At 39.2% G+C, this 57201-nt stretch carries 71 protein-coding genes and 2 other annotated features (1 of these 73 only partly in view); of the genes, 4 read left to right on the plus strand and 67 right to left on the minus strand.

All coding sequences use genetic code 11. The features are described 5' to 3' along the window. Positions 1-351: 351 nt before the first annotated feature. Entirely contained in the window at positions 352-573 is a 222-nt protein-coding gene (locus TE34_RS02435; protein ID WP_047983245.1) for a hypothetical protein, read from the minus strand. Positions 574-787: 214 nt separating this feature from the next. Here TE34_RS02435 and pdaB point away from each other — a divergent pair, with 214 nt between their 5' ends. Then, positions 788-1546, plus strand: coding sequence for a polysaccharide deacetylase family sporulation protein PdaB (gene pdaB, locus TE34_RS02440; RefSeq protein WP_047983246.1), 759 nt, complete (start codon positions 788-790; stop codon positions 1544-1546). Positions 1547-1601: 55 nt separating this feature from the next. On the opposite strand, the gene TE34_RS02445 is transcribed toward pdaB, so the two are convergent. Continuing rightward, a complete protein-coding gene (locus tag TE34_RS02445; RefSeq protein ID WP_047983247.1) occupies positions 1602-2204 on the minus strand; it encodes a KinB-signaling pathway activation protein in 603 nt (200 codons plus the stop codon). 148 nt (positions 2205-2352) lie between these two features. Between TE34_RS02445 and gerD the strand changes: the two genes are divergently transcribed. Then, entirely contained in the window at positions 2353-2997 is a 645-nt protein-coding gene (gene gerD / locus TE34_RS02450; RefSeq protein ID WP_047983248.1) for a spore germination lipoprotein GerD, read from the plus strand. Positions 2998-3044: 47 nt separating this feature from the next. Here gerD and TE34_RS02455 read toward each other — a convergent pair whose 3' ends face one another. The 3 genes from TE34_RS02455 to TE34_RS02465 form a co-directional block, all read right to left on the minus strand. Then, complete coding sequence (locus tag TE34_RS02455; RefSeq protein ID WP_047983249.1) at positions 3045-4103, minus strand: Mrp/NBP35 family ATP-binding protein; 1059 nt, start codon at positions 4101-4103, stop codon at positions 3045-3047. A gap of 109 nt (positions 4104-4212) precedes the next feature. Further along, the gene (cwlD, locus tag TE34_RS02460) at positions 4213-4935 is read right to left on the minus strand and encodes an N-acetylmuramoyl-L-alanine amidase CwlD (protein WP_047983250.1); all 723 of its coding nucleotides are present in this window, start codon (positions 4933-4935) and stop codon (positions 4213-4215) included. 90 nt (positions 4936-5025) lie between these two features. After that, positions 5026-6180 (minus strand): GNAT family N-acetyltransferase, encoded by a 1155-nt coding sequence (locus TE34_RS02465; RefSeq protein WP_157037565.1) that lies wholly within the window; start codon positions 6178-6180, stop codon positions 5026-5028. Between the two features lie 126 nt (positions 6181-6306). Between TE34_RS02465 and TE34_RS02470 the strand changes: the two genes are divergently transcribed. Continuing rightward, positions 6307-7026, plus strand: a complete 720-nt coding sequence (locus TE34_RS02470) for a DUF2294 domain-containing protein (RefSeq protein WP_084710598.1) — start codon at positions 6307-6309, stop codon at positions 7024-7026. 93 nt (positions 7027-7119) lie between these two features. Further along, on the plus strand, positions 7120-7365 hold the full coding sequence (locus tag TE34_RS02475; protein ID WP_047983253.1) for a hypothetical protein: 246 nt from the start codon (positions 7120-7122) through the stop codon (positions 7363-7365). A gap of 34 nt (positions 7366-7399) precedes the next feature. On the opposite strand, the gene TE34_RS02480 is transcribed toward TE34_RS02475, so the two are convergent. The 62 genes from TE34_RS02480 to TE34_RS02785 all read right to left on the minus strand — a co-directional run. After that, positions 7400-8623, minus strand: a complete 1224-nt coding sequence (locus TE34_RS02480; RefSeq protein ID WP_047983254.1) for an efflux RND transporter periplasmic adaptor subunit — start codon at positions 8621-8623, stop codon at positions 7400-7402. After that, complete coding sequence (locus TE34_RS02485; protein ID WP_047983255.1) at positions 8620-9297, minus strand: hypothetical protein; 678 nt, start codon at positions 9295-9297, stop codon at positions 8620-8622. Before TE34_RS02485 ends, TE34_RS02480 begins: the two co-directional genes overlap by 4 nt. A gap of 263 nt (positions 9298-9560) precedes the next feature. Next, on the minus strand, positions 9561-9782 hold the full coding sequence (locus tag TE34_RS02490; protein WP_047983256.1) for a hypothetical protein: 222 nt from the start codon (positions 9780-9782) through the stop codon (positions 9561-9563). Positions 9783-10053: 271 nt separating this feature from the next. Continuing rightward, positions 10054-11961 carry an N-acetylmuramoyl-L-alanine amidase gene (locus tag TE34_RS02495; RefSeq protein WP_053074941.1) on the minus strand — a complete coding sequence of 636 codons (1908 nt, stop codon included), beginning with the start codon at positions 11959-11961 and terminating at the stop codon, positions 10054-10056. Positions 11962-12252: 291 nt separating this feature from the next. Then, a complete protein-coding gene (gene rpsI, locus TE34_RS02500) occupies positions 12253-12645 on the minus strand; it encodes a 30S ribosomal protein S9 (protein WP_047983257.1) in 393 nt (130 codons plus the stop codon). Between the two features lie 18 nt (positions 12646-12663). Then, positions 12664-13101, minus strand: coding sequence for a 50S ribosomal protein L13 (gene rplM, locus TE34_RS02505; protein WP_047983258.1), 438 nt, complete (start codon positions 13099-13101; stop codon positions 12664-12666). A 276-nt stretch (positions 13102-13377) separates the two neighbouring features. Further along, positions 13378-14127, minus strand: a complete 750-nt coding sequence (gene truA, locus TE34_RS02510; RefSeq protein WP_047983259.1) for a tRNA pseudouridine(38-40) synthase TruA — start codon at positions 14125-14127, stop codon at positions 13378-13380. A gap of 23 nt (positions 14128-14150) precedes the next feature. Then, positions 14151-14951: an energy-coupling factor transporter transmembrane component T family protein gene (locus TE34_RS02515; protein WP_047983260.1), complete on the minus strand. Its 801-nt coding sequence runs from the start codon at positions 14949-14951 to the stop codon at positions 14151-14153. Beyond that, positions 14944-15816, minus strand: a complete 873-nt coding sequence (locus TE34_RS02520; protein ID WP_047983261.1) for an energy-coupling factor ABC transporter ATP-binding protein — start codon at positions 15814-15816, stop codon at positions 14944-14946. The genes TE34_RS02515 and TE34_RS02520 overlap by 8 nt, the downstream gene beginning before the upstream one ends. Then, entirely contained in the window at positions 15792-16631 is an 840-nt protein-coding gene (locus TE34_RS02525) for an energy-coupling factor ABC transporter ATP-binding protein (protein ID WP_047983262.1), read from the minus strand. Before TE34_RS02525 ends, TE34_RS02520 begins: the two co-directional genes overlap by 25 nt. 406 nt (positions 16632-17037) lie before the next feature. After that, entirely contained in the window at positions 17038-17391 is a 354-nt protein-coding gene (rplQ, locus tag TE34_RS02535) for a 50S ribosomal protein L17 (protein ID WP_047983264.1), read from the minus strand. A gap of 43 nt (positions 17392-17434) precedes the next feature. After that, complete coding sequence (locus TE34_RS02540) at positions 17435-18379, minus strand: DNA-directed RNA polymerase subunit alpha (RefSeq protein ID WP_047983265.1); 945 nt, start codon at positions 18377-18379, stop codon at positions 17435-17437. 277 nt (positions 18380-18656) lie between these two features. Further along, entirely contained in the window at positions 18657-19046 is a 390-nt protein-coding gene (gene rpsK / locus TE34_RS02545) for a 30S ribosomal protein S11 (RefSeq protein WP_047983266.1), read from the minus strand. 21 nt (positions 19047-19067) lie between these two features. Continuing rightward, positions 19068-19433, minus strand: coding sequence for a 30S ribosomal protein S13 (gene rpsM, locus TE34_RS02550; protein ID WP_047983267.1), 366 nt, complete (start codon positions 19431-19433; stop codon positions 19068-19070). 21 nt (positions 19434-19454) lie between these two features. Next, positions 19455-19568, minus strand: a complete 114-nt coding sequence (rpmJ, locus tag TE34_RS02555; RefSeq protein ID WP_010095733.1) for a 50S ribosomal protein L36 — start codon at positions 19566-19568, stop codon at positions 19455-19457. Positions 19569-19599: 31 nt separating this feature from the next. Further along, a complete protein-coding gene (gene infA / locus TE34_RS02560; protein ID WP_010652072.1) occupies positions 19600-19818 on the minus strand; it encodes a translation initiation factor IF-1 in 219 nt (72 codons plus the stop codon). Between the two features lie 415 nt (positions 19819-20233). Further along, positions 20234-20878 carry an adenylate kinase gene (locus tag TE34_RS02565; RefSeq protein WP_047983268.1) on the minus strand — a complete coding sequence of 215 codons (645 nt, stop codon included), beginning with the start codon at positions 20876-20878 and terminating at the stop codon, positions 20234-20236. A 31-nt stretch (positions 20879-20909) separates the two neighbouring features. After that, a complete protein-coding gene (gene secY / locus TE34_RS02570; RefSeq protein ID WP_047983269.1) occupies positions 20910-22202 on the minus strand; it encodes a preprotein translocase subunit SecY in 1293 nt (430 codons plus the stop codon). Continuing rightward, positions 22202-22642: a 50S ribosomal protein L15 gene (gene rplO, locus TE34_RS02575; RefSeq protein ID WP_047983270.1), complete on the minus strand. Its 441-nt coding sequence runs from the start codon at positions 22640-22642 to the stop codon at positions 22202-22204. Before rplO ends, secY begins: the two co-directional genes overlap by 1 nt. 30 nt (positions 22643-22672) lie before the next feature. Continuing rightward, positions 22673-22855: a 50S ribosomal protein L30 gene (rpmD, locus tag TE34_RS02580; RefSeq protein WP_047983271.1), complete on the minus strand. Its 183-nt coding sequence runs from the start codon at positions 22853-22855 to the stop codon at positions 22673-22675. Between the two features lie 13 nt (positions 22856-22868). Further along, entirely contained in the window at positions 22869-23372 is a 504-nt protein-coding gene (gene rpsE, locus TE34_RS02585; RefSeq protein ID WP_047983272.1) for a 30S ribosomal protein S5, read from the minus strand. 20 nt (positions 23373-23392) lie between these two features. After that, on the minus strand, positions 23393-23755 hold the full coding sequence (rplR, locus tag TE34_RS02590) for a 50S ribosomal protein L18 (protein WP_047983273.1): 363 nt from the start codon (positions 23753-23755) through the stop codon (positions 23393-23395). Positions 23756-23785: 30 nt separating this feature from the next. Continuing rightward, positions 23786-24322 (minus strand): 50S ribosomal protein L6, encoded by a 537-nt coding sequence (rplF, locus tag TE34_RS02595; RefSeq protein ID WP_047983274.1) that lies wholly within the window; start codon positions 24320-24322, stop codon positions 23786-23788. 30 nt (positions 24323-24352) lie between these two features. Beyond that, positions 24353-24751 (minus strand): 30S ribosomal protein S8, encoded by a 399-nt coding sequence (rpsH, locus tag TE34_RS02600; RefSeq protein ID WP_047983275.1) that lies wholly within the window; start codon positions 24749-24751, stop codon positions 24353-24355. 29 nt (positions 24752-24780) lie between these two features. Further along, positions 24781-24966 carry a type Z 30S ribosomal protein S14 gene (locus TE34_RS02605; RefSeq protein WP_047983276.1) on the minus strand — a complete coding sequence of 62 codons (186 nt, stop codon included), beginning with the start codon at positions 24964-24966 and terminating at the stop codon, positions 24781-24783. A gap of 28 nt (positions 24967-24994) precedes the next feature. Further along, positions 24995-25534: a 50S ribosomal protein L5 gene (gene rplE / locus TE34_RS02610; protein WP_084710603.1), complete on the minus strand. Its 540-nt coding sequence runs from the start codon at positions 25532-25534 to the stop codon at positions 24995-24997. A 27-nt stretch (positions 25535-25561) separates the two neighbouring features. Beyond that, positions 25562-25873 (minus strand): 50S ribosomal protein L24, encoded by a 312-nt coding sequence (rplX, locus tag TE34_RS02615; protein ID WP_047983278.1) that lies wholly within the window; start codon positions 25871-25873, stop codon positions 25562-25564. A 34-nt stretch (positions 25874-25907) separates the two neighbouring features. After that, positions 25908-26276: a 50S ribosomal protein L14 gene (gene rplN / locus TE34_RS02620; protein ID WP_047983279.1), complete on the minus strand. Its 369-nt coding sequence runs from the start codon at positions 26274-26276 to the stop codon at positions 25908-25910. Between the two features lie 42 nt (positions 26277-26318). Then, positions 26319-26582: a 30S ribosomal protein S17 gene (gene rpsQ, locus TE34_RS02625; protein WP_026907483.1), complete on the minus strand. Its 264-nt coding sequence runs from the start codon at positions 26580-26582 to the stop codon at positions 26319-26321. Positions 26583-26604: 22 nt separating this feature from the next. Further along, positions 26605-26805 carry a 50S ribosomal protein L29 gene (rpmC, locus tag TE34_RS02630; RefSeq protein ID WP_047983280.1) on the minus strand — a complete coding sequence of 67 codons (201 nt, stop codon included), beginning with the start codon at positions 26803-26805 and terminating at the stop codon, positions 26605-26607. Then, a complete protein-coding gene (gene rplP / locus TE34_RS02635) occupies positions 26795-27229 on the minus strand; it encodes a 50S ribosomal protein L16 (protein ID WP_047983281.1) in 435 nt (144 codons plus the stop codon). The genes rpmC and rplP overlap by 11 nt, the downstream gene beginning before the upstream one ends. A 17-nt stretch (positions 27230-27246) precedes the next feature. Further along, positions 27247-27888, minus strand: coding sequence for a 30S ribosomal protein S3 (gene rpsC / locus TE34_RS02640; protein WP_047983282.1), 642 nt, complete (start codon positions 27886-27888; stop codon positions 27247-27249). 3 nt (positions 27889-27891) lie between these two features. Beyond that, positions 27892-28233 carry a 50S ribosomal protein L22 gene (gene rplV, locus TE34_RS02645; RefSeq protein ID WP_047983283.1) on the minus strand — a complete coding sequence of 114 codons (342 nt, stop codon included), beginning with the start codon at positions 28231-28233 and terminating at the stop codon, positions 27892-27894. A gap of 18 nt (positions 28234-28251) precedes the next feature. Then, positions 28252-28530 (minus strand): 30S ribosomal protein S19, encoded by a 279-nt coding sequence (gene rpsS, locus TE34_RS02650; protein ID WP_047983284.1) that lies wholly within the window; start codon positions 28528-28530, stop codon positions 28252-28254. Positions 28531-28584: 54 nt separating this feature from the next. After that, positions 28585-29415 carry a 50S ribosomal protein L2 gene (rplB, locus tag TE34_RS02655; protein ID WP_047983285.1) on the minus strand — a complete coding sequence of 277 codons (831 nt, stop codon included), beginning with the start codon at positions 29413-29415 and terminating at the stop codon, positions 28585-28587. Positions 29416-29443: 28 nt separating this feature from the next. Next, positions 29444-29731, minus strand: coding sequence for a 50S ribosomal protein L23 (gene rplW, locus TE34_RS02660; protein ID WP_047983286.1), 288 nt, complete (start codon positions 29729-29731; stop codon positions 29444-29446). After that, positions 29731-30354, minus strand: a complete 624-nt coding sequence (gene rplD, locus TE34_RS02665; RefSeq protein WP_047983287.1) for a 50S ribosomal protein L4 — start codon at positions 30352-30354, stop codon at positions 29731-29733. The genes rplW and rplD overlap by 1 nt, the downstream gene beginning before the upstream one ends. Before the next feature lie 26 nt (positions 30355-30380). Next, entirely contained in the window at positions 30381-31010 is a 630-nt protein-coding gene (gene rplC, locus TE34_RS02670) for a 50S ribosomal protein L3 (RefSeq protein ID WP_047983288.1), read from the minus strand. Positions 31011-31041: 31 nt separating this feature from the next. After that, on the minus strand, positions 31042-31350 hold the full coding sequence (gene rpsJ / locus TE34_RS02675) for a 30S ribosomal protein S10 (RefSeq protein WP_010095771.1): 309 nt from the start codon (positions 31348-31350) through the stop codon (positions 31042-31044). 680 nt (positions 31351-32030) lie between these two features. Beyond that, positions 32031-33221 (minus strand): elongation factor Tu, encoded by a 1191-nt coding sequence (tuf, locus tag TE34_RS02680; protein ID WP_047983289.1) that lies wholly within the window; start codon positions 33219-33221, stop codon positions 32031-32033. A gap of 121 nt (positions 33222-33342) precedes the next feature. Beyond that, the gene (fusA, locus tag TE34_RS02685) at positions 33343-35421 is read right to left on the minus strand and encodes an elongation factor G (RefSeq protein ID WP_047983290.1); all 2079 of its coding nucleotides are present in this window, start codon (positions 35419-35421) and stop codon (positions 33343-33345) included. 123 nt (positions 35422-35544) lie between these two features. Further along, a complete protein-coding gene (rpsG, locus tag TE34_RS02690; protein WP_047983291.1) occupies positions 35545-36015 on the minus strand; it encodes a 30S ribosomal protein S7 in 471 nt (156 codons plus the stop codon). Between the two features lie 41 nt (positions 36016-36056). Further along, a complete protein-coding gene (gene rpsL, locus TE34_RS02695; protein ID WP_047983292.1) occupies positions 36057-36476 on the minus strand; it encodes a 30S ribosomal protein S12 in 420 nt (139 codons plus the stop codon). Between the two features lie 131 nt (positions 36477-36607). Further along, on the minus strand, positions 36608-36862 hold the full coding sequence (locus TE34_RS02700) for a ribosomal L7Ae/L30e/S12e/Gadd45 family protein (RefSeq protein ID WP_047983293.1): 255 nt from the start codon (positions 36860-36862) through the stop codon (positions 36608-36610). Positions 36863-37273: 411 nt separating this feature from the next. Further along, complete coding sequence (gene rpoC, locus TE34_RS02705) at positions 37274-40879, minus strand: DNA-directed RNA polymerase subunit beta' (RefSeq protein WP_047983294.1); 3606 nt, start codon at positions 40877-40879, stop codon at positions 37274-37276. Between the two features lie 90 nt (positions 40880-40969). Next, positions 40970-44506: a DNA-directed RNA polymerase subunit beta gene (rpoB, locus tag TE34_RS02710; RefSeq protein WP_047983295.1), complete on the minus strand. Its 3537-nt coding sequence runs from the start codon at positions 44504-44506 to the stop codon at positions 40970-40972. A 437-nt stretch (positions 44507-44943) separates the two neighbouring features. Beyond that, on the minus strand, positions 44944-45546 hold the full coding sequence (locus TE34_RS02715; protein WP_047983296.1) for a class I SAM-dependent methyltransferase: 603 nt from the start codon (positions 45544-45546) through the stop codon (positions 44944-44946). Between the two features lie 102 nt (positions 45547-45648). Continuing rightward, a complete protein-coding gene (rplL, locus tag TE34_RS02720; protein ID WP_047983297.1) occupies positions 45649-46014 on the minus strand; it encodes a 50S ribosomal protein L7/L12 in 366 nt (121 codons plus the stop codon). A 63-nt stretch (positions 46015-46077) separates the two neighbouring features. Further along, on the minus strand, positions 46078-46578 hold the full coding sequence (rplJ, locus tag TE34_RS02725) for a 50S ribosomal protein L10 (RefSeq protein WP_047983298.1): 501 nt from the start codon (positions 46576-46578) through the stop codon (positions 46078-46080). 40 nt (positions 46579-46618) lie between these two features. Beyond that, positions 46619-46749: a sequence feature (ribosomal protein L10 leader region), on the minus strand. Between the two features lie 47 nt (positions 46750-46796). Further along, a complete protein-coding gene (gene rplA, locus TE34_RS02730; RefSeq protein WP_047983299.1) occupies positions 46797-47489 on the minus strand; it encodes a 50S ribosomal protein L1 in 693 nt (230 codons plus the stop codon). Between the two features lie 174 nt (positions 47490-47663). Then, on the minus strand, positions 47664-48089 hold the full coding sequence (gene rplK / locus TE34_RS02735; protein WP_047983300.1) for a 50S ribosomal protein L11: 426 nt from the start codon (positions 48087-48089) through the stop codon (positions 47664-47666). A 341-nt stretch (positions 48090-48430) separates the two neighbouring features. Beyond that, a complete protein-coding gene (gene nusG, locus TE34_RS02740; RefSeq protein WP_047983301.1) occupies positions 48431-48964 on the minus strand; it encodes a transcription termination/antitermination protein NusG in 534 nt (177 codons plus the stop codon). Positions 48965-49117: 153 nt separating this feature from the next. Continuing rightward, the gene (gene secE, locus TE34_RS02745; RefSeq protein ID WP_047983302.1) at positions 49118-49291 is read right to left on the minus strand and encodes a preprotein translocase subunit SecE; all 174 of its coding nucleotides are present in this window, start codon (positions 49289-49291) and stop codon (positions 49118-49120) included. Between the two features lie 50 nt (positions 49292-49341). Beyond that, positions 49342-49491, minus strand: a complete 150-nt coding sequence (gene rpmG / locus TE34_RS20535; protein ID WP_084710600.1) for a 50S ribosomal protein L33 — start codon at positions 49489-49491, stop codon at positions 49342-49344. Positions 49492-49562: 71 nt separating this feature from the next. Next, positions 49563-50213, minus strand: a complete 651-nt coding sequence (gene sigH, locus TE34_RS02750; protein ID WP_047983303.1) for an RNA polymerase sporulation sigma factor SigH — start codon at positions 50211-50213, stop codon at positions 49563-49565. A gap of 318 nt (positions 50214-50531) precedes the next feature. Beyond that, positions 50532-51041 carry an NYN domain-containing protein gene (locus tag TE34_RS02755; RefSeq protein ID WP_084710601.1) on the minus strand — a complete coding sequence of 170 codons (510 nt, stop codon included), beginning with the start codon at positions 51039-51041 and terminating at the stop codon, positions 50532-50534. Between the two features lie 2 nt (positions 51042-51043). Beyond that, entirely contained in the window at positions 51044-51787 is a 744-nt protein-coding gene (gene rlmB, locus TE34_RS02760; protein WP_047983305.1) for a 23S rRNA (guanosine(2251)-2'-O)-methyltransferase RlmB, read from the minus strand. Beyond that, positions 51788-52186 carry a Mini-ribonuclease 3 gene (locus TE34_RS02765; protein WP_047983306.1) on the minus strand — a complete coding sequence of 133 codons (399 nt, stop codon included), beginning with the start codon at positions 52184-52186 and terminating at the stop codon, positions 51788-51790. A gap of 3 nt (positions 52187-52189) precedes the next feature. Continuing rightward, positions 52190-53590, minus strand: a complete 1401-nt coding sequence (gene cysS / locus TE34_RS02770; protein WP_047983307.1) for a cysteine--tRNA ligase — start codon at positions 53588-53590, stop codon at positions 52190-52192. 3 nt (positions 53591-53593) lie between these two features. Beyond that, complete coding sequence (gene cysE, locus TE34_RS02775; RefSeq protein WP_201777665.1) at positions 53594-54241, minus strand: serine O-acetyltransferase; 648 nt, start codon at positions 54239-54241, stop codon at positions 53594-53596. Between the two features lie 60 nt (positions 54242-54301). Then, positions 54302-54517: a binding site (T-box leader), on the minus strand. A gap of 333 nt (positions 54518-54850) precedes the next feature. Next, complete coding sequence (gltX, locus tag TE34_RS02780) at positions 54851-56320, minus strand: glutamate--tRNA ligase (RefSeq protein ID WP_047983308.1); 1470 nt, start codon at positions 56318-56320, stop codon at positions 54851-54853. Positions 56321-56660: 340 nt separating this feature from the next. Continuing rightward, a protein-coding gene (locus TE34_RS02785) for a PIN/TRAM domain-containing protein (RefSeq protein ID WP_047983309.1) crosses the window boundary here: on the minus strand, positions 56661-57201 show its 3' portion. Its footprint extends 554 nt past the window's final position; the window shows 541 of its 1095 coding nt (coding positions 555-1095); the start codon falls outside the window, past its right edge — the gene reads right to left on this strand; the stop codon is at positions 56661-56663.

The following is a 57201-nucleotide window of genomic DNA, read 5'->3' on the forward strand; positions in this document are numbered from 1 at the left end:
ACACCAATCATTCATAGGAAAGTTCTTAGCAAAGAAGCTGCTAGCTTCTGTATTTCATAATTTAAGAAAAAACAGGGTATGTTTCTTCTTGACATACTGGTTGTTTTGTTCAGTTTTCAAGGAACAATCTTCGTGGTGTCGTTTTTAGCGACAAGATATAATTTATCATGTTTGCCACCAGAAGTCAATAACTTTTTTAAAAAACTTTTAAGTTATTATCGACAATGTTTCGTATGTGACAACAAAAATTAATATACCATAGCCATAAAATAAAATCAACGGTATTTTTCTAAAAAAGTCTCTTCTGAATTTTTCGTACTTGGTTATGTATTTTCATTTAAAAATGACTGGCTACTCATTCTGTGTTTTCTTTGGTATGTATCGCATACACTCTTTCTCGCTTGCTACTCTTCTTAATAATTGGAAGAGCACTTTATAACGTTCCTTCATTGCATCTTTAACCATATTATCTATTCTACTATCATCTAAATCAAAAATTATTTCATCTAGTTCTCTTTTAATTAGATACTCCAATTCCTTTAGCTCTGTATGATTTATCATTAAACCTAACATATTACTATTCACCTCAGTAGTTTCGACAAATTCAACTAAAATTCTTGGTACTATATCCTTTCGAAATTGTCATTGCAATATGGGGGTATTTTATATAGTTCACATTTTTAATGAATTTATTCAGCTCTGTTTGTTTAAATATTAACAGCTTGTTCATATTTTATTTTTCTGTTCATAAAATGTATGGATAGCTTGTTTCCTTAGGAGGTGGATTATGAGTCATTTTTACGTATTTCGTTTTAATCGAATTAAAAAATGGACTCTTGTCATTGTGTTAGCATTCTTTACAGCTGGTTTTTTGTGGTTTGAGAGTAATGGTGCGCTATCTGTTTTCTCCAAAAATGAACCTGTCGCACTTTCGAAAGGTAGTTCGGATGAACCAAGTATCGCATTAACATTCAACATTAGTTGGGGAGAACAAAAGGTACATGATATTTTAAAACAGCTTGAACAGCAACAAGTACAAGCTACTTTCTTTGTTAGTGGGGAATGGGCAGAAAAGCATCCTGATATTCTAAAAAAGATATCTGAAAACAAGCACGAGATTGGTATGTTAGGTTATCGCTATAAAAGCTACCTGGATCAAGAATTAAACCAGGTTAAAAAGGATCTAATGTACGCAAAAGAGATTTTTGGCAAGTTAGGGTATAAGGACCTTGAGCTCGTTCGACCACCGCATGGTCATTTCAATGAGGAAGTTATTAAATTGGCAGAAGGTTTAGGGCATAAAGTAATCCATTGGAATATTAACCCGAATGATTGGCAAAATCCAGGTACTCAAAAAATAGTTGATCATGTTATGTCTAAAACGAATAATGGAGATATCATTTTATTACACGCTTCTGATTCGGTAAAACAAACTAGCGAGTCACTTAAGACCATTTTACCAGGGCTCAAAAACAAAGGCTTTAAGTTTGTCACTGTATCCGAGTTAATAAATCAAGCACACGCAGAGTCAAAAATAGTTGAATAAAGAAGAACCTGATGATAAACGAAATCATCAGGTTCTTTATTTCAACTACTAAAATTTACTTTGCACTGTTATTTAAGCGATGCAATACAAGTAATTGGTATGTATTACATGCTAACAGAGTGATGATCATGATTAATGAAAAATCCGCACCAACTAATCCAATCCTTAATGCCGGTACCCATTCAATAACAGTAAACACGACCATGAAGAACAAAGCTGGTACAAAAGCGTGTTTTTTTGTTTCTTTTGCTTTGATTTTTGCAATGACCCATCCATAAGCTACTAGGGCTGCAGCTGCAAGGATAAACCAAATCAATGATACTTCCCCATCCGCATCCTTATAAGGGAAGTAAATTAAATCAAACGTTATAAATGCTATCAACACAATCTGTACCGTCGGCCAGAATGACCGGAAGATACTTAATCCTAATCGGTGCACATATAAATATGCAAAAAATCCCGTTTGGCTAACCGCACTATACAACATACCATGACCAATAAAGAATAACATTACACCTATTAGACCCATGAAATTAAACGGCTGAAGATTTTCCGTATAGGCACCGCTAACATTTACAAAAAGGCTTACAATAAGACCAACAAGGCCACCTAAAGCCAATGTTTTTAAAAATAAATTCACTACTTTACGACTATTCAATTAAATAATCCTCCTGATAAAAGTAAATAATTCCATTCTGTATGTACAACTCGTATTTTACCATGAACATCATCTTTTTTCCTTTATCAAGTGCATATTTTTGCTTTTCTCACCCATATTAAAAGATAAGTGGAAGGAGGATTAGCGCATGCTACGTGTATTCTATTTACCAATAATTGGTGTATCACTTCTGTTATTGAGTGCATGTGGTGGGGAAGCTGCACCAAAAGAAACCGACTATGATGCAACTAAGAAAATGGTTGTTGATATATTACAAACCGAAGATGGTAAGAAGGCAATTGGGGAAAATCTCGCGGATGAAAAGATGCAGCAAAAGCTCGTTATTGACTCCGCAACCGTAAAACAAGCAATCGATGAAACATTAACTTCGGATAAAGGGGCAGAAATGTGGAAGAAGCTCTTTGAGGATCCTAAGTTTGTTGAATCTTATTATAAATCCATTGAAGAAGATCAGAAAAAATTGATGAAAGATTTAATGAAAGACTCTGAATACCAAAAACAAATGATGGATTTACTACAAAATCCGGAGATGACCGAACAACAAATACAAACATTAAAAAGCCAACAGTTCCGCGCACACCTAGAAGAAACGATACAACAAACGTTGGAATCACCAATATTCCAAGCCAAAATCCAAGAAATATTATTGAAAGCTGCTGAGGAACAGAGCAAAGGCGGCGGACAAAGTGGCGGTGGAGAATCTGGTGGCCAAGGTGGCGGCGGCTCCGGTGGTGAAGGCGGCGGAGAATCCGGTGGCGGCGGTGGCTCCTAATACCAAAAATGGTCAGCTCCTCATTGTTAGGAACTGACCATTTTTAATTATTCTTCCACTTTCGCAATCACTTTCGCTGCCATCTTATGATACTCTTTTCCATTTGGATGGTCTTCTTGGTATACAGATGGTGCAAAAACATCTTCTTCTTCATAAGGTTGTTGAATCGGAAGTTGTCCAAGTACTTTTGTTTTTAGTACTTCAGCAAGTTTTGGCCCGCCACCTTGTCCAAAAACATATTCCTTCTCACCAGTTTTAGGACTCTTATAGTAAGCCATGTTTTCCACGACACCTAAAATCTCATGATCGGTTTTAAGTGCCATTTGACCTGCACGTGCCGCTACAAACGCTGCAGTTGGGTGTGGAGTTGTTACAATAATCTCTTTACATGAAGGTAATAGCTCATGAACATCCATTGCTATATCGCCGGTACCAGGCGGTAGGTCTAGTAATAGATAATCTAAATCGCCCCACTCCACTTCTTTAAAGAAGCTATTTAGCATCTTCCCAAGCATCGGTCCGCGCCAAATAATTGGTGAATTATCTTCAACGAAAAATCCCATGGAAATTACCTTTACACCAAAACGTTCTACTGGAATGATTTTTTCCGCACGAACAACAGGTCTTTCCTCAATACCCATCATATCTGGAACACTAAAACCATAAATGTCTGCATCGATAATACCGACTTTTTTTCCTAATCGTCTAAGAGCAACAGCTAAGTTTACAGTGACCGTAGACTTACCTACCCCACCTTTACCACTCGCAATTGCCAAGAAATGTGGTTGTTTGTTTCCACCCATTAATGACTTTTCTTTAGCGCTTTCAACTGCAGGCTGATATCGCTTGATTACATCGTCAGGTAATTGCTCAAAGCGCAGACCAACGGTAACCGCACCATTTCGCTTTAGAATACCCACTAATTCTTGTTGAAGTTGCATTTGTTCAGCTGTATTCGTTTTACCTATAGCAACCTTCACACTAATATGCTTCTTATCTTCCTTTATGGTTACTTCTTTGATTCCTTCTGTTTCTTCTAATGTTCTATGTAAAAAGGGATCTTTTACAGGATTTAGCAATTGTATTACTTCTTCTTTTGTTAACATGTAATCACCTTCCTAAACCAGCTTTGAATTTATTAAGTCCAAGGCTAGTATAACATAAATCTTAGAAAATCTAAGTGATATGAATCATTAGGAAGGTGACCAGAAAGGATTACTCTTCTTCCGCTTCTGGTTCTTCTGTCACATAACGAAGGATCCCTTGATAAATACTTGCCGCCATCTGTCTTTGATACGTATCTTGTTTTAATAGTTCCCGCTCATTCTCATTCGATAGGAAACCAATCTCTACTAGCGCTCCTGGAATTTCTGCCTTTTTTAATAAATATAAATTATTAATCGCAAGCGCACTACGATTGGTATTCTCAAGATTATGCGTTATTTGTGCTTGAACCATTTTCGCCAAATGCTTACCCTCTTCTGACTTCGGATGATAGAAAGTCTGAGCCCCACTCCACTTTGTAGATGGGATAGCATTTAAATGGATAGTTAAGAAGAAATCCGCTTGATGGGAGTGAATAAAATCCATCCGCCTCTTTATATCCTGAGCCTTTCGCTTCGACAGTCCCTTCATTCCCTCATCCGCTAAATCTTTGTCGGTCTCTCTCGTTAAATACACAATTGCCCCTGACTCTTGAAGATAATCCCTTAGTTCTTTTGATACTTGTAATGCAATGTCCTTCTCTAACGTTTCATCTCTTCCAACTGCACCACCATCTGGGCCACCATGCCCTGGATCCAGTACAATGGTTTTCCCACTGAGTGGAAGCGAAAAGCCAGTTGTTTCTACCGCATGATCTGGTAAAGGTATTTTTATAAGTACAATTAATACAACTACTCCAATTATCCAAGCAACTATTTTCCCAAAACGATTCATCCCATTCGCCCCTTTATATATCTTCTCCCTATTTTATGGGACAAGTTTTAGGATTATGACATAGGAATGGTACGATTAGACGTGCCGAATTTAAAAATAATCAGGAAAATATGTTTGCTGGTGTGGAATGATTTGTTCTAATTTCTTAATCGCATCCTCTTTACCAGTGATTAACCCTAATTGATAAAGCTCTGTCGGTCTCTTATATCCGAGGAACATTGCGGTAAACTGCTGAATTGTACACGTCACCTCTGCTTGTGAACGTGACTTAATTTGCGTTACACCACCGCTTGACTGCCTTATGTTATACAGACCCGAATTCTCTGGGATGATTAAATCCTCGACATATAATGAAATGGACTCATCAGTAGCCGATCCTTCAAATGGGAATTGTTTTAAAAACTCCTTCACATTGACAACCCTTGCCATGAAGTAAGGATCTACTTTCGTTTCAAACCTTGGTTCATCTAGTAGAAGTGGGATGTTGTCATTTTCAGGTACTACAAGTTCTACCGTCTCGGCCATAGAATCATGATTTGATATAAACTGCATGAGTAGCTTTAGACCCGTTAAGGAAGAATAAGCCATTTCAATTACTGTAAACTTTTTATCCTTAACTTCAAAATGGATATACCCCACTGGAATTCCACTTTCGTCATATGCTACTGCAAGATGTGCATCATCCTTCAGCACCCGTTGCTTCCACCACTTTTCATCACGAGCAATGGCACCCGTGTATCGCTTGGCATACGAATTGTATACGTTGTTTAATAACGAGACATCTGGTTCACGTCGCCTAACGTAACCTTTTGCATCCCAATTTCTTTTTAATTTTTCAAAAGGGATGGTGTAAATCTTCTCGTTAAATGCAAGCTCGTAACCAAATTTGCGATAGAACGGAACAGAAAATGGATGAAGGTAAGATAGCACCTGCCCGTTTTTCCGCATATCGTTTAGGGCATTCGTCAATAACTCCTTCACAAGACCATTTCTTCTAAATTCAGGCCATGTCGCAACAGAACTAACTCCCCCCATATGCATTTGCTTTCCATGAACATATACAGTCAGCGGAATTACGTGTAGTTTTGCCGCAAGTCTTCCCTCTTCTTTCACGCCCCAAATGATATGTCGCTCCGCCTCTAGCCGCTTCTTCTCGATTTCGTCTTCCGTTAGCTTATACTGAAAGGCAAACTGCGAAAGCTCAAATATTTCACGGTATTCTTTGTTTAACTGTAATTGCTTCATCAATCACATTTCCTCCCTTATTTTGGTATATTTCTCAGATAATAGTTGATAATTTTAATTATACCAACTAAAATGATGAAGGATAAAAGACAATAGCGCTTTTATCTGAAAAAAAGGATGTATCCATTGGAAGAGCAGTCAATTCAAAAAGAACTATCCAGTTATATCGGGAAAATGTTACGTGATAATTTTGGACGAGGACCTGAAACTGTATATGTTTCGATTCGCAAGCCACTTATTACCGTATATATCAGAAATTTTATCGCTCCTATGGAAAAGGTATTACTCTCAGAAAAAAAAGAGGATATTGTTCATCGAACTAGGGATATATTAATGGAAAGCCTCATTCCTGAAATTAAAGCTTACATTAACCTGCTAACCCATATGGAAATAGATCAGTTTTATTATGACTGGGGATTACATAATCACTCTGGCATGTTTGTTGCTATTGCTTCTGATAGGTCTGAACTTGAATCACTTGTTAGTGATCCTTTTCCCAATAAGGAATTATTGCACGAGGAAATTAATTACATTGGACGCCAAACAGAAAAAGTTCCTGAGGAAGTATTGTCTATAAAAATAAATGATAGAACCTATGCCGTATTACGGACAGGTATTTTAATAACCATTGAAAGAGAATTGGTTCGACTAGGGTATCGTGAGATTTTACGACACGCTAAACGCAATATAGAAAAACGCCAGCTTCATAATAGTATGCGGCTAGAGTCTATATTAGATAGTAAGATAGATGATGCATTTGTATCCTGGGATTTCGATCGAGATAAGAGCATTATTATCTTTATTGTTAACCCCAATCAATCAGGCGGTAATGTACTAGATAAGTAAAGCTAGTCATAAGCCAAAAAGAGGATGATTTTTGAATCCCCTTTTTGGCTTTTTTTATTTCATAAATATATAAAGACATCTAAGGAGAAGGAAATGAAACGAAAAAACTTTTATGAAAATTTACCTACACCTTTATTAGGAGCGTTTTATTGTTTTGTACAAAAAAAGATTAAACAAGGGGAAAATCTGAATCAGATGCTTTTTGAAAAGAGTTTAATTGAGAAGGTATCTAAAGAGCGTAGTGTATCCTTAATAGAATTACGGATTATCGGTAGATGGTTTTTACAAAAAGAAAGAAACCTCACCAAGGATGAACTAGATAATAACGAACCACATTAAAAAGGGGAAGTAAACCTACTTCCTCCCCTAGTCATTACCTAACTATTATTCCCTTTGTCATATAGGCAAGCCAATCCCCTTGTCCAATGGTCAGCCAAGGTACATGACTAATCTTCAATGGCGTAATGAAAGGCATTCCTGAAAAATCAGAATGGATCTCCTCTTCCGTAATAACATTGCCATGTGCTAAGCCACTTATTACCTCTAGTTGATCCCCCATTAAAATACCAGTTTGAACAGGAACTAATTCCACTTTACCAGAATCGTTCATCCTCCACACATGGTGTTGCTGAACCATACTCGTATCGACCGTATTCGCCTGTATTGACTCATTAACCGTTATCGTTAGATCGGCATGATAGCCTGGATAAATGGTATCGAGGACCTGTCCCTCCTTAAACCCAACTTCAATTGGGTAAATACTTTTCGAATCTACCTCCACTTCATATGGAGAGTCCTTAATATTCGTAATGAATCCTAGTAATGTTTGTCCATTTTCTTTTAGGACGACTTCTACTGGTTGTTCTACTTCCACTTCCACTCTAGCTGACTCACCTATATCTCCTTTTACGAGTAACGATGTATGTTCCACACGGATAATTGGATCGCTTAGCGTAGAAGAAATTTCTTTAATCTTGCCTTCAAAAGGACTTTCAACCGTAATAATTGCTCCGGTTGATTGTAAATCATCTAACTGAGATTGGATGATTCTTTCCTGCTCTTGTTTTGCTGCGAGTTCCTGTTCCTTCTGGATAATAAACTGCTCCTTCATCACTTCAGCCTCAACCGGCTGTTCTGGAGCAACCACTACCGTTGTACCATCCTCTTCCTCATCCCCTGCAACTACTGGAACAGAAGGCGTTGGTATTCGAAAGGCTACCATTTCCGTAATCGCATTTTCAATTGCATCTATTTCTCCATTAACCTTTTCTAGCTCATATGTAAGTAAAGCTTCTGTTTCCGCATAATCATGGACTTGATATTGGAAAAGCGGGTCGCCTACTTTAACAGTCGCTCCCTCCTCAACTAAGAAACCATCAAAACTACCAAGTTCTTTGTCAAAGTAAACGTAGCTCTCACCAGAATAAGATACGACGCCTTCCGCTTCTACCGTCTCATACAAATCAGCTTGATATACCCGCTCCCATGTCGGAATATAAGCGAGTCTCTCCACTTTATCCCCATCATCTAACCAGATCAGTAAACTATTGATAACAATAAATGCGATTAACGCAAACCATTTTATCTTTTTTCTCATGAGTTAAACCACCCATTAATGATATGAATATCGGTAAAGGCTATTACCGCCGTTACAGACCAAGTTGCTATATGGAAAAGAATTACTGTACTCCATATCCACCCTTTATGTATTCCCGATAGCTTACATAAAAATTTGATTTGGAACCCAATAATCCAAAGTTGGAATAAAGAGATTGCACCAAATAGATAGATAAGGAATGGAATATCGGTTATGTAGGATGCAATGACACCAAATGACAAGGGTGAGACAAACCAATCCAAGCCAAAGTAAACGGCCATTGGAATCCATAATACACGTTCGATTAACAAGACAAATAATACAATCATTTGCAAAATCAATAATTTCTTAAAAGGAATCTTAGTAACCCAATAAAAAATTAGTGATGGGATAAATAGAATAAATAATGCAAATGCCAGTGAATAGATTGCTCTTCCAACAAGAAACCAGAACTTATGCGTTTCATAGGTAGCAGGATCGACTAATACAGCTTCACTGGACATCACGGATGAACCTAAGCCTAATATTCCCATTCCGCTATAAATCAGCATACAAAGAAATACTAGTAAAAGAATAACCTTCCATGGATTTCGAATTAACTCCGCTCTCCCAATTCGAAAAATATGATCATCCACTGCAAATAATAATTTGATAAGCTGTACTTGATAAATCATTTTTTCACCCATTTCTGTTTTAGCTTTGGGGACCTATTTTCACTAATTTTAACCCAGGATTCAACAAATATCCATTATATTCAATTTATTTCGAATAATATTGGTGCTTAAGTCCCATAATGATAGCAAAAAAAGTCGTAAATACACCTATTGTTCATGTGCTTGTTTTTGCTAGCTTAAGTGGGAAAAATTATACGAAAGCAAAAAAGTGCCAGATACTCTGAATGTTATCATTCTCGAGATATCTGGCACTTTCTCCGTATTTAATTCGTTTCAGCTAGTTTTTTCGCTTCTATGTCTTTTGCGTCTTTTTTATCGAGCATTCGTACAACCTGCCAACCAACTGCAGCGTTAACCGCACCCATCAGTCCAAATAAAAGGTAGTCTCCAATTGGTTCGGGGAGAAGTAAGTCCATAATCAACCATCCGCCAGCAGTGGAGGCACCAACCAGTCCTCCTATCATAGGCTTTCGATAACGATTCATTTCTTTGCACCACCTTCATTATTTTTAAGAGCCGTTCAGGTCTGTATGCAAAATTAAAGCGGAAAAATCCTAGAATATCTCCTGAAGTGTTTTTCCCTCATATTAATCCTATGTATCTTATTGTCTCGAAATAACTAGAAATTTGACTATTGGTTGTCCTAATTATTTAAAATTTTGTCTTTAACTAGGAATCATGTCAGTATTTTAATCTATACAAAACCCCCAGTCCAAAAGGATTGGGAGTTTTGAGATGTTTAAGTTCAAGACTCAATTAAGGATTCACGACATCAACATCACTTTTTTTAACAAATCCAAGCCGGTGATTAAAGAAGATTTGATAGTATTCTTCTTCACCTATTACTACTTGGTTCGTTTCCGGGTCATTAAAATACTTGGCATGATAATAGGTTGATTGAAATGGTCCTGTGGCTATATAAAATTGTCCCTCAGGAATTTCGTATAGGGCTTCAGCATATCCCCTTGCCCACTCTTCTATTCCTGCTTCGTCATAGGCAGCGTCTTCAGGATAAGCAGCTCCATAAACCGGAATAGAACTACTTCCTTCCTTAGGTTTAATTACGATTCCGTCCCCCGGAGATGCATTTTTATTGTTTGGATTAAAAAACCACGCCTTTTGACCGCCATAATAAACTGCGGTCCAATCACCCGCTTGGTCTGCTTTATAATACGTTTGCCCAATAGCCGCCTTATTTCCCCAATCATTAATACGGCTCGTTCCACCATTGCTAAGAAGTGGGTCCTTGATTAGCGGAGCATCAAAGCTAGGTTCCGTGTATAAATGGATTAAACTGGATGACTTTGGCTCCAGTATTTCTGAACCATATGTGAATGTCGGCTTATTTGTATTATAATTAGGGTTTATCGTAATGATGTTGCTGTCTTCTCCCCCATTACTAGGGTTAATTGGTTCGCCCAAAAGATTAAAGAAGTGTGACCAATCCCAATAAGCACCAGGATCCCAGTGCATCGCAGGTTGTCTAGCTTTCGTTAATCCCGGGACTTCATCATGCCCAATGATATGCTGGCGATCAAGTGGTATATTATAATTTTCTGCTAAGTATTTCACCAATTTCGCAGATGAGCGATACATTTGCTCGCTATACCAATCTGCCCCTTCTACCGCAAACCCTTCATGCTCCAAGCCAATGGAATGGGCATTAAAGTACCAGTTACCTGCATGCCAACCTGCATCTTCATTTCTCAACATCTGAGTGATAGCTCCCGTTTCTGAATCCAGAATATAGTGAGCGCTTACATAAGAACGATTACGGAAGTGGTTAATTGCAGACTCGGCAGTCCCCTCAATATCATGGATGATAATATATCGGATATCCAGGCCATCGTTCGGGCGGTCCGCAATATCATAGTTTCCATAACTTCTAGGATTACTAAAGAATTGTTCATAAAGTGCAGGAATAAACGTACATTCTAGTCCGTTTGGACAATCAGCACCTGTTTTTTCGGCATTTCGTAGTGGAATATTCTTTGCAGTGTCTTTATTTGGCTCAATATTTTTTGCGTCTAATTTTACTTGTTGTCCATTCTTGGTTACTCTCTGTCTACCCTCTTGAATCGTGTTATATACATCATCTGCAAACCCTTCAGCAACCGTCTCAATATCCGATCCGCTGTATTTTACAACTGCTCCATACCAATCAGATAGATCGGATGGTGTTTCTCCGACTGTTTCCTTTGCATACATAGCAAGAAGGGCTGCTCCTCCTCGAATATTTTGTTCGGGATCATTTTTTAATACTTCGACATCCACTTTGAGCAATTGAGCTGCCTTGTCCAGTGTATTAACGGAATCATTATCGTCTGTATAGAGTTCTGTTTGTTCTTCATTCTTACCGCTCGCATCTTGATTCCCATGCATATGCACTAGGTTCATTAGACCGTAGCCACCTACTTCACTATGACCTTCATGATGGTCCCATCTCGATTGATTATAGGATACTGCCATCAAAACACTTTGTGGAACCCCAAATTCCTTAGCGGCCTTTTCAAACACTTCCTGTAAATCAACGGTATCAATTGTAGCCGCAGCGGCTTCTCTTTCTTCATCAAAGTTAGCGAAACCTAATAAAGCGTATAACAAGCTAAGTCCCAATACAACAGCCAAAGATACCTTTAAAAGTATTCTGGAATTAAACGCCATGATAGTCCCTCCTCTTATTTATTTAAGATAAGTTTCTATTAAACATGGCGATAATCCTTCTAAACATTAGGAAATCAAACCAATTTACCTATGAGATCTACACATTAGCTGCGATGAAGTAGGTTGAAAGTACCTTACGTGTAAGAAAACAGAACTTTTGCTTATAATTACCTGTCACTCACTTAGAATTATATCGAATCATGATGTAGAAGTTCTGGACTCGCCTTAAACTAAAACAAAACAAAAACAACCCTTTCTCAAACAGAGAAAGGGTTGTAGTTAAATATAAAATTAACGTTTTGAGAACTGTGGTGCACGACGAGCGCCTTTAAGACCGTATTTCTTACGTTCTTTCATGCGAGGGTCACGAGTTAAGAATCCTGCACTCTTAAGTGCTGGACGATAACCTGGATCTGCTTCTAGTAAAGCACGTGCGATACCATGACGGATTGCACCAGCTTGACCTGTAAATCCACCACCATGAACGTTTACTAAAACATCATAAGTTCCTTGAGTTTCAGTAGCTTGAAGTGGTTGGTTAAGAATTAGTAATTGAGTATCATATGGGAAATAGTCTTTTGCATCACGACCATTGATTGTTACATTACCTGTACCCGGTACTAAACGTACGCGTGCAGTTGAGTGTTTACGACGACCTGTGCCGTAGTATTGTACTTGTGCCAATTTGTTTACCTCCTTTTATTATCCGCGAAGTTCGTAAACTTCTGGTTTTTGTGCTGCATGATTGTGCTCAGCGCCTCTGTATACATGCAATTTCTTGCCCATTTTACGTCCTAAAGATCCTTTTGGAAGCATGCCTTTGATAGCAAGTTCAAGCATTTGCTCAGGATACTTTGTACGCATTTCATCAGCAGTACGTTCTTTTAATCCACCTGGATGTCCAGAGTGACGGTAGTACATTTTGTTAGCTAACTTGTTTCCAGTTAGTTCAATTTTGTCAGCGTTAACGATGATTACATAATCACCAGTGTCAACGTGTGGTGTATAAGTTGCTTTATGCTTTCCGCGAAGGATTGCAGCAACTTCACTTGCTAGACGACCAAGGCGTTGGCCTTCTGCATCTACAACAAGCCATTTGCGTTCGATATTGTTTTCATTCGCCATGAAAGTTGTACGCATGATTGGTTTCCCTCCATATTTTCATTCATTAATTTTTAAGTTTTAAAGTTCGTTATTCCTATATTTTCAACACAATTAGTTCCGGGGCTAATCGCGGTTTTAGAAATAAAATGCCATAGACCATAATATATCAAATTAGGGCGATTTGTCAAGCGTCTGGCAGATTTATTTTTATAGTTCCTTATAAGACTACCTGACTTATTATATATCATTTCAACCTAAAAAGAAACCTGTCGATATTTCCCAGGAAATGTAGTGATTAGTCGAATATCGGAATCACTGATTTTTATAATTTACATTCCATAAATAAAGTCCATGAGCAGGAGCAGTTTTACTAGCACGCTGTCGATTTTTCTCTTCTAGCATGGTGATAATTTCTTTCGGGTCTATTCTTCCCTGACCAACATTTAACAACGTACCTACTATAATTCGAACCATATTATATAAGAAGCCGCTTCCTCGGAAGATGAACTCAATTTGCTCCCCTGTTTTAGAACATGAGACCTCATACAGTGTCCTGATTTTTTCCCCTTTCACAGTCGATTTTGCAGATGAAAAGGCAGTAAAATCATGCGTCCCTTCTAGATAGCGACACGCTTCCTCTATTGCTTTCAAATCTAGTTTATAAGGAAAATGATAGATATGATATCTTTTGAAAATGTCTGGCTCTTGCGCATTCCATATAAAATAGCGATACTCTTTTTCTACTACATCATATCTAGCATGAAAGTCGTCTGAAACCATTTCCGCATCTTGAATAAATAGATCCTCAGGTAGGAGCGTGTTTAATGCCTTCTTCCAACTATTTCCCGGGATATCAAGTTTGGATTCAAAGTGGATGGTTTGTCCCCTTGCATGAACCCCTGCATCAGTTCTGCCAGATGCATACGTACGAATCTCCTCGCCTTTATGCATTTTTTTAAGGGCCTTTTCTAACTCACTTTGTACTGTTCGTTTATCAGGCTGGACTTGGAAGCCAAAAAAATTAGTTCCGTCATATGCTACCGTACATTTAATTTTTGGCATAACTGTCCCTCCTTGTCATATGTCTAATAGTTTCTAGTCAAAAATAAGCCAGCTATTACTAGGATAAATAAAGACAACACAAAAATATCAATTCTCTCTATCTTTAACTGTCTTAATTTTGATCTTCCTTCGCCACCTTGATACCCTCTTGCCTCCATTGCCATAGCAAGCTCCTCAGCCCGTTTAAAGGCACTGACAAACAAAGGTACCAATAATGGCACAACGGCTTTCAAACGCTCTTTAATTGGGCCTGTACGAAAGTCTACACCTCTAGAAGCTTGTGCTTTTGATATTTTGTCTGTTTCTTGTAGCAACGTCGGTATAAATCGTAAAGATATAGACATCATTAGTGCTAATTCATGTACGGGAAACTTTATCTTTTTTAATGGGTGTAGCATATCCTCTATCGCGTCTGTAATTTCTATTGGTGTCGTCGTCAGCGTTAATAGCGATGTGATTAAAATCAATAGGAAGAACCGTAACGATATGGCGAAACCTTGGATAAGTGCACCGGTATAAAGTTTAAATCCTAACAGTTCAAATAAGACTGTACCTTCTTTCGTCACAATCAAATGAAGGATAAAGGTAAAGATAATTAAAAACCATACAGGCGTTAAGCCTTTTAAAATAAATCGAAACGGTATTCTAGTAACTGCAGTAGTTATAATTGCAAAAACGGTTAAGATACTATAACTTGCAACATTATTAGCGAAAAACACAAAAATAACAAATAAGAATATGATGGTGATTTTCATACGAGGGTCTAACCGATGTACCAATGAATTTCCTGGGACATACTGACCGATAATCATCATATTATTCACTGGATTCAGCCCCCTTTAATACTTGCTGAATCTGGATAGCTAATTCTTGAACGGATTGTCGTTTAAACGGTATTTTTATATGAAATCTTTCCTCGAATGAATTAATAAATTGAATGACTTCCGGGACATCTAACTGCACCTTATTAAGTGCATCACGCTGAATAAACACCTCTTCAGGTGTCCCTTCCATGTATTTCGTTCCCTTATTCATAATAATGACATGGTCCGCATATCTAACTGCGTCCTCCATACTATGTGTTACTAGGATCGTCGTTAATTTTCGTTCTTTATGAAGGCGATAGAACATATCCATCATTTCTCGTTGACCTCTTGGATCTAATCCAGCAGTTGGTTCATCTAAGACAAGCACTTCTGGTTTTATTGCTAATACGCCTGCAATAGCAACCCGTCTCATTTGGCCCCCACTTAAATCAAAAGGTGATCTTTCTAATAATTGCTTGTCCAGACCAACAGCAGGGATAATCTCCTCTATTCTCGATTCGATTTCCTGCTCAGACACACCAAAGTTTTTGGGACCAAATGCAATGTCCTTTGCTACTGTTTCATCAAAAAGCTGATGTTCAGGATATTGGAATACGACACCAACACGACTTCGCAATTCCTTTAAATTCTCTGGTTTTTTATCTGCATTTATGAAATAATCCCCAATTTGTACTTCACCGATGGTAGGGGTTAATAGTCCATTCAAATGCTGAATGAGCGTTGACTTACCAGAGCCTGTGTGTCCAATCACGGCAACGAATGTTCCAGATGGAATATGAAACGATAGGTCCTCTAGAGCTTTATGTGAAAAGGGTGAGTTTGCTTGGTAGATATAACTTACATCTTTGAATGTAATGTCCATAATTCCTCCAATAGTTCTCCATGATTTAATGGCTCATTTATAATGCTTACATCATTATGTTTTAACTCATCCGCTAATAGTGCGATGAATGGTACATCTAATCCAATCTCTCTTAACTCATCCTTTTTCGTGAAAATCTCCCGTGGTGTAGCCTCGTCCCAAACCTTTCCAGCATTCATCACAATAACACGTTCAGCCTGCACCACTTCTTGTAAATCATGTGTAATCGTAATTAATGAGATTTCATTCTTAGCTTGTATATCAGCTACTGTTTGCATGATTTCCTTACGTCCTCGAGGATCTAACATTGCTGTTGCTTCATCGAGTATTAACACATTAGGATTAATTGCTAACACACTAGCAATTGCAACACGTTGCTTTTGCCCACCTGATAACCGATGTGGTTCTGTTAAGAGATAATCCTCCATTCGAACCGCCTTTAATACTTCTCCGATTCGTTTGGTCATTTCCTCTCTTGGAACACCTCTATTTTCCATACCGAAAGCAACATCATCTTGAACCGTAGTCCCAACAAACTGGTTATCCGGATTTTGAAACACCATACCAACTTGCCTTCTAACTTCCCAAACATGTTGATCATTCACCGGAAGCCCGTTGATGATAATCTCTCCCTCTTGGGGATATAATAAACCATTCATCAATTTAGCAATCGTAGACTTACCAGAACCATTATGGCCAATTATAGCGACCCACTCATCTTTATATATCTCAAAAGAAACATTCTCTAACACCCAAGGCTGCTCATCTCCGTACCGAAACGATACATTCCTAAACTCAATAAACTTCTCTCTCATCCTACTTCCTCCTCGTCTCACATAGCCTTAAGGTTTTGTGTATGTATGTATTTTACTATTTATCCTGCTATATGTTAACAAATCAACAATGTAATTAAAAAGTTAAGCACTTGAAGTAATTTTCACATTGAATATTATAGTAACTAAAAGCTATATAAGCTCCGGAAATATACGGAGACTCCAGTGGGAGGATAGGCATCGGTGAGACCCCGCAAGAGCGATAGCTCTGAGGAGGCTCACCAGCCGCCCACGGAAAGCGCAGTATATTTCCGGAGCGGGTTAGATGCACTAACTATTAGTGACTATTATATACCAGTTACTTCTATACGTTTAACTATACAAAAAAAGGGCTTGGATTTCACCTCGTGGAAGAGATCAAGTCCTGCCCTTAACGCGTATGGATTGATTAAACTAGCTCAATAATTGCCATTTTCGCTCCATCACCTTGGCGTTCGCCCAGTTTAAGAACGCGTGTATATCCACCTTGTCTGTCTTCATAGCGTTTCGCTACATCATTGAAAAGCTTTTGAAGCACAGAATCCTCTTCACTAGCTTCTTTGTTGTATAAGAATGCAGCAGCTTGACGACGAGCATGTAGATCACCACGTTTACCTAGTGTAATCATTTTATCTACGACAGATCTAAGTTCTTTCGCCTTAGCTTCTGTTGTTTCAATCCGCTCATGAATAATTAAATCAGAAGCAAGGTTGCGAAGTAGTGCTAGTCGTTGATCTGTAGTACGTCCTAGTTTTCTAGCCATGAAATATCCCTCCCTTTCTTGAAACTCTTAAGATGTCCGATTATTAGTCGTCCTTACGTAAACCCAAGCCTAAATCAGCAAGTTTTACTTTAACTTCCTCTAATGATTTACGACCAAGATTAAGCACTTTCATCATATCTTCTTCAGATTTATTTGAAAGCTCTTGAACTGTATTAATGCCAGCACGTTTTAGACAATTATAAGAACGAACCGATAAGTCTAATTCTTCAATTGTCATCTCCATGACTTTTTCTTTTTGGTCTTCTTCTTTTTCGACCATAATTTCGACATTTTGTACTTCATCCGTTAAGCCTACGAAAATATTTAGATGTTCAGATAAAATTTTAGCCCCAAGAGAAATTGCTTCCTCTGGACGAATACTTCCATCTGTTGATACATCTAATGTTAATTTGTCGTAGTTTGCACTTTGACCTACACGAGTATTCTCAACTTGGTAAGTAACACGTGATACAGGTGTGAAAATGGAATCAACTGGAATAACACCAATTGGTTGATCTTCATGTTTGTTAGCATCAGCTGGAACATAACCTCGACCACGTTGTGCAGTTATTTTCATACGCAAGTTTCCTTTTGCATTTAAGGTTGCAATTGGAAGTTCAGGATTAAGCACTTCTACATCACTATCATAAGTTAGATCAGCAGCAGTTACGATTCCTTCACCTTGCACATCAATTTCTAATGTTTTTGGTTCATCTGAATAGATTTTTAGGGCAAGCTTTTTCAGATTCAAAATGATTGTAGTGACATCTTCAACTACTCCATCAATTGTTGAAAACTCATGTAAAGCTCCATCAATTTGAACTGATGTAACAGCAGCACCTGGAAGTGAGGATAGTAGGATACGACGCAAGGAGTTACCTAGAGTTGTACCATAACCACGTTCGAGCGGCTCTACCACAAATTTCCCAAATGTAGCATCATCACTAATCTCAACCGTTTCAATCTTTGGCTTTTCTATTTCAATCATTCCATAATACCCTCCTTTAAAACGTCGAAACCCCGGCTAGATAAGATCTAACCGAAATTCCTCAGGTAGGCAGTTGGCGATTCTGCTCTACTTGTATATTTATCGTACTTTTGTCTTAGCGATGCTGTATAGTAAGGCGCAAAGGAATCTTACCGCCCGTTGGCGTTTTATAGAGTTCCTTCTAACCTTGGTGTTTACGTATTTATCTCTATTACCATCTATACTTTTAGTCATCATAACCCATTATAGACAGGGTGACAAATATTATACGTTAAAATTATACACGACGACGTTTTGGTGGACGGCAACCATTATGAGGTACTGGAGTTACGTCTTTAATAGCAGTAACTTCAAGACCAGCTGCTTGTAAAGAACGGATAGCAGCCTCACGACCAGCTCCAGGACCTTTAACTGTAACTTCTAGAGTTTTCATACCGTTATCTACTGCAGTTTTAGCAGCAGTTTCAGCAGCCATTTGCGCAGCAAATGGAGTAGATTTACGAGAACCTTTGAAACCTAGTGCACCAGCAGAGCTCCAACCTATAACATTACCTTGAACATCAGTGATCGTTACAATAGTGTTGTTAAAAGTAGAACGGATATGTGCTATACCAGTCTCAACATTCTTTTTCACACGACGTTTACGTGTATTCGTTTTACGAGCCATCTAATTGTTTACCTCCTTACATTATTTTTTCTTGTTAGCGATTGTACGACGTGGGCCTTTACGAGTACGAGAATTGTTCTTCGTATTTTGACCGCGAACCGGTAAACCACGACGATGTCTTAGACCACGGTATGAGCCGATTTCAATAAGACGTTTAATGTTAAGAGACACTTCACGACGAAGATCCCCTTCAGTTGTATAACCATCAACTGCAGAACGGATACGTCCTAACTCATCTTCAGTTAAGTCACGAACACGAGTATCTTCAGAAACGCCAGCTTCTTTAAGGATATCTTGTGCAGTTTTCTTACCAATACCATAAATGTATGTTAAAGAAATTACTACACGTTTTTCACGTGGTATATCTATACCTCCAATACGTGCCATGTGTAACAAGCACCTCCTTCATTAACCTTGTTTTTGCTTATGTTTCGGATTTTCACAAATCACCATTACTTTGCCTTTTCGTTTAATGACTTTGCATTTTTCACAAATTGGCTTTACAGATGCTCTTACTTTCATCATCTTTACCTCCTTTTATATCGGAGCTCGCTTATTTATAACGGTACGTAATTCGTCCTCTTGTCAAATCATACGGAGAGAGTTCTACCGTTACTTTATCACCTGGTAAGATACGGATGAAGTGCATACGGATTTTACCAGATACATGTGCCAAGACCGTATGGCCGTTTTCAAGCTCTACTTTGAACATTGCATTTGGCAATGTGTCTGTAACGGTACCTTCCACTTCAATTACATCATCTTTCGCCATCGTGCCTTACTCCCTTCTTTAAATCAGTCACAATAGTGTTTAATCATTAGTAAATATTAACTTTCATTTGTGACACGACCAGTATCTAGAAGGCTGTTTTGGACTTCTGGAGACAATTATCCATGTTTCAATATGATGTTTATTCTTTCTCTTTGGTCGATCATATTAACGTGTTCCCCAACTGCTACCAAGACATAACGATCATCAATCACTTAAAATCGATAATGTCTTGTCGCCCTTGCAAAATACGACAAACAAGACCTATTCGTGGAATCTGAATCAGTTTCGCTTTACAACGTTCACCTAAATGAGAGTTTGAATATTTTAAGTATATCCAAGCATCTAGCATTAAACCTCACGACTCATTTACCTTAGAAACAAATAGAATTGTCAAAACGCGTAGGGCCAACAGTATTTACTTTTCAATAATCGATTGAATGTCCTGAAAAACCTTATCAATATCTTGATCACCATTAATGGTTACAAGGTATCCTCTATCTTCATAGAAGTCTAGTAACGGTTTGGATTGTTCGATGTTAATGTTCAAACGATTTTTAACCGTTTCTGGTTTGTCATCATCACGTTGAATTAACGCTGAACCATCTTTATCACATATACCCTCTTTTTCTGGAGGATTATACATCACATGATACGCTCTACCACATGTTGGACAAATTCTACGACCGGATAAACGCTCCACTAATTTCTCTTCTGGTACTTTCACATGTAATACATGGTCAATCGCTTGATTCATATCTGATAAAAGTGTTTGTAAAGCTTCAGCTTGTGGAGTGGTTCTTGGGAAACCATCTAACAAGAACCCTTTCTCACAATCATCTTTACTTAAACGCTCTTTTACGATTCCAATTGTTACTTCGTCCGGAACAAGTGCTCCTTGGTCCATAAAGCTTTTTGCCTTAACACCAAGTTCTGTTCCTTCTTTAATAGCGGATCGGAACATATCTCCTGTTGAAATATGAGGGATGTTATATTTCTCGCTTATTTTCTCTGCCTGTGTACCTTTTCCGGCACCAGGTAAGCCCATTAACAATAAATTCAAAACTTTCCCCTCGCTTCATTGGCAATAATTCTTACTTAATAAATCCTTTGTAGTGTCGCTTCACTAGCTGACCTTCTAACTGCTTCATCGTCTGAATTGCTACACCTACAACGATTAGTAAGCTTGTGCCGCCGATTTGAACTGCTTGTGGAAGTCCTGCAAGTTTACCGAAGACAATCGGCAAAACAGAAACTGCAGCCAAGAATATTGCACCTACAAATGTTAATCGATGAATAACACGTGTAAGATACGTTTCAGTATTTTTACCAGGACGGATTCCTGGGATATATCCACCTTGCTTTTGCAAGTTTTCAGCCATTTGTTCAGGGTTAACTTGAACAAAGGTATAGAAATACGTAAACGCAATAATAAGCACTACATAGATAAGCATACCTATTGTTGTTGTATAATCAAAAATTGATTCAATCGTTGTAGCAACGCTTCCTTCGAAGAATCCAGCAACTGTAGCAGGAGCCATAATAAAGGCAATTGCGAAGATTACTGGGATAACTCCAGCAGCATTTACTTTCAGTGGTAAATGTGTAGAATGGCCACCAACTGGAGAACGGTTTACAAGTTTCTTTGCATATTGAATTGGGATCTTACGTAAAGCTTGTTGTACGAATACTACACCCGCAGTAATCGCAATTATAACTAGAGCAATTAGCGCTACAATAACGATGTTGATAAACAATTCATCACCAGGATTTGAGAAATACGTGGCATATAATTGATTTACCGCATTCGGTACAGCAGCTACGATACCAGCAAAAATGAGTATCGAAATTCCATTCCCAACTCCATTTGCAGTGATCTGTTCACCTAACCACATTAGGAATGTTGTTCCAGCAGTTAATACTAATGCAATGATAAGGAACTTAACAGCATCAGGATTAGGGATTAAGAATCCACCAGCCATCGCGTTAAACCCGATAGACATAGCAATTGCCTGCACAAATGCAAGCACCACTGTTCCATAACGTGTAACTTGAGCTAGTTTTTTCCTACCCACTTCACCTTGTTTTTTCCACTCGGTGAACTTTGGTACAACATCCATTTGTAGTAATTGCATAATAATCGATGCCGTAATGTAAGGCATAATTCCCATTGCTAAAATGGAGAAGTTCATTAATGCCCCACCGCCAAATGTATCTAGAAATCCGAATACATTATTTTGCTGGGTCATAAATTCTAGTGCATTTTTATCTGTGAATGGCACAGGAATAAATGTGCCAAGACGGAATACAATTAACAAAGCTAATGTAAAAAGTATTTTCCGTCTAATGTCAGCCACGCGCATAAAATTGGAGAATGTACGGAACATTAGATCACCTCTGTTTTACCGCCCGCTTCTTCGATAGCTGCTTTTGCAGAAGCAGAGAACTTATGAGCTTTAACGGTATATTTGTTTTCGACGGAACCATTACCAAGTACCTTGATACCTGCTTTTACGTTCTTCACGACACCTGATTCAATTAATAACTCAGGAGTAATTTCTGTGCCGTCTTCAAATCGGTTTAAAACATCTAAGTTCACTATAGCATATTCTTTACGATTTATGTTTGTAAATCCACGTTTTGGTAAACGTTGGAATAAAGGCATTTGTCCTCCTTCAAATCCTGGACGAACACCACCGCCTGAACGAGCGTTTTGTCCTTTATGTCCACGACCTGAAGTTTTTCCGTTACCAGATGATGTTCCGCGACCTACACGGTTTCTCTCTTTACGTGATCCTTCTGCTGGCTTCAATTCATGAAGTTTCATACGAGCACCTCCTCTTTACGCTAATGTTTATTAACCTTCTTTAACGGATACTAAATGGGACACTCTGTTAACCATTCCGCGAACAGCTGGAGTATCTTCAAGTACTACCGTTTGACGAATCTTTCTTAAACCTAGTGCTTCAACGGTTTTCATTTGTTTTTCTTTCGCACCTATAACACTGCGTGTGAGGGTGATTTCTAATTTTTTAGACATAGTGTTTCCCTCCTTATCCTAACAGTTCTTCTACAGACTTTCCTCGTAGTTTTGCTACTTCTTCAGCACGCTTCAGATTAGATAAACCATTCATTGTAGCGCGAATCATATTGATTGGTGTGTTTGAACCAAGTGATTTCGTTAAAATGTCACCAACACCAGCAAGTTCTAATACCGCACGAACTGGACCACCAGAGATAACTCCAGTACCTTCAGAAGCTGGTTTCATTAGTACGTTACCAGATCCGAACACTCCATTAATTTGATGTGGAATCGTAGTTCCAACAATCGGTACAGCGATTAAGTTTTTCTTCGCATCATCAACTGCTTTTCTAATAGCATCTGGTACTTCTTGTGCTTTACCAGTACCAAATCCAACATGGCCGTTCTTATCTCCAACTACAACTAGTGCAGCAAAACGGAAACGACGTCCACCTTTTACAACTTTTGCAACACGGTTAATCGCAACAACACGTTCTTCAAGATCTATTTTATTAGGATCGATTACTGTTTTCATCTGTGTCCCTCCTTTTACAATTAAAATTCAAGACCTGCCGCGCGGGCAGCATCTGCTAATGCTTTTACACGTCCATGATAAAGGTAGCCTCCACGATCAAATACAACTGATTTATGACCTTTATCTTGGGCACGTTTTGCAATTAATTCTCCAACTTTAGTAGCAGCATCAACGCTACCTGTTGAATCTAAGCTTAATTCTTTATCCACAGTAGACGCGCTAACTAATGTTACTCCGTTAGTATCATCAATTAACTGTGCGTAAATGTGTTTATTTGAACGGTACACGTTTAAACGAGGACGCTCAGCTGTTCCGAAAAGATTTTTTCGAACACGATTATGTCTTCTTTTACGTGAAACATTTTTGTCAGGTTTTGTGATCATCTGGGTCACTCCTTTCTCGCCTAACTAACCTTACTTAGCAGTTTTACCTTCTTTACGACGTACATACTCATCAACGTAACGGATACCTTTACCTTTGTAAGGTTCTGGTTTTCTGATAGCTCTGATGTTAGCAGCAACTGCGCCAACTTTCTCTTTATCAATACCTTTTACGATTACAGATGTGTTACTTGGTACATCGATTTCAATACCATCGATTGGATCTATTTCAACCGGATGTGAATATCCAGCGTTTACGATTACTTTATTACCTTGCTTTTGTGCACGATAACCAACACCGATGATTTGAAGTTGTTTTTCAAAACCTTTTGATACACCTTCAACCATGTTAGCTAGTAAGCTACGAGTTGTTCCGTGTAATGAACGATGTTCTTTTTGGTCACTCGGACGTTCAACTGTTACTTGATTTTCTGCAACAACGATCTTCATATCACTATGAAAATCTCTAGTTAGTTCACCCTTAGGGCCTTTTACAGTTACTGTATTACCGTTAAGTTTAATTTCAACACCACTCGGAATCTCAATTGGTTTTAGTCCTATACGAGACATTCCATGCACCTCCTTATCAATAAGAATTAATTACCAAACATATGCAAGTACTTCGCCACCAACAGCTTGTGCGCGTGCTTCTTTATCAGAAAGTACACCTTTAGATGTTGATACGATTGCAATACCTAGACCGTTAAGTACGCGAGGTACTTCACCAGCTTTAGCATAAACACGTAGTCCTGGCTTACTAATACGCTTAATACCTGTAATTACTCTTTCCTCATTTACACCGTACTTAAGGAATACACGCAGAACACCTTGTTTGTTGTCTTCAATAACTTCATAATCACGTACAAAGCCTTCACGTTTTAGAATATCAGCAATTTCAGTTTTAATTTTAGAAGCAGGAAGTTCTAACTTTTCATGTTTAACCATGTTCGCATTACGAATACGAGTTAGCATATCTGCGATTGGATCTGTCATAACCATTAATCATTACCTCCTTCCCGAATCGGGGTTTACCAGCTTGCTTTTTTGACACCAGGAATTTGACCTTTGTAGGCAAGTTCACGGAAACAAATACGGCAAAGTTTAAATTTACGAATTACAGAATGCGGACGACCGCAACGTTCACAGCGAGTATATTCTTGTACTTTATACTTGTGTTCGCGTTTTTGTTTCGCAATCATTGATTTTTTAGCCACAATTTTCCCTCCTTGTATTAGCTCATGTCTATTTTTGGAAAGGCATGCCTAGCTGAGCTAAAAGTTCACGTGCTTCTTCATCAGTATTAGATGTTGTTACGATAACGATATCCATACCACGCACTTTACTTACTTTATCGTAATTAATTTCTGGGAAAATTACCTGTTCTTTAACACCTAAAGTATAGTTACCACGACCATCGAATGCCTTCTTAGAAATACCACGGAAGTCACGTACACGTGGAAGTGAAACAGATACTAACTTTTGTAGGAATTCATACATGCGCTCACCACGAAGAGTAACCTTCGCACCAATCGGCATTCCCTCACGAAGGCGGAAACCTGCGATTGATTTCTTAGCACGAGTAATCATTGGCTTTTGACCAGAAATTAATGCTAATTCTTCAACTGCGCTATCAAGTGCTTTTGAGTTTTGAACAGCGTCACCAACACCCATGTTGATAACGATCTTTTCAAGACCAGGCACTTCCATAACAGACTTGTAATTAAATTTATTCATTAAAGATGGTACAATTTCATCTTGGTATTTTTGTCTTAATTGATTCACCATGTTGCCCTCCTTTCACAGCACATACTATTTATCTAATGCTTCACCGGAACTCTTTGCAATGCGGACTTTTTTGCCATCGCGCACTTCGTGACCAACACGAGTTGGCTTGCCGGATTTTGGATCTACTGGCATCACGTTAGAAACATGAATTGGAGCTTCTTGGTTAAGAATCCCACCTTGTGGATTCTCTTGAGAAGGTTTTGCGTGTTTTTTAATCATGTTTACACCTTCAACAAGAACGCGATCCAATTTTGGATATGCTTCTAAGATAGTGCCTGTTTTACCACGGTCTTTACCGGAAATAACAATAACTTTATCACCTTTTTTTACATGCATGCTTGACGCACCTCCTTACAAGGTAATTCTCTTCTTATAGAACTTCTGGAGCTAGAGATACGATTTTCATGAACTGTGCATCACGTAATTCACGTGCAACTGGACCGAAGATACGAGTTCCTCTTGGACCTTTATCGTCACGGATAATTACTGCAGCATTTTCATCAAAACGAATATATGAGCCGTCTTTACGACGTACACCAGATTTAGTACGTACAATTACCGCCTTTACAACGTCACCCTTTTTGACAACGCCTCCTGGTGTTGCTTGTTTTACAGAACAAACGATAACATCACCAATATTAGCAGTCTTACGACCAGAGCCACCAAGTACTTTGATAGTTAGTAATTCACGCGCACCAGAGTTGTCTGCGACTTTCAAGCGTGTTTCTTGTTGAATCATACGCTTTGAACCTCCCTTCGGATACCTACCGAGCGAAATTTATTATATAATTACCGCTTCTTCAACGATCTCAACTAGACGGAAACGTTTAGTTGCTGATAACGGACGAGTTTCCATGATACGAACAATATCGCCAGTTTTAGCTTGATTGTTTTCATCATGTGCTTTAAATTTCTTAGAATATTTAACACGTTTACCATATAATTTATGGTTTTTATAAGTTTCAACTAAAACAGTGATAGTTTTATCCATTTTATCCGAAACTACACGGCCTGTGTATACTTTACGATTATTACGTTCAGTCATCTTGAGGCTAACCTCCTCTCAATTAGTTGTTTACGCTTAGTTCACGTTGACGTACAACAGTTTTCATACGAGCAATGGTTTTTCTTACTTCACGAATACGCGCAGTGTTTTCAAGTTGACCAGTAGCTAGTTGGAAGCGTAAATTAAATAACTCTTCTTTTAAAGATTTTAACTTTTGTTCAATTTCGGCAGTGGTTAGTTCTCTGATATCATTAGCCTTCATTGATTTCACCACCAATTTCTTCACGTTTTACGAATTTAGTTTTAATCGGAAGTTTGTGAGAAGCAAGACGTAATGCTTCACGAGCAACCTCTTCAGAAACTCCAGCGATTTCAAACATAACCTTTCCAGGCTTTACTACAGCTACCCATCCTTCAGGAGCACCTTTACCGGAACCCATGCGGACCTCTAGGGGCTTCGCTGTATAAGGTTTATCTGGGAAAATTTTGATCCAAACTTTACCGCCACGTTTCATGTAACGAGTCATAGCGATACGGGCAGCTTCGATTTGACGACTTGTAATCCAAGAAGCCTCAAGAGCTTGTAATCCGAATTCACCGAAAGTTACTTGAGTACCACCTTTAGCTTGGCCTCTCATTTTACCACGATGTTGTCTACGATATTTAACACGTTTAGGCATTAACATGTAATTTGCCCCCTTCCTTATTTGTTCGTTTTAGTTGGAAGGACTTCGCCACGATAGATCCACACTTTAATACCAAGTTTACCGTATGTTGTATCAGCTTCTGCTGTTGCATAATCGATATCAGCACGTAATGTGTGTAGTGGAACAGTTCCTTCACTGTAATGTTCAGCACGAGCAATATCCGCGCCACCTAGACGACCAGATACTTGTGTTTTAATTCCTTTTGCACCAGCACGCATCGCACGTTGGATTGCTTGCTTTTGTGCACGACGGAATGAAATACGATTTTCTAATTGACGAGCAATATTTTCAGCAACTAGTTTAGCATTTACATCAACTTTCTTGATTTCAACAATGTTAATGTGAACGCGTTTGCCAGTTAAGCTATTTAATGAGTTACGTAGAGCTTCTACTTCAGATCCGCCTTTACCAATAACCATACCTGGTTTACCAGTGTGAATCGTAATGTTAACACGATTTGCAGCACGTTCGATTTCAACTTGTGAAATAGCTGCAGTTTTTAAGCGGTTTTCAAGATATTCTCTGATTTTAATATCTTCATGTAGTAAGTCTGCATAGTCTTTGCCAGCGTACCATTTAGACTCCCAGTCTTTAATGATACCAACGCGAAGACCTGTTGGATTCACTTTTTGACCCACTAACTACCCCTCCTTCTTTTCTGTTAAAACCACTGTAATGTGGCTAGTGCGCTTATTAATTTTGCTTGCACGTCCTTGAGCGCGTGGACGGAAACGTTTTAGTGTTACACCTTCATTAACGAATGCTTCAGAAACAACTAAGCTTTCTGGATCCATTTCGTAGTTGTGTTCTGCGTTTGCGATTGCAGACTTTAACACTTTCTCTACTACTGGAGATGCACCGCGTTGTGTGTGGCGTAGAATAGCAATTGCTTCGCCAACTTCTTTTCCTCGAATTAAATCAACGACTAATCGTACTTTACGAGGAGCAATACGAACTGATTTAGCTATGGCTTTAGCTTGCATTTAGAGCGCCTCCTCTCATTAGCGTTTAGTTTTCTTATCGTCACTAGCATGCCCTTTATACGTACGTGTTGGAGCAAATTCACCTAATTTATGTCCAACCATGTCTTCTGTTACATAAACAGGAACATGTTTGCGTCCGTCATACACAGCAATAGTGTGGCCGATAAATGTCGGGAATATAGTAGAACGACGTGACCAAGTTTTAATTACTTGCTTCTTGTCAGATTCATTCAATTGATCGATCTTTTTCAATAGATGGTCATCTGCAAAAGGTCCCTTTTTTAAGCTACGACCCATGGATAAACCTCCTTTCGAAGTTCAGGGATGGAATTTTCCATCTTAAGTTTACGATTATTTTTTACGTTTACGCACAATATACTTATCTGAAGCTTTATTACGTTTACGTGTTTTGTAACCAAGTGTTGGTTTGCCCCATGGTGACATTGGTGATTTACGACCGATTGGTGCGCGTCCTTCACCACCACCGTGTGGGTGATCATTCGGGTTCATTACAGATCCACGTACAGTTGGGCGGATACCTTTCCAACGAGAACGTCCTGCTTTACCAACGCGAATTAATTCATGTTCTAAGTTACCTACTTGACCTACAGTTGCGCGGCAAGTTGATAATACTAAACGAACTTCACCAGAAGCTAAACGCACTAATGTGTATTTTTCTTCACGACCAAGGATTTGAGCTTCTGCACCAGCAGAACGTGCTAGTTGTCCACCATTACCTGGTTTAAGTTCGATATTGTGAATTACAGTACCTACTGGAATGTTTGCAAGTGGAAGTGCATTACCCACTTTAATATCAGCTTCTACTCCAGATTCAATCATTTGACCAACTTCAATGCCTTTTGGTGCAAGGATATAACGCTTCTCACCATCAGCGTAGTTAATTAATGCAATGTTAGCGGAACGGTTCGGATCGTATTCGACTGTAGCAACGCGACCTGGAATACCATCTTTATCACGTTTGAAATCAATAATACGATATTGACGCTTATGACCGCCACCTTGATGACGAACGGTTAATTTCCCTTGGTTATTACGTCCACCACGTTTTGGTAGAGGCGCAAGTAGGGATTTCTCCGGTTGATCTGTAGTGATATCAGCAAAATCAGATACAGACATGTTACGTCTACCATTAGAGGTAGGTTTGAATTTTTTAATCGCCATCTTTTTTCCCTCCTTCTCTTAGTTAATTTTAGCCTTCAAAGAAGTCTAAGTCTTTGCTGTCAGCAGAAAGCTGAACGATAGCTTTTTTGCGATTTGGACGGTAACCACCGTAACGACCCATTCGCTTGAATTTACCTTTTAGGTTCATTGTGTTTACTTTTTCAACTTTCACACCAAAGATTTCTTCAACGGCATCTTTGATTTGAGTTCGGTTAGCTTTTGTGCTTACTTCGAACGTATATTTCTTCTCTGCCATTAAGTCAGCAGAATTCTCCGTAATTACAGGGCGCTTAATAATATCACGTGCATCAGTCATTATGCAAGCACCTCCCCTGCTTTTTCAGCTGCATCTTTCGTTAAGATCAACTTGTCATGCATTAATAAATCAAGAACGTTAACTTCAGTTACAGTTAGAACTTTAACGCCTTGTAGGTTGTTTGCTGAACGAATAACATTCTCATCTGTATCAGCAGTTACGATTAAAGCTTTTTCGTTTACGTTTAAAGCACCAAGCATTTTTATAACTTCTTTAGTTTTAGGTGCGTCCATTACTAGACTTTCTAATACTAATAGGCTTTCTTCTTTTACTTTAGAAGATAATGCAGATCTAAGTGCTAAACGACGTACTTTCTTTGGAAGTTTGTAGCTGTAGCTACGAGGTGTAGGTCCGAAAACGACTCCACCGCCAACCCATTGTGGTGAGCGAATAGATCCTTGACGTGCACGACCTGTACCTTTTTGGCGCCATGGTTTGCGTCCACCGCCACGTACTTCAGAACGATTTTTAACAGCATGTGTACCTTGACGCATAGATGCGCGTTGCATCACAACTGCCTCATGTAATACATGTGTGTTTGGTTCAATACCGAATACTGCTTCGTTTAATTCGAATTCTCCAGCTTGTGAACCATCTTGTTTAAATAGTGCTACTTTAGGCATGACATATCCTCCCTTCGTTTATATGATTAGTTAGCCTTAACTGCACTCGTGATTTTTACGAATGATTTTTTTGAGCCTGGTACATTACCTTTGATTAATAGTAAGTTACGTTCAACGTCAACACTTACTACTTCAAGGTTTTGAATAGTTACTTGTTCAGCACCCATATGACCAGGTAAGTTTTTCCCAGGGAATACGCGCATTGGGTCAACAGCACCCATAGAACCTGGTGATCTGTGATAATGAGAACCGTGAGACATAGGTCCACGTGATTGGTTGTGGCGCTTAATTACACCCTGGAATCCTTTACCTTTAGAAGTTCCAGTTACATCAACCATTTCTCCAGCTTGGAAAACTTCAACGCTAAGCTCTTGACCTACTTCATACTCATCAAGATTAACGTTACGGATTTCACGAACGTAGCGCTTAGGGGTTGTGTTTGCTTTTTCAGCATGACCTTTCTCCGCTTTGTTAGTACGTGATTCCTTCAGTTCTTGGAAACCGATTTGAATTGCTTCATAACCGTCGTTTTCAAGAGTTCTTTTTTGTAAAACTACGTTAGGTTCAGCCTGAACAACAGTTACCGGGATTAGTTCACCGTTTTCGTTAAACAATTGAGTCATGCCGATTTTTCGACCTAAGATTCCTTTCGTCATCCGTTACACCTCCTATTATAAGAACAAAATTTTATAGTTTGATTTCAATGTCAACACCAGATGGTAAGTCTAAACGCATTAGCGAATCAACTGTTTGTGGTGTTGGATTTACAATATCGATTAGACGTTTATGAGTACGCATCTCGAATTGCTCACGTGAGTCCTTGTACTTATGCACCGCACGCAAGATTGTGTAAACAGCTTTTTCTGTAGGTAATGGAATCGGACCAGAAACTTTTGCTCCAGAACGCTTCGCAGTATCTACGATTTTTTCAGCAGACTGATCTAGAATACGATGATCATATGCTTTTAAACGAATTCTAATTTTCTCTTTTGCCATTATTTTCCCTCCTTTTCGCCCATATTATTATAGACATACTCCGTGAAAATTCCTTAGCAACCGCCCATGGCAAAGGGGCCGGGTGTGCCAACAACCTTCCACATCATCGCCTGAAACGACCAACATTCTTATTATATAGAATATGACCGTCTAGTGCAACCCTTTTTTTAAAGAAATACTAATCTGTTGCACAACTATGTATTATACTTACTATTCTCAGTGATTGCAAGGTTTCTAGAGAGTTTTTTTATTGGGAAAGTCTGGGGAGTTTATTGATAAATTTATCAAACTACTATCAATTTTTCAGTTTCTAAGATAGCAAGAGATAAAGCAGGAAAATCACAGTAAATTATTCCTAGAATTTCAGATGTTCTTGACAATCAAAGGCTGGGACAAAAGTAATTCTATCCAAGGTAAATCCGAACATTATTGTTAGTGCACATAACTCGCCCCGGAAATATACTTCGCTTTCCGTGGGCGGCTGGTGAGCCTCCTCAGAGCTATCGCTCTTGCGGGGTCTCACCGAAGCCTATCCTCCCACAGGAGTCTCCGCATATTTCCGGGGCTAATATGGCGTTTGTTCGTTTTTACATCCCTTTGATTTAGTTATGTCCCAGTCTCTCTTTACAAACAAAAAAACAGGTAACGATTATCGTTACCTGTTTTTATTTCATTCGTTATTACTTTTGGATAGATGATACAACACCAGATCCAACAGTACGTCCACCCTCACGGATAGAGAAACGAGTACCTTCTTCAATAGCGATTGGAGAGATTAGTTCAACGACCATTTCGATGTTATCTCCAGGCATTACCATTTCTACGCCTTCTGGAAGATTAACAACTCCAGTTACATCAGTTGTACGGAAGTAGAACTGTGGGCGGTAGTTAGAGAAGAATGGAGTATGACGTCCACCTTCTTCTTTTGATAATACGTAAACTTCAGCTTTGAAGTTAGTGTGTGGAGTGATAGTACCTGGTTTAGCAAGTACTTGACCACGAGTGATATCTTCACGAGCAACCCCACGAAGTAGTGCACCAATGTTATCTCCAGCTTCTGCATAATCAAGAAGCTTACGGAACATTTCAACACCAGTTACTGTAGACTTGCTTGATTCTTCTGTAAGACCGATGATTTCAATTTCATCTCCAACTTTAACTTGGCCACGCTCAACACGACCAGTTGCAACTGTACCACGACCAGTGATAGAGAATACATCCTCAACTGGCATCATGAATGGTTTTTCAGTGTCACGTTCTGGAGTTGGTACATATTCATCAACAGCGTTCATTAGCTCAACGATTCTTTCTTCATAATCAGCATCGCCTTCTAGAGCTTTAAGAGCAGAACCTTTGATTACTGGTACATCGTCACCAGGGAAGTCATATTCAGATAATAGATCACGAACTTCCATTTCAACTAGTTCTAATAGTTCTTCGTCATCAACCATGTCAACTTTGTTTAAGAAAACAACGATTGTTGGAACACCTACGTTACGAGAAAGTAGGATGTGCTCACGAGTTTGAGGCATTGGGCCATCAGCAGCAGATACTACTAGGATAGCTCCGTCCATTTGTGCAGCACCAGTGATCATGTTTTTAACATAGTCAGCGTGACCTGGGCAGTCAACGTGCGCATAGTGACGAGTTTCAGTTTCGTATTCTACGTGAGAAGTAGCGATTGTAATACCGCGTTCTCTTTCTTCTGGAGCACTATCAATTAGGTCATAACCCATTGCAGTACCTTTACCAGATTTCTTAGCCATTACAGTTGTAATAGCAGCAGTTAAAGTAGTTTTACCATGGTCAACGTGTCCGATTGTACCAATGTTTACGTGACTCTTGGAGCGGTCAAATTTTTCTTTAGCCATTTATATTTCCTCCTTTAATTAAATGAAATATTTTAAGTATATGTTGGAGCTAAGAAATAACGGCTTGTGCTATTTCTTAGCCTACATTAAAAGTTATACTTGAGAATGAAGAAAAAATCAATTATTCTCCAGCGTTTTTCTTAATAATTTCTTCAGATACACTCTTCGGTACTTCTTCATAGTGATCGAAGTGCATTGTGTATTGTCCACGACCTTGCGTGTTAGAACGTAATGCAGTTGCATAACCAAACATTTCAGCAAGTGGTACGAACGCTTTAACTACTTGTAGTTGTCCGCGTGCTTCCATACCTTCCATGCGTCCACGACGAGAAGTAATATCACCGATGATGTCACCCATGTATTCTTCCGGCATAACAACTTCTACTCTCATCATTGGTTCAAGTAGAACTGGGTTACATTTATTCTTAGCAGCTTTAAGTGCCATAGATGCAGCGACTTTAAACGCCATTTCGTTTGAGTCAACATCATGGTAGCTACCGTCGAATAAAGCAGCTTTAACGTCGATTAGTGGATATCCAGCTAATACACCGTTTTCCATTGCTTCTCTAACACCTTGTTCTACAGCAGGGATGTATTCACGAGGAACTACCCCACCAACGATTTTGTTTTCAAATTCAAAGCCAGCGCCTTCTTCGTTTGGTTCAAATTTGATCCAAACATGACCGAATTGTCCACGTCCACCAGACTGACGTACGAATTTACCTTCGACTTCAGCAGCTTGACGGAATGTTTCACGGTATGCAACCTGAGGTGCACCTACGTTAGCTTCAACTTTGAACTCACGTCTCATACGGTCAACAATGATGTCTAGGTGAAGTTCACCCATACCAGAGATAATTGTCTGACCAGTTTCTTGGTTCGTTTCAGTTCTGAAAGTTGGATCTTCTTCAGCAAGTTTACCTAAAGCGATACCCATCTTATCTTGGTCACCTTTAGTTTTTGGCTCGATAGCAACTGAGATAACCGGTTCTGGGAACTCCATAGATTCTAAGATGACAAGATTCTTTTCATCACATAAAGTATCACCAGTTGATGTATCTTTCAATCCTACTGCAGCTGCAATTTCCCCAGAATAAACTGTTGGAATCTCTTCACGAGAGTTTGCGTGCATTTGTAGAATACGTCCGACACGTTCACGTTTATCTTTAACAGAGTTACGTACATATGAACCAGCATCAAGTGTTCCAGAGTATACACGGAAGAATGTTAGTTTACCAACAAACGGATCCGTCATTACTTTAAATGCTAATGCTGAGAAAGGCTCGTCATCAGAAGATTTACGAGTTACCTTTTCCTCTGAATCAGGAAGTGTACCTTCGATTGCTGGTACATCTGTTGGAGCTGGTAGGTAGTCAATAACACCATCAAGCATTAATTGAACACCTTTGTTTTTAAACGCAGATCCACAGAATACTGGATAAAATTCTACAGATAATGTAGCGTTACGGATTGCCTTTTTAAGTTCTTCGTTGGAGATTTCTTCTCCTTCTAGATACTTCATCATCAGTTCTTCATCTAGTTCAGAAACTGATTCAACAAGGCTAGCACGTAATTCTTCTGCTTTACCTTTAAGTTCTTCCGGAATCTCAGTAGATTCAGCACGTGTACCTAAATCATCTGTATAGTGGTATGCTACCATGTCGATTAGGTCGATAATTCCAGTGAATTGATCTTCTGCACCGATTGGAAGTTGTACTGGGTGAGCGTTTGCTCCCAGACGTTCTTTTAACGTACCAACAGAGTATAGGAAGTCAGCACCCGTTTTATCCATTTTGTTAATAAACACGATACGAGGAACACCGTACGTTGTAGCTTGACGCCATACTGTTTCTGTTTGAGGCTCAACACCAGATTGAGCATCTAGAACTGTAACAGCTCCATCAAGTACACGTAGTGAACGTTCAACCTCAACAGTGAAGTCTACGTGTCCTGGTGTATCAATGATATTGATACGGTGACCTTTCCATTGAGCAGTAGTTGCAGCAGAAGTGATTGTGATTCCGCGCTCTTGCTCTTGCTCCATCCAGTCCATTTGGGAAGCACCTTCATGTGTTTCACCAATTTTGTGAATGCGTCCTGTATAGAAAAGAATACGCTCGGTCGTAGTGGTTTTACCTGCATCGATGTGTGCCATAATACCAATATTGCGCGTCTTTTCCAAGGAGAACTCTCTTGCCATGTATTCTTCTCCTTCCTGTTAAAACCTTTAGTTTTTGTTTAAGTAAGCTTAAATAGTCTGGGTAAAAAAGACACATAATGCTTAGCGGTCCTTTTTATCCTCCTATTTAAACAAGTTCTATGATTACCAACGGTAGTGAGCAAACGCTTTGTTTGCTTCTGCCATTTTGTGCATGTCTTCGCGTTTCTTAACAGAAGCACCTGTGTTGTTAGATGCGTCTAGAATTTCGTTAGCTAAACGTTCTTCCATTGTTTTCTCTCCGCGTAAGCGTGCATAGTTAACAATATAACGTAAACCTAAAGTTTGACGACGTTCTGGACGAACTTCAACTGGTACTTGGTAGTTAGAACCACCAACACGGCGTGCACGTACTTCAAGTACAGGCATTACGTTTTTCATTGCTTGCTCAAATACTTCCATCGGATTTTGTCCGCTGCGTTGTTCTACTAGTTCAAAAGCGTTATAAAGAAGCTTTTGTGCTACACCGCGCTTACCATCAACCATAATTTGGTTGATTAAACGAGTTACTAGTTTTGAATTATAAAGTGGATCTGGCAAGACATCGCGCTTAGGTACTGGTCCTTTACGTGGCATATGTCCCCCTCCTTTCCTGTATCTATGTTGACTACGTTAAATTATTTTTTCTCTTTAGGGCGTTTCGTACCGTATTTAGAGCGACCTTGCATACGACCGTCTACTCCAGCAGTATCAAGTGCACCACGAACGATGTGGTAACGTACCCCAGGTAAGTCTTTTACACGTCCACCACGGATTAAAACTACACTGTGCTCCTGTAGGTTGTGACCAATACCAGGAATGTATGCAGTTACCTCCATGTTGTTTGATAAACGAACACGCGCATATTTACGTAACGCTGAGTTCGGCTTCTTAGGAGTTAGTGTACCAACACGAGTACATACACCACGTTTTTGTGGAGAGTTTTCGTTAGTCAAAGACTTTTTGAAGCTGTTGTACCCTTTGTTAAGTGCTGGTGAGTCAGATTTCTTTGGCTTACTTTCGCGTCCTTTGCGGACAAGTTGGTTAATTGTAGGCATTTTGATGTCCTCCCTTCTGTTCCTTTATCACTAAGATTCTAGCTAGTTAACACCTATTTGTAAACCCACACATCCAGGCGGTTCATCTTTGGGCAAAAAACAAAGCTTTCGCAAAGTTCTCTTTGCAAAAACTATCTTTGCTTGATTGCAACAGTAGATGCGCCGACGTCTATTCCACATGCGGCTCCTAGCTTTTTCTTGGAGTCAACACGCTCGACTTCAATGTCTAGCGTTTTAGCTAATTCTTCTACTTTTTGTGTAAAGAACCGATCAGCATCTTCGGCTATATATACTTTACACACTTGGCCATTTTTCATAGCCTTGATTGTTTGCTTCACGCCAATTATCGTTTGTGATTTTACTTGGGTCACTTTTTCATAAGACATTTGATATCCTCCAAAGCTACAAGTATAAATCAGAAGCACCTTGAATATAGTATCATCCTAGAATTTTAATGTCAACTAGAAATGAAATATTTTTTTGGTGATTCCTTATATTTTTTTTAGATTTGATAGACTCCAAAAGATTCAACTTCTGGCCATGCCCGTGGCTAGAATACACTTCGCTTTCCGCGGGCGGCTGGTGAGCCAGGCTGCTACTTGAATTAACTTCTTTGCAGCCTTGCACCGAGGAAGCATACTGCGTAGCGATACTTGCAGACGCAGGTGCATTCTCGGGGTCTCACCCAGGCCTATCCTCCCGCAGGAGTCTCCGTGTATTCTAGCCACTCAGAGCAATGCCTATCAAATCAAATTAAATATCTTCTCTTTATAGTTAGAGAAACAGACAGAAACAATTTACTGAACTGGTTGTTCTACTTCTTCAACTACTTCTTCTTGTTCTGTTGCTGGTAGTTGTATTTTGCGGTAGCGTTGCATTCCTGTTCCTGCTGGTACTAGTTTACCGATTATTACGTTTTCTTTTAGGCCTAGTAGTTCGTCTCGTTTTCCTTTGATTGCTGCATCGGTAAGAACTCTTGTGGTTTCTTGGAATGATGCTGCTGATAGGAATGAGTCTGTTTCTAGGGAAGCTTTTGTAATACCTAAAAGTACTGGTCTACCTACTGCAGGTTGGTTGCCATCTGCAAGTACTTTTCGGTTAGCTTCTTTGAATTGGTGTAGTTCTAGTAATGATCCTGGTAATACTTCTGTATCACCTGCATCTAGTACGCGAACTTTACGTAGCATTTGGCGAACCATAACTTCTACGTGTTTGTCACCAATTTCTACCCCTTGCATACGGTAAACGCGTTGTACTTCACGTAACAAGTAATCTTGAACGCCAGCAACACCTTGAACACGGATTAGTTCCTTAGGATCCACAGAACCTTCTGTTAGTTCTTGACCAGCGATAACTGCGTCTCCAACGGAAACTTTCATTCGTGCATTGTATGGTACAGCATAAGAGCGTTGCTCCACATCACCTTGGATAACAATTTCTTGTTTATCCTTAACTTCGTGAATTTCAAGTACAGTACCGTGTATTTCACTGATGATGGCTTGACCTTTAGGGTTACGAGCCTCAAATAATTCTTGGATACGTGGTAAACCTTGCGTGATATCGTCTCCGGCTACCCCACCAGTGTGGAATGTACGCATCGTTAACTGTGTTCCTGGCTCACCGATAGATTGAGCAGCGATAATTCCTACCGCTTCCCCAACTTCAACTTCTGATCCAGTAGCTAAGTTGCGGCCGTAACATTTTTTACAAACACCATGCTTCGTATTACATGTAAATACGGTGCGAATGGTTACTGTCTCAATATTACCTTCCACAATTTGTTTCGCCTGATCTTCAGAGATTACCTCATCGAATCCAACAATCACGTCATTTGTTTCTGGGTGTACTACCTCTTCGAACGCCGTACGACCTACTAAGCGGTCAAATAACGGTTCAATTACTTCGTTACCATCTACTAATGCTGATATTGGTAATCCGCGGTCAGTTCCACAGTCTGTTTCGCGGACAATTACATCCTGGGCTACGTCAACAAGACGACGAGTTAAGTAACCTGAGTCAGCAGTTTTCAGTGCTGTATCCGCAAGACCTTTACGTGCACCGTGCGTAGAGATAAAGTACTCAAGTACGGTTAATCCTTCACGGAAACTTGATTTAATTGGTAACTCAATGATACGTCCAGCTGGGTTGGCCATTAGACCACGCATACCTGCTAACTGTGTGAAGTTAGATGCGTTACCACGGGCTCCAGAGTCACTCATCATAAAGATAGGGTTACGGTTATCAAGAGATTCCATTAGAAGGCTTTGGATATTATCCTTCGCAGCCGTCCAAATCGCAATGACACGGTCATAGCGTTCTTCTTCGGTAATTAAACCACGGCGGAATTGTTTTAATACATTATCTACTTTTTTCTGTGCTTCGATAAGTATTTCTTCTTTTTCTGGTAATACTACGATATCCGAGATACCTACAGTCATACCAGCAGTTGTTGACATCGTAAATCCAAGATCCTTCATACGGTCAAGCATTTTTGATGTTTCCGTAATCTTAAATCGTTTAAATACTTCTGCGATAATATCACCTAAGAAACCTTTTCTAAACGGCTTAACAAGATCACGTTTCTTGATTTCCTCTTTGATATTCGTTCCTTTTGGTACAAAGTACTCTTCTGGAGTACGTACCTCTAAATTCATCGTTGTCGGCTCGTTAATATATGGGAACGAATCCGGAAGAATTTCATTAAAGATCAATTTGCCTACAGTTGTAAGTAAAAGTTGGTTGTTTTGTTCTTCTGTGAATGTTTTATTGTTTAGGCTAGAAGCTTGAACTCCAACACGAGTATGCAAATGAACATAACCATTTTGATACGCGATTCTAGCTTCATCCACACCTGTAAATACAGTACCTTCTCCAATCGCACCTTCACGTTCTAATGTTAGATAGTAGTTACCTAATACCATATCCTGAGACGGCGTAACAACTGGTTTTCCATCCTTTGGATTTAGAATGTTTTGTGCAGCTAACATTAGAAGACGAGCTTCTGCTTGTGCTTCTGCTGAAAGTGGTACGTGAACAGCCATTTGGTCACCATCAAAGTCTGCGTTATAAGCAGTACATACTAATGGGTGCAGACGGATCGCACGACCTTCTACTAGTGTTGGTTCAAATGCTTGGATACCAAGTCTGTGAAGTGTAGGGGCACGGTTAAGTAATACCGGATGCTCCTTAATTACATCTTCTAGAACTCCCCAAACATCAGGGTGAACACGTTCGATTTTACGTTTTGCAGATTTAATATTATGAGCAATTCCTCGCTCAACAAGTTCTTTCATAATGAATGGCTTGAACAATTCTAAAGCCATTTCTTTCGGTAAACCACATTGGTACATTTTCAAGTTAGGTCCTACGACAATAACCGAACGTCCAGAGTAGTCTACACGCTTACCTAGTAAGTTCTGACGGAAACGACCTTGCTTCCCTTTCAACATATGAGAAAGAGATTTTAATGGACGGTTCCCTGGCCCAGTAACTGGACGGCCACGACGACCATTATCGATTAGAGCATCTACAGCTTCTTGTAGCATACGTTTTTCGTTTTGCACAATAATGCTAGGTGCGCCTAAATCTAATAATCTTTTCAGACGGTTGTTACGGTTAATAACACGGCGATACAAATCGTTTAAGTCAGAAGTAGCAAAACGTCCACCGTCTAACTGAACCATTGGTCTGATTTCAGGTGGGATAACTGGTAGAACATCTAAGATCATCCAAGACGTTTCATTACCGGAGTTACGGAATGCTTCTAGTACTTCTAAACGCTTAATCGCTCTTGTTCTACGTTGACCTTGAGCTGTTTTTAACTCTTCTTTTAACGCATCTACTTCTTTATCTAAATCAATATCCTGAAGAAGTTTGCGAATAGCTTCAGCACCCATTTGCGCTTTAAACGTATTACCGTATTTCTCGTAATAGGCACGGAATTCTTTTTCAGAAAGTAATTGCTTCTTCTCTAAAGGGGTATTTCCTGGTTCTGTTACGATATAAGCAGCGAAATAAATAACTTCCTCTAAAGCTCGTGGAGACATATCTAACACTAATCCCATACGGCTTGGAATTCCTTTGAAATACCAGATGTGTGAAACTGGTGCAGCCAATTCAATATGGCCCATACGTTCACGACGCACTTTAGATTTTGTTACCTCAACGCCACAACGGTCACATACAACACCTTTGTAACGTACTCGCTTATATTTTCCACAATGACATTCCCAGTCTTTTTGTGGTCCAAAAATACGCTCACAGAATAAACCATCTTTTTCAGGCTTAAGTGTACGATAATTGATCGTTTCTGGTTTTTTAACCTCGCCATATGACCATGAACGAATTTTTTCAGGTGAAGCTAAACCAATCTTCATAAATTCAAAATTGTTTACATCTAACAAGGGTATACCTCCCTTTTTAATGTCCGATTTCCATTGGATTTCTTACGAATAGTTATGGGGGAACGACAAATAGTCAATTCCCCACCAACATTAATTTTCTTCTACCTCTAAATTAAGCTTACTCGCTGCTTGCGTTTCTTCTTCTTCTAAGTCACGCATTTCTATTTCTGATTCATCGCCAGCTAAAATTTTCACATCTAAGCCAAGACTTTGTAATTCTTTGATAAGAACTTTAAATGATTCAGGCACGCCAGGCTCTGGAACATTGTCACCTTTAACGATTGCCTCATACGTCTTCACACGTCCTACAACATCATCCGACTTAACAGTTAGAATCTCTTGTAGCGTATAAGCCGCACCATATGCTTCAAGTGCCCAAACTTCCATCTCACCGAAACGCTGTCCACCAAACTGAGCTTTACCACCCAGTGGTTGCTGTGTAACTAGTGAGTAAGGACCAGTTGAACGAGCATGTAATTTATCATCAACCATGTGTGCAAGTTTAATCATATACATGACACCTACAGATACACGGTTATCAAATGGTGTTCCTGTTCTTCCGTCGTAAAGGATAGTTTTCGCATCACGCGGCATACCAGCTTCTTCTAATGTATCCCAAACGTCTTGTTCTGTCGCTCCGTCAAATACAGGAGAAGCAACATGGATACCTAGCTGTCTAGCGGCCATACCTAGGTGCAATTCAAACACCTGTCCGATGTTCATACGTGATGGTACCCCTAATGGGTTAAGCATGATATCAACTGGTGTTCCATCCGGTAAGTAAGGCATATCCTCTTCCGGTAATATACGGGAGATAACCCCTTTGTTACCATGACGACCAGCCATCTTATCTCCTTCATGAATTTTACGCTTTTGTACGATGTACACACGTACTAATTCATTAACACCAGGAGGTAATTCATCACCATCTTCACGATTAAAGACTTTTACATCTAATACAATACCGCCGGCACCATGTGGTACACGTAGTGATGTATCACGAACTTCACGAGCTTTTTCACCGAAGATTGCATGTAATAGACGCTCTTCCGCAGATAGTTCAGTAACCCCTTTTGGTGTCACTTTACCTACTAGAATATCGCCATCAGTTACTTCCGCACCGATGCGAATGATTCCTTGTTCGTTAAGGTTTTTCAGTGCTTCTTCACCTACGTTAGGAATATCTCTTGTGATTTCCTCTGGTCCTAGCTTCGTATCACGCGCTTCTGATTCATACTCTTCAATATGAATAGAAGTGTAAACATCATCTTTGACCAGACGCTCACTCATGATGATTGCATCCTCGTAGTTGTAACCTTCCCATGTCATGAATGCTACTAAAACGTTCTGTCCTAGAGCAAGTTCACCTAACTCCATGGAAGGACCATCTGCAAGTACTTCTCCTTTGACCACGCGGTCTCCTTCGCTCACAATTGGGCGTTGGTTAATACAAGTACCTTGGTTAGAACGAATAAACTTCTGAACCTTGTAGCGATCAAGGTCGCCTTTTACTTCTTTACCATCAACCTCAGAAACTCTGCGAACTAATACTTCTTTAGCTTCAACTCGCTCTACGATTCCATCATGTCTACAGATTACCGCAGCACCAGAGTCTTTACCTGATACATATTCCATTCCAGTACCAACAAGTGGTGCTTGAGGTTTTAATAACGGAACTGCTTGACGTTGCATGTTCGCTCCCATTAGTGCACGGTTGGAGTCATCGTTTTCTAAGAAAGGAATACACGCCGTCGCAGCAGATACAACCTGCTTAGGTGAAACGTCCATGTAGTCAATTTTCTCACGAGGAACAACGGTGTTTTCACCGCGGAAACGGGCAACAACTTCGTCTTCAGCAAATGTCATGTCATCATTCAATCTAGAGTTCGCCTGTGCAGTTACATAATTATCCTCTTCATCAGCAGTTAAGTAGTCAATCTGTTGGGTTACCTTACCAGTATCTGGGTCGACACGACGATACGGTGTTTCAATAAACCCAAACTTATTAACTTTAGCATAAGATGATAGGGAGTTGATTAATCCAATATTCGGTCCCTCAGGTGTCTCGATCGGACACATACGACCATAGTGTGAATAGTGAACGTCACGCACTTCGAAACCAGCACGTTCACGAGTTAATCCACCAGGTCCTAAAGCTGATAGACGACGCTTGTGTGTCAATTCAGCTAACGGGTTGGTCTGATCCATAAACTGAGATAATTGAGAACTACCAAAGAATTCTTTGATAGATGCAATTACAGGACGAATATTAATTAGTTGTTGTGGCGTAACGCTAGATGTATCTTGAATAGACATACGCTCACGTACAACACGCTCCATACGGGATAAACCAATTCGGAATTGGTTTTGTAATAATTCACCAACAGAACGCAATCTACGATTACCTAAGTGGTCGATATCATCTGTATCGCCTACTCGGTGAAGTAGATTAAAGAAGTAACTAATAGATGCTAGAATATCTGCAGGTGTAATATGTTTTACACTCGTCTCGATATTGGCATTACCAATTACATTTAAGACTCTTTCTCCACTTGGATCAGTTGGGTCTACAATCTTAATCGACTGTATACGAATCGGATCCTCTAAAACACCATCATGAGGCTCAAGGATTTTCTCACCAAGTACTGCCTCACTTTCTTCTATATAAGGAATAATCTTATCTAGTAATCGACGTTCTACCTTATCGCCCGCCTCTGCTAGAACCTCACCTGTATTCATATCAACAATCGGTTCAGCCAACACTTGGTTGAATAAACGATTTTTCAAATGAAGTTTCTTGTTAATCTTATAGCGACCAACATGAGCAAGATCATAGCGTTTCGGATCGAAGAAACGTGAGATTAATAAACTCTTCGCATTATCTACAGTAGGTGGTTCACCTGGACGCAAACGTTCATAGATCTCTAGTAACGCTTTTTCAGTCGATTCGGTATTGTCTTTTTCTAACGTATTTATGAGATATTCATTTTCTCCAATTAAATCAATAATTTCTTGATCAGTACCAAATCCAAGTGCACGTAATAGCACGGTGATTGGCAATTTACGCGTACGATCAATACGGACATAAGCTACATCTTTCGCATCTGTTTCAAATTCCAACCAAGCCCCTCGGTTTGGAATTACAGTTGCTGCAACGCCTCTTTTTCCGTTTTTATCAATTTTTTCATTAAAATAGACACTTGGTGAACGAACAAGCTGAGAAACGATAACACGTTCAGCCCCATTAATAATAAACGTACCAGTATCTGTCATGAGAGGGAAGTCTCCCATAAAGACTTCTTGTTCTTTTACTTCGCCGGTTTCATTGTTAATTAAACGAACCTTCACGCGAAGTGGAGCATTGTAAGTAACGTCTCTTTCTTTTGATTCATCTACAGGATACTTCGGCTCACCTAAGCTATAATCCACAAACTCAAGTGATAGATTACCTGTAAAATCCTCGATCGGAGAAATGTCTCTGAACATTTCTCGCAAACCTTCTTCCATAAACCATTGATATGAAGCGGTTTGGATTTCGATTAGATTCGGCAATTCTAATACTTCGCTGATGCGCGCATAACTTCTACGTTGGCGGTGCCGTCCATACTGAACTAGTTGACCTGTCAACTGCTTCACCTCTCAAATCATGCATATTTTATTTGCGAGCAGGGCTCACATGAAATAACTAATATATTGTTAGAAAACAATATAATATTGTTTTCGAACGGATAACTATAGGCTTTATGTACAAGTAATAACACCATGCGAATAAACTAATTACTTTAAACTAGTCTTACTGGTAAAACAATTACTTGCCAACCCTAAAAATATGGGGTATGATTTTAAAAAAGAAAAGTAATAATAACCCATCCAATAGCTGATATCAATCGTTTTGATACACCCTCGTAAACTGAAAAAATAGATAGAACGCCCATAATCTCGATTCTATCATTGTTTCCTTAACTTGATGAATTATACACTTTTCTTCATTTCATAAAAATTCCTCTTGACAAAATAATCCCATATTAGCATTTTATTATATTATCATACTCCGACTAAGGAAGTCAATCATTTATTGAACGCAATATATAATATCCCTTACTGCGTGTTACCGTTTCACAATTACCAAATAAAGATTCTAATCTTTGGATTGCTGAAGGCGCACCTTGTTTTTTCTGAATAACAACCCAAATCTCTCCACCTTTATGCAAAGCGGCTTTACTTCCTTCGAGCATTCCGTGTACAACCTTTTTCCCAGCTCTAATAGGGGGATTGGTTAGTATCGATGCAAACTTATGGTTTTGCAAATTCGAATATTGGTCACTTTGAACAAACTGTACATTCGATATACTATTTTGTTTGGCATTAACCTCTGCTAGTTCTAAAGCTCGCTCGTTCACATCAGCCATCACAATTGTTCGATCCTCTAAAAAGTCTGCGATGGATATCCCAATCGGACCGTACCCACATCCCAAGTCTAGTACTTCTCCAGGTATTTCAGGTTGGCTAAACGTTTCAATTAACAGCTTCGAACCAAAATCCACTTCGTTTTTCGAAAACACACCAACATCACTAGTAAATATATAGTTTTTTCCTCTTAGTCTGTAATTCCATTGTTTGGGTGAACTTTTTGATTGGGGTTTTTGTGAAAAGTAATGCTCAGTCATTTGGGCACCTACTTTAACTATTATGTATTTCAGAAGATACTTTAGTGTAAATGTAGAGCCCGTCGAAAAATTACGACGAGCTCTTGATTATTGAAATGATAATTATTTAACTTCTACAGAAGCGCCTGCTTCTTCAAGCTTAGCTTTAACTTCTTCAGCTTCATCTTTAGAAACGCCTTCTTTTACAGCTTTAGGAGCGTTATCTACTACGTCTTTAGCGTCTTTAAGACCTAGACCAGTGATTTCACGAACTGCTTTTACAACTTTAATTTTAGAAGCACCAGCGCTAGTTAGTACAACATCAAATTCAGTTTGTTCTTCAGCAGCACCGCCAGCAGCAGCTCCACCAGCTACAGCAACAGGTGCAGCAGCAGTTACTCCAAATTCTTCTTCAATAGCTTTAACAAGATCGTTAAGATCTAGTACTGACATTTCTTTAATAGCGTCGATAATTTGCTCTTTAGTCATTATAATTTCCTCCTAATTTTTGTTTTGTTTTATACTAAGACTATTTGTTGATTGAATATCAACTTACGCGCCTTGTTCTTCTTTTTGTTCTGCAACAGCTTTTGTAACGTAAGCAAAGTTGCGCATTGGTGCTTGTAGTACGCTGAGTAGCATAGAAAGCATACCTTCGTAGTTTGGTAGATCTGCAAGTTCCTTGATTTGATCAAGAGTTACCATCTTGCCTTCTAGAACACCTGCTTTAATTTCTAAAGCGTCATGATCTTTAGCGAAGTTGCTAAGAATTTTAGCTGGTGCGATTACATCATCTTTACTGAATGCAATTGCAGTTGGTCCAACTAGAGACTCGTTTAACTCAGAAAGATTAGCATCATCAGCAGCACGACGAGACATTGTGTTTTTGTAAACTTTAAACTCAACACCCGCTTCACGTAATTGCTTACGTAGTTCAGTTACTTCAGCAACATCAAGTCCACGATAGTCAACTAAAACCGTTGCTTGGCTTTCACGGAATTTATCTGCGATTTCTTGTACGATTTGTTGTTTCTTTTCCATTACTTTTGACATTGTTCCACCTCCCGTTAGTTTCGTCCATTATACCGTTCGGGTCTGTATCAAAAGAGCCCCCATATAGACATGGAGGCTCGAATAAACAAAGTTAATTTGTTTCGGGACACCTCGGCAGGATATTAAGCGATCACTCGCACCTACTGTCTACGGTACAACGTATTCAGTTAATCACGAATTTTAGTATACCGAATCGAGTTAGAAAAGTCAATTACCAATTAACGGTAGTTTGAAACGTCTACTCTAATTCCAGGTCCCATTGTTGAAGTGATTGCTACATTCTTCATGTAAACACCTTTAGAAGCTTGTGGCTTAACTTTAACAATTGTTTCAACTAGTGCAGCGAAGTTTTCTTCAAGCTTTTGGTTGTCAAATGAAATTTTTCCAATTGGAACGTGGATGTTAGATTGCTTATCAACACGATATTCAACCTTACCAGCTTTAATTTCTTTAACAGCTTTTTCTACTTCGAAAGTAACTGTACCAGTTTTAGGGTTTGGCATTAGACCTTTAGGTCCAAGTACTCTACCTAGTTTACCAACTTCAGCCATCATGTCTGGAGTTGCAACGATAACATCAAATTCGAACCAACCTTGGTTGATTTTATTGATTAAGTCTTGATCTCCAACATAATCTGCTCCAGCAGCTTCTGCTTCTTTCAGTTTATCACCTTTAGCGAATACTAGTACACGTTGTGTTTTACCAGTACCGTGTGGTAATACGAAAGCACCACGGATTTGTTGGTCTGCTTTCTTAGGGTCAACCCCTAGACGGAAAGCAACTTCTACAGTTTCATCAAATTTAGCTTTTGCTGTTTCTTTTAGTAAAGCAACAGCTTCAGTTATTTCATAAGATTTAGAACGATCAATAAGCTTTACAGCTTCTTGATATCTTTTACCTCTTTTAGCCATTATAAATTTCCTCCTCTAATGTGGTAATAACGGTAGTACCTCCCACTTATAGAAGCTTACTTGCTTCTATAAAGCTTGCGATTCAATCTACTAAATAAATAGATTGAATTCATGAAAAAGGTTGCGCGAAACAGAAGTTATTCACCGCAACCCAAAGTTAGTAAAACACAAGTATTAGTCTTCGATAACAATACCCATGCTACGAGCAGTTCCTTCAACCATACGCATTGCAGATTCAACATCAGCAGCGTTTAAATCAGGCATTTTAGTTTCTGCAATTTCTCTTACTTTATCACGTTTCAAAGTAGCGACCTTATTTTTATTAGGCTCTCCAGAACCTGATTCTAAGCCAGCTGCTTTTTTAAGCAACACTGCTGCAGGTGGAGTTTTCGTAATAAATGTAAATGAACGATCTTCAAATACAGTGATTTCAACCGGGATAATTAATCCTGCTTGATCTTGCGTACGAGCGTTGAATTCCTTACAGAATCCCATGATATTAACACCTGCTTGACCTAGTGCAGGTCCCACCGGTGGAGCTGGATTCGCTTTACCAGCTGGAATTTGCAATTTAACTAATTTGATTACTTTTTTAGCCACGAGACACACCTCCTTAAAGTCCGTGATGTGGTAATTGGGGATTTTCCCCTCCCACTCAGTTTTCATTGCCTCTGTGAGGGCATGAATAACAAAAGAAGTTTAGCATGAATCAGAATAAAATGCAAGTGCTTGAGAATTTTTTTAGCAATTCCACGCCATGCCCGTGGCCCGAATACACTCCGCTTTCCACGGGGTGAACGGTGAGCCTCCTCGGACTCCGTCCTGTGGGGTCTCACCCTGTCCACTTCTCCCGTAGGAGTCTCCGTGTATTCGGGCCACTCAGTGCATTATTAATTACTTTTTCCTCATGCTCAGTTATTCAAACACTATTATAGAAAAACCTATATCTTCTCTATTTGTGAGAAGTCTAGTTCTACTGGGGTTTCTCTTCCGAACATGTTGACGTGGACTTTTAGTTTTTGTTTGTCGATGTCGATGTGTTCGATGGTGCCTGTGAAGTTGGAGAATGGTCCGTCTGTTACGCGGACGTTTTCTTTTAGTTCAAAGTCAACTTGGATTATAGGTTCGGCCATTCCCATTCGTTTAAGGATTGCTTCTGCTTCTCCTGGCATTAGTGGGGTTGGTTTTGTTCCTCCACCACTTGATCCAATAAAGCCGGTTACTCCAGGTGTGTTTCTTACGACATACCAAGAGTCGTCTGTCATAATCATTTCAGCTAATACATAGCCAGGGAAAACTTTCTTTTTTAAGACTTTCTTTTTCCCATTTTTAATTTCTGTTTCTTCTTCTTCAGGAACAATTACTCGGAAGATTTTATCTTCCATTCCCATTGTTTCAACACGCTTTTCTAAGTTTGTTTTTACTTTATTTTCATATCCTGAATACGTATGAATAACATACCAATTTTTCTCCATTTAACTAGGACAATTACGTTGCCCTTCCCTCCCTTTATTAGGTGAATTTAAACCGTAAACGAGCAAAAAAACAATATTAAAAAAACCCGTATTACGCGGGTTTTTCAAAAAAATTGCATATCCATTTTTCATTATAGCATATTTATAGGAAAATTATTCAAAAAATAAGTTCAATACTTGTGATATACCTAAATCAATTACACCAAAGAAAATAGCCATGAATATTACGGTAGAAATTACAACCACTGTATAGCTTGTTAATTCCTTACCTTTTGGCCAGCTGACCTTCTTCATCTCTCTAGATACATTCTTCAAAAACTTAAACATTCTAGTACCCTCCCCAAACTCAGGTCTTAGCGAATAGGATTTCATTTCATTTATTTCGTTTCGCGATGCAATGTATGCTGACCACATGTTTTACAAAACTTGCGCACTTCTAATCGCGTATCTTTTGTAGCTACATTTTTACTAGTAGAATAATTTCTGCTAGAACAAATTGCACACGATAAAATAACTTTTTTCGTCATAGTTTCACCCTTACTTACGGGTTATTTCCTCATTTTAATGTAGCATGGTTGTCCTCATGTGTCAACGCCATCTATAGACTGACCTCATTCGTTTCCATTATCTGCTCTAATTTACGCTTAACACGTTGCAGCGCGTTATCGATTGATTTTACATGTCTATTTAATTCTGCCGAAATCTCTTGGTATGTCCTGCCTTCCAAGTACAACTGTAGGACCCCTCTTTCAAACTCACTTAAAAGTTCGGACAGCTTTACTTCCATATCTCCAAATTTCTCCTGATTTACCAGTAACTCTTGTGGATCAATTTCTGTTGAACCTGCAATAACATCCAGTAATGTTCGGTCTGATTCTTCATCATAGATAGGCTTGTCCAATGAGACATACGAATTTAATGGGATATGCTTTTGCCTTGTTGCGGTCTTTATCGCTGTGATGATTTGTCTCGTTATACAAAGCTCCGCAAACGCCTTAAAGGATGTTAGCTTGTCCTCATTATAATCGCGAATAGCTTTATAAAGACCGATCATCCCTTCTTGGATAATGTCTTCCTTATCCGCTCCGATTAAAAAATAAGTTCTTGCTTTCGCCCGGACAAAGTTTTTATACTTATGTATTAAATAGTCTAGAGCCTGATTATCTCCTTGATGGATTAATTCTAATATCGCATCATCATCAAGCGTCAGCAACTTGTCATTATCTTGGATTAATTGCTTGATGTTCATCCGGAAAGCCTCCTTGACATATAGTCAATTTTAAAAACATTATACAGTAAGCGCTTCGATAACTCAATAGCTTTAATTTTCTAACGTTTCACAAAAGTCATGTGTGTCTTGTGCCGAATCCGCGGTCCGAATACACTCCGCTTTCCGTGGGCGGCTGTTGAGCCTCCTCAGAGCTAAAGCTCTTGCGGGGTCTCACCGAAGCCTATCCTCCCACTGGAGTCTCCGTGTATTCGGACCGCTCAGTGCACTCATTAGACTCATTTCCAAAACTGATTATCTGTTAGACCATAGCGAAAAGAGAAGTGGGTATCTGTATTTCTACAAATCCCCTCTTCTCCATTTTTCAAACTTCTCGAGTATATCGTCTGGTAAAGGTATTTTGGATTGGGGCTTTGATTTTTGGTGTTGAGATACATTATGGGAAATTTCTCGTTCTAGATTGTTAAACTCAATTGCTAGTTCTCTAGCTGATTTCCGTAGTGCTCCTTGTCCAAATGTAACCCGTTGCTCTGTATAATCTGAGGTTGCGACATACACTTGTGTCTTTACATTTTTTAGCTTTTTTACTAGCCTTTCAATGCATTCGTCTGCCGTTTCCTTTTCCTTCGTATAGATAATCTCAACTTTGTATTGTTTTAACTTATTCTCTATACCCTTAACATAATAGGCATCAAACACGATGATTACACGAGCACCCGAGTAAGCTTGATACTCCGCCATCCGTTCAATTAGGCGATCTCGTGCCTGACTTAAGTCTTTCTTCTTTAATTGTTTGAGTTCATCCCAATCACCTATGATATTGTAGCCATCAACGATCAGTACAACCATCATTACTCACCAATCGGATACCTTTTTCGAAAGACCTCATATAACAACAAACTACATGCTACTGAGGCATTCAGAGAAGAAACCTTTCCTTTCATAGGTAAGCTTACAGTCCAATCACACTTTTCACGGACAAGTCTACTCATACCTTTTCCTTCATTACCAATCACTAAAGCTATTGGGATTTTTCCATCTAGTTTGCGATAATCTTCTGTTGCTTCCGCTTCTGTCCCAACAACCCAAACATTTCGCTCCTTTAATTCCTCAATGGTATTGGCAATGTTTGTTACTCGTACTACCGGAATATGTTCTAGAGCACCGGCCGCAGTCTTCGCTACAGTAGCAGTTAATCCAACAGAACGCCTCTTCGGAATGATAACTCCGTGTGCTCCCGTAGCATCCGCGGTACGTAAAATGGAACCTAAGTTATGCGGGTCTTCTAATTCATCTAAAATAATAAAGAACGGGTCTTCATTTCGTTCGGTTGCTCGCGCAAATAAATCCTCTAAATCTGCATATTGATACGAAGCTACATAGGCAATTACACCTTGATGAATTCCATCTGACAACGAATCTAGTCTACTTTTAGGTACCTTTTGAACAATGGTCCCCGCTTGCTTGCCTAGTTGTATAATTTTCCCTTGAACATTGGCATTTAATTGATCCGAAACCATTACTTTATTAACCGATCTTCCGGATCTCAACGCCTCCATTACAGGATTCTTCCCAATTATCATTTCTTGGTCCATTTACTGATTCCTCCTTTCTAAGCTTTCGATGGCTAGCTTGATTAATTCTTCTAGTCTTGAATTGTTCTTTGATAAGTAATGAAACCCGATTAATGCCTCAAATGCTGTAGAATAACGATAAGTTGTAACACTTGTATTTCTAGGCACGGAACGAGACTTAGCATTTCTACCCCGAGCAACAACCGCTACCTCTTCTTCCGATAGTATCCCTTGTTCCAGCCATTCTCTCAGAACATGGTTTTGAGCTGTAGCAGCGACATAGGTAATTGCTGCCTTATGGAGCTGATTCGGTTTCACCGTTCCTTTTTCTAGTAAGTGTTCACGAACGTATACTTCATAAATTGCATCGCCCATATAGGCGAGGGCTAAGCTCTTCATTTGTTTGATATCCGTTTCCATTTCTTAGCCCCTCTTCCAACGAACTCCTTGTGGTGTATCCTCTAAGATAATATTTTGTTCCTTCAACAAATCACGAATCTCATCCGCTCGAGCAAAATTACGCATCTTTCTTGCTTCATTTCTTTCCTCGATTAATGCTTCAATCTCATCATCTAACAAGGAATTCTCAGTAGATATAGTAACCCCAAGAACATCTAAAAATGCTAGCATCATTTGTTGAAAATGATTGATTACTTGTTCGGAAGTATGATCTTGATTTAAATACACATTTGCCTCTTTTGTAAGATCAAACAATACAGAAACCGCATTGGCTGTATTAAAATCATCGTCCATTTCCGCTTCAAAGCGTTCTTTAAAATCATCCACCTTTGCCAACCATTCTTGTTCATTACGATCAAGATTCGTACTGGATGATTTACGGTGTTCTAGATTCTGATAGGCAGTTAATACTCGTTCCAAACTATTTTTAGCTGATTCCAATAATTCCTCCGAGAAATTAATCGGATTACGATAATGAACACTTAACATGAAGAAGCGAATAACATTTGGGTCATGCTTCGCCAGTAAATCCCTTGTTAATACAAAGTTTCCTAGTGATTTAGACATTTTTTCATTATCAATGTTAATATACCCATTATGCATCCAATAGTTAGCAAAAGTTTTTCCGTTATTTGCTTCTGACTGAGCAATTTCATTTTCATGATGTGGGAATGTTAGGTCCTGTCCCCCAGCATGGATATCGATCGTCTCGCCTAAGTATTTTTTAGCCATAGCCGAGCACTCAATATGCCAACCTGGACGTCCTTTACCCCATGGAGAATCCCAAGAAACTTCCCCTTCTTTCGCTGCCTTCCACAATGCAAAATCAAGTGGATCATCTTTTTTCTCTCCAATTTGAATTCTAGCTCCAGATCTAAGTTCATCAATCGATTGATGGGAAAGCTTACCATATCCTTCAAAAGCTCTTGGCTTAAAGTAAACATCACCTTCTGCTTCATAGGCATAGCCTTTATCTACCAAGCTCTTAATAAATGCAATAATATCTTGCATCGTATCCGTAACCCTCGGATTATAGGTTGCTTTTTTCACACCTAATTTATTAACGTCTTCTAAATAAGCATCAATAAACTTATTCGATACAGCAAAAACATCTTCCCCTAATTCATTCGCCTTCTTAATGATCTTATCATCGACGTCTGTAAAGTTTAGCACGTAGTCCACATGATAGCCTTTATACTCTAAATATCTTCTAACCGTATCAAAAACAATGGCTGGACGTGCATTACCGATATGAATATAGTTATATACGGTAGGACCGCAGACATACATACGAACTTTACCATCCTCTATTGGCTTAAACGCTTGCTTTTCTCTTGTTATCGTATTGTAAATTGAAATCGACATAGATTATTTCCCTTCCTTCAACTTTTCAATTTCAGCTTTAAGCATATTAATTTCCCTTTGTAGCGCAGAACATTTTTCTTCCACTGGATCAGGAAGTTTATGATGGTCCAAATCTCTTCTTATCTTTTTCCCATCTTGAATGACGACCTTACCAGGGATACCAACTACGGTTGAATTATCAGGCACATCCTTAAGTACAACGGAACCTGCCCCTATTTTGGCATTTTCGCCAATGGTTATCGAGCCTAATACTTTCGCTCCAGAAGCGATCAGTGCATTATCTTTAATCGTCGGATGTCGTTTCCCTTTTTCTTTCCCTGTTCCACCTAACGTTACACCTTGGAAAATGGTTACATTATCCCCGATTTCGCAAGTTTCCCCAATGACTACTCCCATACCATGGTCGATAAATAAGCGGCGGCCGATTCTTGCCCCGGGATGTATTTCAATACCTGTGAAAAAGCGGCTAATTTGTGATATAGAGCGGGCAATAAAGAATAGCTTTCGTTTGTAAAATGCATGTGCTATACGGTGGTACCAGACAGCGTGTAATCCTGAATAGGTTAGAAATACTTCAAAATACGTTCGGGCTGCAGGGTCTTGTTCGAAAACAACATCCATATCATCCTTCATTCGCTTGAAAATCCCCATTAACAATCCTCCTCTATATTGTTCTCAAAAAGTCAGAAAAAGCGCCCCTGTGTTAGATAACACAGAGACGCTTTTTGGCGCGGTTCCACTCTGTTTGGAGGTAAATTCCTCCCAACTTATGCTCTAATAACGGTAGAGTACCGCCGTTATGTACTAAAGTTTTCCATAACGGACTCAAAGGGGCACTTCATAGTAAGTGGTTAAAATCACTTCCAGCCTAGGTGATTTTCTCTGTGTAACGGGCTTGCTATTACTTTCCCTTATCAACGTTCTTTATTTATTGTATTAATACTATATTATAGTTTGGGTGAAATGTGAATTAGATCGCTCATATTATTTTATCTTTGTACCGAACCCGCGGCTGGAATACACTGCGCTTTCCGCGAGCGGCTGGTGAGCCAGGCTACTACTTGAGTAATCTTCTCCGCTGCCTTGCACCGAGGAAGCCTACTCCGAAGCGTTACTAGCAGACGCAGGTGCATCACCGGGGTCTCACCTAAGCCTATCCTCCCACTGGAGTCTCCGTATATTCGGACCGCTCAGAGCAATCTTCTTATTTTACGCCCGAGCTATTACACATAACTAGTAATCCGCTAAAAATCGAATTACTTAAGCTCCTAATTCTCTTAATAATTTATCTAGGCGTTCTACGATTACTTCTTTTCCTAGTAGTTCGATTGCTAGTGGTAGTTCTGGGCCGTGGGTTTGGCCGGTTGTTGCTACTCGGATTGGCATGAATAGTTTTTTGCCGCGGTGTCCGGTTTCTTTTTGGGTCGCTTTTATTTGTGCTTTTATGGTATCTTTATCGAATTCTTCTAGGTGAATTAGTTTATCGGTGAATACTTGTAGTACTTCTGGAACTTGTTCTTCTGCTAGAACAGCTTTAGCTTCTTCATCTAGCTGAATTTCTTTATTAAAGAATAAGTCTGTTAGTTCTACGATTTCTTGACCATATCGTAATTGCTCATGATATAATCCAATTACTTTTTCTGCCCATTCTTTTGTATCTGCATCCATGTCAGCTGGTAGTCTACCTGCTTCAATTAAATGTGGCATTGCTAAGTCGATTACTTTATCTAGTTCTGAAGCTTTAATGTATTCTCCGTTCATCCACTTCAATTTTTGCATATCGAAAATAGCTGGTGATGTAGATAGTCTTTCTGGATCGAAAATCTCAATTAGCTTGTCTTTCGTAAAGATTTCTTCTTCCCCAACTGGAGACCATCCAAGCAATGAAATGAAGTTGAATAACGCTTCTGGTAAGTAACCAAGATTCTTGTACTGCTCGATAAACTGAAGAATATGTTGATCACGCTTACTTAGTTTTTTACGATCTTCATTTAGAATTAATGTCATATGTCCAAATGATGGTGCTTCCCATCCAAATGCTTCATATACCATTAACTGTTTTGGTGTATTAGAGATATGCTCTTCTCCGCGAAGGACATGTGTAATACCCATTAAATGGTCGTCAATAGCAACAGCGAAATTATAGGTTGGTACACCATTTCGCTTCACCATTACCCAATCACCAAAGTCACTAGATTCAAATTTTATTGTGTCACGCACCATATCTTCAAATGAATAGGTTACATTATCTGGTACACGGAAACGAATGCTTGGTTTTCTACCTTCCGCTTCAAATGCAGCTATTTGCTCAGGCGTTAAATCACGATGTTTCCCTGAATATCTAGGTGGTTGAGAATTAGCAATTTGCTCCTCACGTTCTTGTTCTAGTTCTTCTTCGGTCATATAACACTTATAAGCTAAACCTTTATCTAGTAATTCATTAACATATTTATTATAAATATCTAGACGCTCCATTTGGCGGTATGGTCCGTAGTTACCACCAACGTCAGCACCTTCATCCCATTCTACTCCAAGCCACTTAAGGAACATAAGTTGGCTCTCTTCTCCGCCTTCAACATTACGCTTATCATCTGTATCTTCAATACGAATGATGAACTTTCCATCAAAATGCTTTGCATATAGATAGTTAAATAAAGCGGTACGAGCATTACCAATATGTAAATGTCCAGTTGGACTTGGTGCATATCTCACACGAACTTCTTTTGTCATAGTTGGTCTCTTCCTTCTTTTATAAATTTATGTATGTTCATTTCTTATTACATTATAACAAAAAGAGGGTGGGACAAAGGTGTTCTATTCAAGAAAAATCCGAAATATTATGGTAAGTGCATATACCCCGCTCCGGAAATATACTACGCTTTCCGCGGGCGGCTAGTGAGCCTCCTCGCTCGTTCCGAGCTGTGGGGTCTCACCGATGCCTTTCCTCCCGCAGGAGTCTCCGTATATTTCCGGAGCTAATATTTCGTATCATTCGTCTTTGAATTCAAACATCTAGGTTTTGTCCCAGCCTCTTGTATTTATTGTTTCTCCAATATAAGTTATACCTTTTTTATAATGCTTTTTCAAGTAATTTTGGCTTTGCGAAAATCATTCGTCCAGCAGAGGTTTGTAAAACACTCGTTATAAGTACTTCTATCGTTTTTCCAATATAATTTCTGCCTTCTTCAACGACTATCATTGTGCCATCATCTAAATACGCAATTCCTTGATTTTGCTCTTTACCATCCTTAATCACTTGAACCATTAGTTCTTCTCCTGGTAATACGACAGGTTTTACTGCATTCGCAAGATCATTAATATTTAGAACGTGCACACCTTGTAAATCACAAACTTTGTTAAGATTAAAATCATTTGTTACCACAATACCATCAATTACTTTGGCTAACTTGATTAATTTACTATCTACTTCTTGAATTTCCTCAAAATCGCCTTCATAGATTTCTACTTTAATAGGTAGTTCCTTCTGAATACGATTTAAAACGTCTAAACCGCGACGCCCACGATTTCTTTTTAGTACATCAGATGAATCTGCAATATGCTGCAACTCACCTAATACAAATTGGGGGATAATAATCGTTCCCTCTAAAAAG

The sequence above is a fragment of the Ornithinibacillus californiensis genome (assembly GCF_001038485.1).
GTDB classification, from domain to species: domain Bacteria; phylum Bacillota; class Bacilli; order Bacillales; family Amphibacillaceae; genus Ornithinibacillus; species Ornithinibacillus californiensis.

Excerpts from the sequence above, each read along its gene's own strand:
- secY (WP_047983269.1), bottom strand. The coding sequence starts at position 22,202 with ATGTTCCGTACATTCTCCAATTTTATGCGCGTGGCTGACATTAGACGG.
- rplD (WP_047983287.1), bottom strand. The coding sequence starts at position 30,354 with ATGCCTAAAGTAGCACTATTTAAACAAGATGGTTCACAAGCTGGAGAA.
- rplR (WP_047983273.1), bottom strand. The coding sequence starts at position 23,755 with ATGATCACAAAACCTGACAAAAATGTTTCACGTAAAAGAAGACATAAT.
- pdaB (WP_047983246.1), top strand. The coding sequence starts at position 788 with ATGAGTCATTTTTACGTATTTCGTTTTAATCGAATTAAAAAATGGACT.
- TE34_RS02455 (WP_047983249.1), bottom strand. The coding sequence starts at position 4,103 with ATGTTAACAAAAGAAGAAGTAATACAATTGCTAAATCCTGTAAAAGAT.
- rpsL (WP_047983292.1), bottom strand. The coding sequence starts at position 36,476 with ATGCCTACAATTAACCAACTTGTCCGCAAAGGACGCGAAAGTAAGCCA.
- rpmG (WP_084710600.1), bottom strand. The coding sequence starts at position 49,491 with ATGACGAAAAAAGTTATTTTATCGTGTGCAATTTGTTCTAGCAGAAAT.
- truA (WP_047983259.1), bottom strand. The coding sequence starts at position 14,127 with ATGCCAAAAATTAAATGTACGGTAGCATATGACGGAACTAATTTTTTT.
- rplX (WP_047983278.1), bottom strand. The coding sequence starts at position 25,873 with ATGCATGTAAAAAAAGGTGATAAAGTTATTGTTATTTCCGGTAAAGAC.
- rplA (WP_047983299.1), bottom strand. The coding sequence starts at position 47,489 with ATGGCTAAAAGAGGTAAAAGATATCAAGAAGCTGTAAAGCTTATTGAT.
- nusG (WP_047983301.1), bottom strand. The coding sequence starts at position 48,964 with ATGGAGAAAAATTGGTATGTTATTCATACGTATTCAGGATATGAAAAT.
- TE34_RS02540 (WP_047983265.1), bottom strand. The coding sequence starts at position 18,379 with ATGATTGAAATAGAAAAGCCAAAGATTGAAACGGTTGAGATTAGTGAT.
- TE34_RS02480 (WP_047983254.1), bottom strand. The coding sequence starts at position 8,623 with ATGAGAAAAAAGATAAAATGGTTTGCGTTAATCGCATTTATTGTTATC.
- rplV (WP_047983283.1), bottom strand. The coding sequence starts at position 28,233 with ATGCAAGCTAAAGCCATAGCTAAATCAGTTCGTATTGCTCCTCGTAAA.
- rplC (WP_047983288.1), bottom strand. The coding sequence starts at position 31,010 with ATGACGAAAGGAATCTTAGGTCGAAAAATCGGCATGACTCAATTGTTT.
- rpsM (WP_047983267.1), bottom strand. The coding sequence starts at position 19,433 with ATGGCACGTATTGGAGGTATAGATATACCACGTGAAAAACGTGTAGTA.
- TE34_RS02700 (WP_047983293.1), bottom strand. The coding sequence starts at position 36,862 with ATGTCTTATGAAAAAGTGACCCAAGTAAAATCACAAACGATAATTGGC.
- secE (WP_047983302.1), bottom strand. The coding sequence starts at position 49,291 with ATGTTTAAGTTTTTGAAGAATGTATCTAGAGAGATGAAGAAGGTCAGC.
- rpsG (WP_047983291.1), bottom strand. The coding sequence starts at position 36,015 with ATGCCACGTAAAGGACCAGTACCTAAGCGCGATGTCTTGCCAGATCCA.
- TE34_RS02465 (WP_157037565.1), bottom strand. The coding sequence starts at position 6,180 with ATGAAGCAATTACAGTTAAACAAAGAATACCGTGAAATATTTGAGCTT.
- tuf (WP_047983289.1), bottom strand. The coding sequence starts at position 33,221 with ATGGCTAAAGAAAAATTTGACCGCTCCAAGAGTCACGTAAACATTGGT.
- rpmC (WP_047983280.1), bottom strand. The coding sequence starts at position 26,805 with ATGAAGGCTAATGATATCAGAGAACTAACCACTGCCGAAATTGAACAA.
- TE34_RS02755 (WP_084710601.1), bottom strand. The coding sequence starts at position 51,041 with ATGGTTGTACTGATCGTTGATGGCTACAATATCATAGGTGATTGGGAT.
- TE34_RS02495 (WP_053074941.1), bottom strand. The coding sequence starts at position 11,961 with ATGGCGTTTAATTCCAGAATACTTTTAAAGGTATCTTTGGCTGTTGTA.
- rpmD (WP_047983271.1), bottom strand. The coding sequence starts at position 22,855 with ATGTCTAAAAAATTAGAAATCACCCTCACACGCAGTGTTATAGGTGCG.
- rpsS (WP_047983284.1), bottom strand. The coding sequence starts at position 28,530 with ATGGGTCGTAGCTTAAAAAAGGGACCTTTTGCAGATGACCATCTATTG.
- rplF (WP_047983274.1), bottom strand. The coding sequence starts at position 24,322 with ATGTCTCGTATAGGACTAAAACCAATTGAGATTCCGAGTGGTGTTGAA.
- gerD (WP_047983248.1), top strand. The coding sequence starts at position 2,353 with ATGCTACGTGTATTCTATTTACCAATAATTGGTGTATCACTTCTGTTA.
- cwlD (WP_047983250.1), bottom strand. The coding sequence starts at position 4,935 with ATGAATCGTTTTGGGAAAATAGTTGCTTGGATAATTGGAGTAGTTGTA.
- TE34_RS02435 (WP_047983245.1), bottom strand. The coding sequence starts at position 573 with ATGTTAGGTTTAATGATAAATCATACAGAGCTAAAGGAATTGGAGTAT.
- sigH (WP_047983303.1), bottom strand. The coding sequence starts at position 50,213 with ATGAACATCAAGCAATTAATCCAAGATAATGACAAGTTGCTGACGCTT.
- TE34_RS02765 (WP_047983306.1), bottom strand. The coding sequence starts at position 52,186 with ATGGAAACGGATATCAAACAAATGAAGAGCTTAGCCCTCGCCTATATG.
- rpmJ (WP_010095733.1), bottom strand. The coding sequence starts at position 19,568 with ATGAAAGTAAGAGCATCTGTAAAGCCAATTTGTGAAAAATGCAAAGTC.
- rplN (WP_047983279.1), bottom strand. The coding sequence starts at position 26,276 with ATGATTCAACAAGAAACACGCTTGAAAGTCGCAGACAACTCTGGTGCG.
- TE34_RS02475 (WP_047983253.1), top strand. The coding sequence starts at position 7,120 with ATGAAACGAAAAAACTTTTATGAAAATTTACCTACACCTTTATTAGGA.
- infA (WP_010652072.1), bottom strand. The coding sequence starts at position 19,818 with ATGGCGAAAGATGATGTAATTGAAGTGGAAGGTACCGTTACAGACACA.
- rplJ (WP_047983298.1), bottom strand. The coding sequence starts at position 46,578 with ATGTCAAAAGTAATGGAAAAGAAACAACAAATCGTACAAGAAATCGCA.
- TE34_RS02715 (WP_047983296.1), bottom strand. The coding sequence starts at position 45,546 with ATGACTGAGCATTACTTTTCACAAAAACCCCAATCAAAAAGTTCACCC.
- TE34_RS02485 (WP_047983255.1), bottom strand. The coding sequence starts at position 9,297 with ATGATTTATCAAGTACAGCTTATCAAATTATTATTTGCAGTGGATGAT.
- rplM (WP_047983258.1), bottom strand. The coding sequence starts at position 13,101 with ATGCGTACAACTTTCATGGCGAATGAAAACAATATCGAACGCAAATGG.
- rplQ (WP_047983264.1), bottom strand. The coding sequence starts at position 17,391 with ATGGCTAGAAAACTAGGACGTACTACAGATCAACGACTAGCACTACTT.
- rplP (WP_047983281.1), bottom strand. The coding sequence starts at position 27,229 with ATGTTAATGCCTAAACGTGTTAAATATCGTAGACAACATCGTGGTAAA.
- rplO (WP_047983270.1), bottom strand. The coding sequence starts at position 22,642 with ATGAAACTTCATGAATTGAAGCCAGCAGAAGGATCACGTAAAGAGAGA.
- rpsJ (WP_010095771.1), bottom strand. The coding sequence starts at position 31,350 with ATGGCAAAAGAGAAAATTAGAATTCGTTTAAAAGCATATGATCATCGT.
- rpsH (WP_047983275.1), bottom strand. The coding sequence starts at position 24,751 with ATGGTTATGACAGATCCAATCGCAGATATGCTAACTCGTATTCGTAAT.
- TE34_RS02525 (WP_047983262.1), bottom strand. The coding sequence starts at position 16,631 with ATGAGAGAGAAGTTTATTGAGTTTAGGAATGTATCGTTTCGGTACGGA.
- fusA (WP_047983290.1), bottom strand. The coding sequence starts at position 35,421 with ATGGCAAGAGAGTTCTCCTTGGAAAAGACGCGCAATATTGGTATTATG.
- rlmB (WP_047983305.1), bottom strand. The coding sequence starts at position 51,787 with ATGGACCAAGAAATGATAATTGGGAAGAATCCTGTAATGGAGGCGTTG.
- rplW (WP_047983286.1), bottom strand. The coding sequence starts at position 29,731 with ATGACTGATGCACGTGATATTATTAAGCGCCCTGTAATTACGGAGAAT.
- rplL (WP_047983297.1), bottom strand. The coding sequence starts at position 46,014 with ATGACTAAAGAGCAAATTATCGACGCTATTAAAGAAATGTCAGTACTA.
- rplB (WP_047983285.1), bottom strand. The coding sequence starts at position 29,415 with ATGGCGATTAAAAAATTCAAACCTACCTCTAATGGTAGACGTAACATG.
- gltX (WP_047983308.1), bottom strand. The coding sequence starts at position 56,320 with ATGACAAAAGAAGTTCGTGTGAGATATGCACCAAGTCCAACTGGACAT.
- cysS (WP_047983307.1), bottom strand. The coding sequence starts at position 53,590 with ATGTCGATTTCAATTTACAATACGATAACAAGAGAAAAGCAAGCGTTT.
- rpsQ (WP_026907483.1), bottom strand. The coding sequence starts at position 26,582 with ATGACTGAACGTAATAATCGTAAAGTATACACAGGCCGTGTAGTTTCG.
- cysE (WP_201777665.1), bottom strand. The coding sequence starts at position 54,241 with ATGGGGATTTTCAAGCGAATGAAGGATGATATGGATGTTGTTTTCGAA.
- rpsK (WP_047983266.1), bottom strand. The coding sequence starts at position 19,046 with ATGGCTCGTAAAACGAATACACGTAAACGTCGTGTGAAAAAGAATGTT.
- TE34_RS02490 (WP_047983256.1), bottom strand. The coding sequence starts at position 9,782 with ATGAATCGTTATCGAAAGCCTATGATAGGAGGACTGGTTGGTGCCTCC.
- TE34_RS02520 (WP_047983261.1), bottom strand. The coding sequence starts at position 15,816 with ATGGACATTACATTCAAAGATGTAAGTTATATCTACCAAGCAAACTCA.
- rpsE (WP_047983272.1), bottom strand. The coding sequence starts at position 23,372 with ATGAAAACAGTAATCGATCCTAATAAAATAGATCTTGAAGAACGTGTT.